The sequence below is a fragment of the Nocardia sp. NPDC050710 genome, assembly GCF_040654375.1.
Taxonomy (GTDB): domain Bacteria; phylum Actinomycetota; class Actinomycetes; order Mycobacteriales; family Mycobacteriaceae; genus Nocardia.
The window spans coordinates 1-41,195 of record NZ_JBFAHV010000042.1 but is presented as its reverse complement, the minus strand read 5'-3'; the positions used below and the strand labels follow the sequence as shown (position 1 = coordinate 41,195).

Genomic DNA, 41,195 nt, shown 5'->3' with positions numbered 1-41,195 from the left:
TGGCCGCCGCGATCTGGCACAACCACGCCATCAGCGCCCCAACAAGCCGATCACTAACCGCCTACGACCACTGACGTTAGGAATCACTCGTCTAGGGGGTGGAAACCGGGTCCCCGAAGGTGGCGACGGGGGTGTGGTTCGAATTGTGAAATACCGGTAGTCTGCGCTCGGCCATGCGTGATGAGGGAGGTGGCCCGGTGGATAGACGCGCCTTTTTCAAGGCGGCCGGTGCGGCGGCAGTATTCGGTGTCGTGGGTTCGGCGTACGGTGCTCGCCCTGCTGCGGCGGATCCGGTCTGGGACTCGTTGTTCCGCGGCTGGGTTCCGGAAATCTTTGCCCCCCTTGCCGATCCACCCGAGCATTCACCCGCGATCGTGATCGGTTCCGGCTTCGGCGCCGCGGTCACCGCGTTGCGGCTGGCGCAGGCCGGGGTCGCCAATACCGTGCTCGAGCGTGGTTCGCGCTGGCCCAACGATCCGTGGCGGGAAGTCTTCACCGGTGACGACCTGCCGGACGGTCGCGGCTTCTGGCACCGCACCAGCTTCACCGGCGTCACCAAGGTGCCGTTGCACTTCGCGAGTTTCGGTGGCGTGCTCGACTGCACCACCTATCCCGGGATCGATGTGTGGCGGGCTGCCGCGGTGGGCGGCGGCTCGGTGATCTTCACCGGCGCCATGGTGGCGCCGGAGCGCCGGTTCTTCGACCACGTCTTCGGCGGCGTCGTCGACTACGGCGAGCTCGACCGCGTCTACTACCCGCGGGTGCGGGAGATGCTGCGGCTCAATCCGATTCCGCAGGACCTGTACCGCGCGGCGCCCTTCACACATTCCCGCGCCTGGGACGATCAGGTGCGCAAGGCGGGCTACCAACCGCTGGCCAATGATTCGATCTTCAACTGGGACATCCTGCGCGCGGAAATAGCGGGCACCAGCCGCCCGTCCGCCACCGTGGCACGCAGCAATCTCGGCAATTCCAACGGCGCGAAGTTCGATCTGAACCAGAACTATCTGCGATACGCCCAGGAGACCGGGCGGTCGGCGATCTTCCCCGGCCACCGGGTCGACAGCATCGCCCAGCAGGCGGGCGGACGCTTCGTGGTGACGGTGACCAAGCTGATGCCCACCGGCCAGTCGCTCGGCACCCGCACCCTCACCTGCGACCGGCTCTTCCTCGGCGCGGGTTCGATCGGCACCTCCGAACTGCTGGTTCGCGCCCAGGCGACCGGCACGCTGCCGAATCTCAACGAGCACATCGGCGACGGCTGGGGCACCAACGGCGACGTCGTGCTGGCCCGCGGCGCGAGCGCGGTCGGCGGTTTCGGCCAGGGTGTGCCCAGCGCCAGCCGGATCTTCGACGAGACGACCGTGCCGGTCACCTTGGAGAACTGGTACATCCCCGGCATCCCCTTCGAAACCGGCGCACTCGCCTCACTCGGTATGGTGCTCGACCCCACCCGCACCCGATTCGGTTACGACCGCGCGACCAACGCGGTCGGCCTGTCCTGGTCGACGCGGAACCGCGACGAGACGACGGCGGCGGCCCGCGCGGTCGACCGTCGCGTCGCCGAACGTGCGGACGCCCTCGTCGAATACGGCGCCCTCGGCTACGACGCCAACGCGCTGTTCACCGCGCATCCGCTGGGCGGTGCGGTGCTCGGCCGGGCCACCGACGGCTACGGCCGGGTGCACGGACATCCGGGGCTGTACGTGATGGACGGCGCCGCCATTCCCGGCAGCACCGGCACCGTCAATCCGTCGCTCACCATCACCGCGCTGGCCGAGCGCAATATCGAGGCCATCATCCGCGCGGGTCGCTGACGCCGGGTCGAGCCGACGGCGGTCGCGCGCGGTTCACCGACCGGCGCGCATGCGGTGTGCGAACGCCGGACCACGCCGCGGAAACGGATTACTCTCGGCGAGACCGTTCGGCGTTGAAGGGATCCTCCTGTGGCAGCTGCGACCACCCGTAAACCGCCTGCGCTCTGGACCGATCTGGTGATGCTGGCGCTGGCCGTGGTTTCGGTGGTGCTGGTCGTGTGGATCACCTTCTTCCCGGTCACCGACCAGACCTACCGGATAGTCGTGATCCTCGACTACTCCATATGCGCGATATTCGCGGCGGAGTTCCTGTGGCGCTGGCGCCGGGCGAGCTGGTCGTGGACCTTCCCGTTCATCTACTGGTACGAAGTGCTCGGCATGATCCCGGTGACCAGCCCCTTCTTCCGTGGTTTCCGGCTGCTGCGGATCGTGGTCATCGCGGTCCGGCTCGGACGGGTCGCCGATCGCGCCTTCGGCGACCGGGTGACCGCCGCGGTGGTGAACCGGTTCGTCAAGACCATCGTCGACGTGATCAGGCGGCCGATGACGATCGCCGTACTCGACGAGGTGGCGCATGTGCTGCGCACCGGTCACTACACCCGCAATATCGCCGCCGCGCTGGAGGAGAACCGGGTGGATCTGGACGAGATGATCCTGGAGATGATCAAGAACGATCCGGCGGCGGGCAAGGTCCGCTACATCCCGTTCCACGACGACATCATCCGGCTGATCGCCGACACCAGCTTCCGGATCGTGCTCCAGGTGCTGGCCGATCCGCGCACCGACGAATTGGTCTCGGACATGATCCGGGAGAACGTGGATCAGATCCGGGAGGCGGTGGGTAACGGGGTGCGGGTCGCGCCGTCGGCCTACGGCCCGACCCCGCACGAGCACCGGGTCCGGCACCTGCTCACCAAACCCCCGAGCGGCACCTGACTCAGTGCACGCTGTGCCGGATCTCCTCGCGCGGCTGCGCGTATCGGGTCGTCTCCCAGACGATCATCGCCGCGAGTACGGCGCACAGTAGGGTGAGCGCGGCCAGTGCGGGAAGCGCGCAGGCGAGCGGGATGAGGGCGAGCAGCGCCACCGCGGCGACGACGCGCGGCACCGTGATATTCCCGGTCGCATAGTGTTTGAAGCCGACGAGGGCGATCAGGTACAGCACGACGCCGCCGTAGAGCGCGAACAGCGGGATCCCGTACAGCGCGTCGCTCAGTGTGTGGTGCGAGGCGTCGCCGACGTAGTAGAGCACCTTCTTCATTCCGAGCGAGAGCCCGATGATGCCGACGATCATCGGAAAATGCCAGTAGGTGTAGCAGTTTCGGGCGATCTTGATCTGCCGCTCGCCGCTCGCCTGCTCGAGTTCGTGCTCCACCGACAATGCGGCGACATCGAAGTACGCCCACCACAGCAGGCCGGAGACCGCGAGTCCGAGCAGCGAGCCGACCGCGATCGGCCAGGAGATGGGCAGTCCGGCCACCCCGATGCCGATCGACACGATCGATTCGCCCAGCGCCACGATGATGATCAGTCCGTACCGTTCGGCGAAGTGGCTGACCGAGTTCACCCGCCAGTCCTCGCCCGAGAACATGGTCCACAGCATGTCGCCCGCGATGGCGGCGATCCACAGCGCGATCTGCGCGGTGCCTTCGGTCGTCGCGGCGATCACCAGCAGGGTGGTGCCGATGGCGACCGAGCCGAGGCCCCATTTGGTCACCTGGCTTTGCAGCTGCCGATCCTCGGAAGTGGCGATGATGAAGACACCGAGATGGATCAGGCGCACCACCATATAGGCGATCGCGAATACCAGCGGACCGAACCAGCCGCCGGGCATATCGCGGAACGCCTCGGGGATGGTCAGCGCCGCGATCAGCCCGCCGCCCATCGCGGCGAACATCGCCAGTCGGGTGAGGCCTTCGTCGACCTTGATCACATTGCCCAGCCAGGAGTACGCGATCCAGACCCACCACATGACAGCGAGCACCAGCAGGGCGCGCACCATGTTCTCGGCGGTGGTCTCTCCCGCCGCCAGGGCGGTGACCATGGTGAACGCGAAGACGAGAACGAGGTCGAAGAACAGCTCGAGCTGGGTTACCGAGCCGTCCTCGGTCTGCGGCTGGAACCGAACTCTCTTGCTACCGATCATGGTGCACATCGTCGCACCCATATGCGGTGCGACGGGACCTGCTTATTCCCAGGGCGAAATTTCGCCCTGCGTTCGGCGCGGGGTCGTCGGCGGCCGGTCAGAGGACCTGATAATCGCGCGATTCCGGCGGGTAAGTCTCCGCGAATTCGATGAAGTTCTGCACCACGGTCTCGTGCCAGCGCTGCACGGTCCGCTTCATCAGCAGGCCCGGCAGCGGGATCCGCGAATGCAGTTCCGCGTGGTACCAGACCTGGGTTTCGTCGGCGTCCTCGGAGACCTCGAACCAACCGCCGCCCCCGATGCCCCGCGAGCTGTCGACGACCTGCCAGGACGAGCGCCTCGCGGTCCATTCGTATTCCAGGACCTGCAGATCCGTGCTGCCGAGGACGTCCGCGGTGACATAGACCCGGCGCGGTCTGCCGTGTTCGTCGCGGGTCGCGACGCGGGCATCCTGGTACATCGCCCATTCGGGGAGCATTTCGATGGCCGAGAGGGCCTCGAATATCTGCGCCGGGGTGGCGTCCACGGCAAAGTGGATATCGGTTTTCGTACGCATGCCATACCTCCACCCCCCGGCGGATCAACTCGGCCGATTCTGCCCAGCCGCCTTCTGATCCGTCAACCGTGTGATTCGGTTCGGATATAGCGTTACCCACGGGTAATAGGGTGGAGAGGTTCGCGGCGAGGTCCTCGGAGCCCACGCCGCTGGATATTGTGGGGCTCAGTCCGCGCTGGCCGGTTCGACGATCGCGTCAGGGCCGGGATACACCAGCGACTCGTGCCCATCATCGAATCGCACCATGTAGGGCGGAGATCCGTCCGTACCGCGGACCTCGATGATCTCGCCCTGGCGATCGCTCTGCCCCACCACGTGGCCGTGCACGTGCAGTCGGTCTCCGACATTCGCCATCATTGCCCCATTATCGACCGTGAGTGATGGGCGTCACAAGGGATTCAGTGGAGTGTGATCCAGGTCCGTCTCACGCGTCGTCGTCGACCAGCCGGTTCACTGCCGCTTCGATCAGCTCAATGCTCTGTTCTTCGGTGAAGATGCCGGGCAGCGTCAGGCGGTCCACGATCAGCCAATTCAGGGCCAGGTAGAGCAACCGCACTGACGTCTCGTCCCCGGGCATCCCGGATTCCACGTGGTTGCGCACGTTGAATTCGAGATCGGCCCGCACCCGCTCGGTCAGTACGGCGCGCAATTCCGGGCGCCGGGTCGCTTCCAGCCGGAGTTCGAGCAGGGCCAGGTAGCCGGTGCGGAACGCCTCGATCCGCCCGACCACCTCTTTCATCAGCTCGACGATATTGGCGCGGTCCTTCGGGCCGTCGGTCAGCTGGGCCATGGTCTCCGGGCTCGGCTGTAGCCGTTCGTAGAACCGCGCACCCGCCTGGGTCAGCAGATCGTCGCGGTTGGCGAAGTAGTTCGACGCCGTACCCGAGGGCACGGCGGCCTCCTTATCCACCGCCCGGAAGGTCAGTCCGCGCGCTCCCTCCCTGGCCAGCACCTCGATCGCACCGTCGATCAGGGCCTGTCGACGTTCCGGGTTGGTCCGCACTTGACACCACTCCATTCGTAGTACTACATTTCAAATCACTACAGACAGAGTACAGCAGGTTGGGTGGTACTGGAATGCGAAAGCTTGTCTACTACGTCGCGGTCTCGCTCGACGGTTACATCGCGGGTCCGGGCGGTGAATACGACTTCTATCCGGTCGATGCCCAGATGATGGACTCGATCAACACCGAATACCCGGAGTTCGTCCCGACCCACCTGCGTTCGCAAGTGGGCATGTCGCTCGACGAGCCGAACAGGCATTGCGACACGGTGATCTGCGGCCGCGGCACCTACGAACCCGCGTACTCGGCCGGGGTGACCAGCCCGTGGGCGCATATGAAGCAGTACGTCGTATCGAGCTCGCTCGGCGCCGTCGACGATCCCGCCGTCGAGGTGGTCGAGAGCGATCCGGTCGGTCTCGTGCAACGGCTGAAGAAGGAAGAGGGCCTCGATATCTGGCTCTGCGGTGGCGGCAAACTGGCCGCGCAGCTGCTCGATGAGCTCGACGAGATGATCGTCAAGAGCTACCCGGTGGTGGCGGGCGGCGGTATCCCCGCGTTCTCCGGCGAGTTCCGGCCGACGCTGTTCACCCCGACCGCGCGCCGCGAATTCGGCAACGGTGCGCAGGTCACCTGGTTCCGCCGGAACTGACAGCCACCGGCATCACCAACGAAAGCAGGTTCACCATGCGAAAACTCGTCTACTTCGTCGGAATGTCCCTCGACGGCTACATCGCGGGCCCGGGTGGGGAGGTCGATTTCTACCCCGTACCGGACGATATGTGGGATTGGATGCGCACGGACTACCCGGAAACGCTGCCCACCCACGTGCGTCCGCACATCGGTCTGGATGTGGACGCTCCGAACCGGCGGTTCGACACCCTGGTGATGGGGCGCGGCACCTACGAACCCGCGCTGGCCGTCGATGTGACCAGCCCGTACGCCCATCTGCGGCAGTACATCGTGTCCAGCACGCTCGGCCCCATCGATGACCCGGCCGTCGAGGTGGTCGAGCACGATCCGGTCGGCCTGGTGCAAGGGCTGAAGAAGGAAGAGGGCCTCGATATCTGGCTCTGTGGCGGCGGCAAGCTCGCGGCCGCGCTGTTCGATGAGATCGATGAGCTCGTCATCAAGAGCTACCCCGTCGTCGCGGGTACCGGAATCCCGGGCTTCACCGGCGAGTTCCGGCCGACGCTGTTCACCCCGACCGCGCGCCGCGAATTCAGCAGCGGGGCGCAGACGACCTGGTTCACCAGGGCCTGATCAGTTCACGTCGCGCAGGAACGACAGTCGAACCTGTCGCACGGGATTGTCGATATTCAGGTCGACCAGCGCGATCGACTGCCAGGTGCCGAGGGTGAGCGCGCCGTCGAGCACCGCGACAGTGGCGTAGGGCGGGATCAGCGCGGGCATCACATGCGAGCGCCCGTGCCCGCGCGATCCGTGCGCGTGTTGCCAGCGGTCGTCGGCGGGCAGGAGATCGCGCAGCGCGGCGAGTAGATCGTCATCGCTGCCCGCCCCGAGTTCGATGATGGCGATGCCGGCGGTGGCGTGCGGCACGAAGATGTGCAGCAGGCCGTCACCGCCGGCATCGCGCGCGAACCGCGCGCACTGCGGGGTGAGGTCGTATACGACCTCGCTTCGTCCCGTGGTCACCTCGATCACCGTGCTCTTCATGGGTCTCATCGTCCTCCCGGAGCACTGTCCGCGCCCAGGTGGCGCCGGACCACCGATGCGCTGGGTGGCGGCGATCACGGTGGAATGGGAGTGTTTCCGAATGCCGGATACCGCGGGTCACCGGTAACCGTTGGGGCCGAATTCAATTCGGACGCGACCGCGACGGTGCTCACACCCGAGGAGGTAGGAACAAATCTGCTGGACCTCGGCCGGTAGTCTGGAGAGCTGTTAGCAGCTGATTGTCGATCTTGGAGGACCCTGTCGTGGCTCTCGTTGTTCAGAAGTACGGAGGATCCTCGGTCGCTACCGCCGAGCGTATCCGGCGCGTCGCTGAACGGATCGTCGAAACGAAGAAGCAAGGCCACGACGTGGTGGTCGTCTGCTCGGCGATGGGTGACACCACCGACGAACTGCTGGATCTGGCCCAGCAGGTGGCGCCCGCCCCGCCCGCCCGCGAGATGGACATGCTGCTCACCTCGGGTGAGCGCATCTCCAACGCGTTGGTCGCGATGGCCATCCACTCGCTCGGTGCGGAGGCCCGCTCGTTCACCGGTTCGCAGGCCGGCGTCATCACCACCGGTGCGCACGGCAACGCGAAGATCATCGACGTCACCCCCAGTCGACTGCGCTCCGCGCTCGACGAGGGCCTGGTGGTGCTGGTCGCCGGCTTCCAGGGCGTCAGCCAGGACAGCAAGGACGTCACCACGCTGGGGCGCGGCGGCTCCGACACCACCGCGGTCGCGCTGGCCGCGGCGCTCGAGGCCGACGTCTGCGAGATCTACACCGACGTGGACGGCGTCTTCACCGCCGACCCGCGGATCGTGCCGGATGCCCAGCGCCTCGACCAGGTCTCCTACGAGGAGATGCTGGAACTGGCGGCCTGCGGCGCGAAGGTGCTGATGCTGCGCTGCGTCGAGTACGCCCGCCGCTACAACGTGCCCGTGCATGTGCGCTCGTCCTACACCGACAAGCAGGGCACCTACGTTTACGGATCGATGGAGGACATCCCCTTGGAGCAAGCAATCCTCACTGGCGTCGCGCACGACCGCAGCGAGGCCAAGGTGACCGTGGTCGGACTACCGGACGAGCCGGGCTACGCCGCCAAGGTGTTCCGTGCCGTCGCCGACGCGGAGATCAATATCGATATGGTCCTGCAGAACATCTCGAAGATCGATACCGGCAAGACCGATATCACCTTCACCCTGCCCAAGACCGACGGTGCCCGCGCCGTCGAAATGCTCACCAAGCGCCAAGAGGACATCGGCTTCTCCCAGGTGCTCTACGACGACCACATCGGCAAGGTGTCGCTGGTCGGCGCGGGCATGAAGAGCCACCCTGGCGTCACCGCCAAATTCTGTGAGGCGCTGGCCCACGCGGGTGTCAATATCGACCTCATCTCCACCTCCGAGATCCGGATCTCGGTGCTGGTCAAGGACACCGAGCTGGACGAGGCGGTGAAGGTGCTGCACAAGGCCTTCGATCTCGGCGGCGACGAGGTCGCCGTGGTGCACGCGGGAACGGGGCGCTAACCAATGGGTATTCGCGTAGGCGTTGTCGGCGCGACCGGTCAGGTCGGCGCCGTGATGCGGAAACTGCTGGAAGAGCGCAACTTCCCGGCCGACGAGGTGCGGTTCTTCGCGTCCTCGCGTTCCGCCGGTAAGACGCTGCCCTGGCGCGGCGGCGAGATCGTGGTCGAGGACACCGAGACCGCCGATCCGTCCGGCCTGGATATCGCGCTGTTCTCGGCCGGCGCCACCATGTCCCGCGTGCAGGCCCCGCGCTTCGCCGCGGCCGGTGTCACGGTGATCGATAACTCCTCGGCCTGGCGTAAGGACCCGGAGGTCCCGCTGGTGGTCAGCGAGGTGAACCCGGAGCAGACCCGGAATCTGGTCAAGGGCATCATCGCCAACCCGAACTGCACCACCATGGCGGCCATGCCGGTACTCAAGCCGCTACACGACGAGGCGGGCCTGCGACGCCTGATCGTGTCGAGCTACCAGGCGGTGTCGGGCAGCGGCCTGGCCGGTGTCGAAGAGCTCGCCACCCAGGTGCGCGCCGTCATCGACGATGCCGAGAAGCTGGTGCACGACGGCGGTGCGGTGCAGTTCCCGGCGCCGAACAAGTACGTCGCGCCGATCGCCTTCGATGTGATCCCGCTGGCGGGCGCGCTGGTCGAGGACGGCAGCTTCGAGACCGACGAGGATCAGAAGCTGCGCAACGAGAGCCGCAAGATCCTCGGTCTGCCCGAGCTTCTGGTGAGCGGCACCTGCGTGCGTGTCCCGGTCTTCACCGGCCACTCGCTGTCCATCAACGCCGAATTCGCCGACCCGCTCTCCGTGGAGCGCGCCAAGGAACTGCTGGCGAACGCCCCCGGCGTCAAACTGGTCGACGTCCCCACGCCGCTCCAGGCCGCGGGCATCGACGAATCCCTCGTCGGCCGCATCCGGCAGGATCCGGGCGCCCCCGAGGGCCGCGGCCTCGCCCTGTTCATCTCCGGCGACAATCTCCGCAAGGGCGCCGCCCTCAACACCATCCAGATCGCCGAGGTCCTCCTCAGCGACCGCTGATCAGTCCCACAATGGGCCGGGCACACGCACCATGTGCCCGGCCCATCGTCGTATGCACCCGGCTTTCGCGATTCGCCTCAGCCAGAGCACATTCGCAGGGCTTCGGATGTTCATTTTGTCCGTCCGTTCATTTCTGTTGAACGCGGCGACGAAATGAACGTCGCGTGCGGGCCGAGCTCGACATCGGCCATCTGACAGCCGCCTGATTCAGCGGATACCCGGTGTGCGTGGATCGGGACCGAGGCAGACCACGATCACGCAGCCGGGTGGCGTATCCGCGAATGGCGGGGCCAACGGGTAGTTCAGGCAGGCGAAGACGTTGCAGCCCGGGTACGCGTACGGCCCGACGCCGAATACGGCCAGTATGAAATTGGCGTCGACGAACCGGCTCGGGTCCAGTCGCAGCGGCGGCTCCACGTACGGTCCCGGATCCGGAATCGGATTGTCCTGGAATGCGTCGAAGAGCCTGCGGAAGAATTCGTGCGGTAGTTCCTCGGTGTTCTGCACGATCCCCGAGACGCCCTGGCTGCTGACATTGCCGAAGGCCCCGGTCCACATCACCGTCAGATCCAGGCTGGGGATGATGAAAACGTTCTGCATCCCGAGCCCCGCCATCGAATAGACGTCGTCGGGCAGGAATTCGGGTGTCTCCGCGCAGCCGGGCCCGAGCCAGAAGAGATACCCGTAGCAGCTGTTCGCGGGGGAGGGCCGACGGGCCTTTCGCAGATACTCGGTGGACACGAGTTGCCGTGCGCCCCAGCTTCCGTCGTTGCTCACCAGCAGGCCGAGCTTCGCGAAATCATTGGGCGGGATCATCAGGTGCGCGTAGCCGTAGGTGTTTCCGGCGCGGTCGCGGGCCCAGTAGTAGTCGTCGCGCTCGATGCCGAGCGGATCGAAGAGCTCGCGCTGCGCGAACTGCTGTAGCGGTTCGCCGATGGCCAATTCGAGGACGTAGGCGAGCAGGTCGACATTGCGTTGGCTGTAGCTGAAGACCGTGCCCGGCGGATTGTCCAGCGGCACCCCCAGCGCCTGCACCGCGCTATTGGGATCGAGGGGGATAACCGCGGTGATGCCCTCGGTGAGCACACCGACCTTCATACCGGAGGTCTCGGTGAGCAGGTTCTCCACCGTGATCGATCGGTGCAGTTCGTCGCCGAGTCCGGGCGGCAGATACCGGTCGATCGGTGCGGCGAGGTCGAGCAGGCCGCGGTCCCAGGCCATTCCGGCCAGCACCGAGACGACGCTCTTGGTAGCGCTCCAGATATTCCACGCGACATTGCCGGTCTGGTCGTTGGTGGGCCCCGAGCCGACGAGGCAGTTGTGCCGGAATACCTGCACATTCAACCGATTTCGCTCGCTCGCGAACTGTAGTGCCGCGGCCAGCCGTTCGGAATCGAATCCGACCTGTTCCGGCGCGGCCTGTTCGAGCTCTCGCCCGGACTGCACCTCGCATCGCACTTCGCCCGCATCGGTCGTCGCCCGCGCGACCCCGGCGAACACACACCCCGCCACCAGCGATACCGCCGCGATTCCGGCCAGGAATCCAGAGAAACGCCCCATGGGCAGAAAGGCTAGCGCGCCGGGGGACGCCATACTGGTTGACAGGCTGGACGTTTCCCGCCTGATCGGGGGACTGCCGACCCGCGCGGCGTGCGATGCCACCACGCGGTCCGGCTCAGCCTCGACGACGCCCGGCGGCCCGTACCGCGTACCAGCCGACGCCGACAGCGAGCACCGCCAGTCCGGCCAGCACCGATCCGATGGGCAACGCGAATCCGACGATGACGCAGCCCGCCGCGCCGACGATCGGGATCCAGCGGGCGGCCCGGTCCTCCAGCGCGCTGAGCGTGCCCGCCGAGACATTGGCGATCAGGTAGTAGACCAGCACCGTGAAGGAGGAAAAGCCGATGGCCGCACGCAGATCGAAGGTGGCGGCGACGACCGCGACCACCGCCCCGACCGCGAGCTCGGCCCGGTGCGGTACCCCGAATCGCGGGTGTACCGCGGTCAGCGCGCCCGGCAGGTAATGATCACGCGCCATGGCCAACGTGGTGCGCGATACCCCCAGGATCAGCCCGAGCAGCGATCCGGCGGCCGCGAGCACCGCGCCCGCGCGCACCACCGGTGCCAATCCCGGTGCGCCCGCGGCCGATACGACCCGGGCCAGCGGGTCGGTCGCCTGCGCCAGCCCGGCCGATCCCAGCACCGCCAGTGCCGCGGTGGCCACCAATGCGTACACCGCGAGGGCCAGCGCCAGCGCGATCATGATGGCACGCGGAATGGTGCGGCGCGGGTCGCGAACCTCCTCGCCGAGGGTGGCGATGCGCGCGTATCCCGCGAACGCGAAGAACAGCAGCCCGGCCGCCTCCAGCACGTCGCGCGGTCCGATCGAATCCGGCAGTGTCGTTGCCGCCGAATGGTTTCCGAACAGTCCCACGGCGACCACCACGGCCAGCACCATCACCACCGTCGCCACGATCACCCGCGTGGCCAGCGCCGATTTCTGCACCCCCGCGTAATTGATCGCGGTGATCGTGAGGACGGCGGCGACCGCCACCGCCCGGGAATGCTCCGGCCACGCGTAGCTGCCGACGGTCAATGCCATGGCCGCGCACGAGGCCGTCTTCCCCGCCACGAACCCCCACCCGGCCAGATATCCCCAGAACGGTCCGAGCCGTTCCCTCCCGTACACATAGGTGCCGCCCGAAACCGGATACAACGCCGCCAGCCGCGCCGAGGAGGTCGCATTGCAATAGGCGAGCAGCGCGGCGATCGCCAAGGCCGCCAACAGCCACGGTCCGGCCGCGGCCGCGGCGGGTGCGAGTGCCGCGAAGATCCCCGCGCCGACCATCGACCCGAGCCCGATCACCACCGAATCGCCCAGTCCGAGTCGCCGCTGCAAGGCACCGCCGTGTGGAGTCACCACCGCATCCTCGGGGACGTCGTCCGAAACCGCGAGTCGGCCCGCGCGACCTTCGCCCACATTTCCGAACGAGGCGGGGCGTCATCGATATCGTCCGGCGGTGGTCGTGACGAGCGGCGACCGGCGCGGAAACCGAAAGCGCCGCCAGGTGGTGACCTGGCGGCGCTGAGTCGCCGGACGCCACGCCAACGTCACGACTCGAAGTCGACGTCCCACAAGCGCCTCTCGGCGAGTGGTCGCTCGAAGCGACAAAAGGGGTGAGGCCCGGGGCTGTCCGGACGCCGACAGAGGGCTACAACCGGCGTCCGTCCGGAACTATTCCGCCGCCCGTGCCGTGAGCTGCGTCACTCACGGTGCTCGAACCGTAAACGCTTACGATCGACGGGTATTCGTGTTCGAACGGGGGATGTCATGACCGATGATCCGGTGTTGGCCGAAATGCTCGCGGCGCTGGAGCGCAGTCCGGATGTGCTCGCTTTGCGGGTGCGGGTCATCGAGTTGTTCGCCGAGCGCGGCCACTACGCCGAGGCGTTGGCCCAGTGTGGCGCGGCGCTGACCCAGGACCCGGGGAACCTCCGGGCGCTGGAGCTGCTCCAGCAGTGCACGACGGCCCTCGCGGGCGGCGCCGCACCCGGTCCGATCACCCCGGCGGCTCCCGCCCCCGCACCGGTCAGTGGATACGACTGGGCCGCGGCCGAGGATCAGGTCTCCGACATCATCGCCCCGGCCTTCATCGACGCGGGCCCGAGTGAGTACGCCTCGGAACGCGACACCGGGCTCCTCGAGAAGCCGAAGCTCACACTCGCCGATGTCGGCGGTATGGAGGAAGTCAAGCGCCGACTCGAACTCGCCCTGCTCGGTCCGCTGCGTAATCCGGCGCTGGCCAAGGCATTCGGCACGTCGGCGCGCGGCGGTCTGCTGCTCTACGGCCCGCCGGGCTGCGGTAAGACCTTCATTGCCGCCGCGGTCGCGGGCGAATTGGGCGCGAACTTCTATCCCATCGAGATCGCCGACATCCTCGATATCTACACCGGGGCCAGCGAACGCAACCTGCACAGCGTCTTCGAGGTGGCCCGGCGCAACGCCCCATGTGTGCTGTTCCTGGACGAGGTCGACGCGCTCGGGCACAAGCGCAGTCAAATGTCCGGCTCGGCCACCATGCGGACGGTGGTGAATCAGCTGCTGAACGAGATGGATTCGGCCACCAAAGGCAATGACGGTGTCTACATCCTCGGCGCCACCAATCACCCGTGGGATATCGATACCGCGCTGCGCCGCCCCGGCCGTTTCGATCGGATGATCCTGGTGGCGCTGCCGGATTCCGACGCGCGCAAGGCGATCCTGCACTACCACCTGCGGGACCGTCCGGTGGCGGGCATTGATCTGCGCGGGATCGTCAAACGCACCGAGGGCTTTTCGGGCGCCGATCTGGCGCATGTCTGCACTTCCGCGACCCAGCTGGCCATGGCCGAATCCCTGCGCACCGGCACGGTCCGCCCGGTCACCATGGCGGATGTGGAGGCCGCATTGTCGCAGATCAAGCCCAGCGCGGGTGCCTGGTTCGAATCCGCCCGCAACGTAGTGGAATTCGCGAACGGCGACGGCAGCTACGACGAACTCGCGCTGTACATGAAGCGCAGGAAACCGCGCTGAACTCCGCGGCGGCGCCGATCGGTCGCACGCCCGCGCACCCTCGTGAGTGACGTAGGTCACTCAGCTTCTTTTGCCGAATCCTCAGATTTCTTTTCTTGACTAATTCCAGAAAAGCGGGAACTATCGGCTTCATGCACACCAACGGCGACCCACGAGAGTGGCTGCGAGCGGCTGGCCTGCGGGTCACCGGGCCGCGGGTCGCGGTGCTGGAGGTGGTCGCGGCCCGACCGCATTCGGACGCCGATCGGGTGGCTGCCCTGGTCCGGGAGGTCCTGGGATCGGTGTCCACACAGGCCGTCTACGACGTACTGCGCGCCTGTGTGAACGCCGGAATCCTGCGGCGCATCGAACCGGCCGGTTCGCCGGCGCTGTACGAGGCCCGGATCGGTGACAACCACCACCACCTGGTGTGCCGAAGCTGCGACACGGTTGTCGACGTGGACTGTGTCGTGGGCAGTGCCCCGTGCCTGGAGCCGGGGAACGACCACGGGTTCACGATCGACGAGGCCGAGGTCGTTTTCTGGGGGCTGTGCCCGGCGTGCCGCTCGCACGAGCGGTCCGCCATCGAGGCGTAATCGCCTCGATCCACACGACGGCCCGGACCGGCCTATCTCCGGGACGTCGCACATCAGCGAAGGAGGCTTTCGATATGACCAAGCCGACAACCACGAACGCCGGTACGCCGGTCGAGAGCGACAACGAGTCGCTCACCGCGGGCGCGCAGGGTCCGATCCTGCTGCACGACCACTACCTGATCGAAAAGCTCGCCCAGTTCAACCGCGAGCGGGTACCGGAGCGGATCGTGCACGCCAAGGGAGCGGGCGCATACGGTGAGCTGGTTGTGACCAACGACGTCAGCAAGTACACCAAGGCCAAGCTCTTCCAGCCCGGTGCGCGCACCGAGTCGCTGGTCCGGTTCTCCACTGTCGCGGGTGAGCAGGGCAGCCCGGACACCTGGCGGGATCCGCGCGGCTTCGCGGTCAAGTTCTATACCGAGGACGGCAACTACGACCTCGTCGGCAACAACACCCCGATCTTCTTCATCAAGGATCCGATAAAGTTCCCGGACTTCATCCGTTCGCAGAAGCGCTTGCCCGGCAACGGACTTCGCGATCACACCATGCAGTGGGACTTCTGGACCCTACGTCCGGAGACCGCGCACCAGGTGATCTGGCTGATGGGTGACCGCGGCATCCCGAAGACCTACCGTCACATGAACGGTTACGGTTCGCATACCTATCAGTGGATCAATGCCGCCGGTGCGCGCTTCTGGGTGAAGTACCACTTCAAGACCGATCAGGGCAACGAATACCTGACCCAGGCCGACGCCGATCGCATCGCGGGCGAGAACGCCGACTACCACCGCAAGGATCTGTGGGAGGCGATCGAGCGCGGCGAATACCCGAGCTGGACGCTGCACGTACAGGTCATGCCGGTCGCGGAGGCCGAGGGCTATCGGTTCAACCCGTTCGACCTGACCAAGGTGTGGTCGCATAAGGACTACCCGCTGATCGAGGTCGGCACGTGGACCCTGAACCGCAATCCCGGCAACTACTTCGTCGATATCGAGCAGGCCGCCTTCGAGCCGTCGAATGTCGTTCCCGGCATCGGTTTTTCGCCGGACAAGATGTTGCTCGGCCGCGTCTTCGCCTATGCCGACGCGCATCGCTACCGTATCGGCACCAACTACGCGCAGCTGCCGCCGAACCGGGCCAGGGCCGCGGAGGTGAACTCCTACTCCAAGGAGGGCGCGATGCGGTACCACTACAACGACGCGAATATGCCGGTGTACGCGCCGAATTCGTTCGGCGGTCCGCATGCCGACCCCGATCGGGCTCCCGACGGCGGCGTGTGGGAATTCGATCCGACCATCGTGCGCGCGGGATATATCGAGCATGCCGAGGACGGTGACTTCACCCAGGCGGGCACCCTGGTGCGCGAGGTTCTCGACGACGGCCAGCGGGAGCGCTTGGTGAACAATATCGTCGGTCACGTGCTCGGCGGCGTTCGGGAGCCGGTTCTGTCCCGGGTCTTCGACTACTGGAAGAACGTCGACCCGGATCTCGGCAAGCGGGTCGAGGAGGGTGTTCGCGCCGGGCTCGACGGTGGTGCTGCCGAGCCGCCCGCGCAGGGCTGATATCCGAAGGCGCGCAAGCGCTTCCGATATCGGGGAGGTGTGTCCGGCCGGGCGCGCCTCCCCGCGTCGTCAATTGTGTTTGCTTCGGCCGTATTCCAGGCCATCGAGGATCAGACCGACCTCGTGGGTGAAGGATTCGTCGCGCGTGCGCAACATCGTGGCCGGGTCGGCTGTGTAGCGACGGTGCAGGCGGGGATGCGGGCGGGCGGCGGCCTCGGCGGTAGGCCATATCCGGGCATACCATTCCTGTTCGGTCAGGCCACTGCGGCGGATCAGCGTTATCGACGCCGCCTCGCTCGTCGCGATGCCGACGACATAGGAAAAGATCAGATTCATGGCGTGGTCGGTCTCGTCCATGCTGAATCCGGCCTCCTCCAGTACGGCGAAGAATGCCTCGGTGCCGCGCATCATATTGGGGCCGAGATAGAGGGTGCCGACCTCGCCGAAAACCGATGCGAGCCAGGGGTGGCGCAGGATCAGCGCGCGCAGTTGCCCGGCGAAGTCGAGGATGGCCGCGCGCCAGCCGCGCGGATCGTCCGGGTCGGGCGCGCGGAGTTCGCCGAAGACCTCGTCGGCGACCAATTCGATCAGTTCTTCCTTATTCGCCACGTGGGTGTACAGCGAGGTGGCGCCCGCGTTCAGCCGCGCGCCGAGCTTGCGCATGCTCAGATTCTCCGCGCCCTCGTCGGCCAGTAGTTCGATGGCCGCGGCCACGATCTGTTCCCGGCTGAGCGCGGGCTGATCGCGCCTGCGTCGCTGTGGGCGGGTCCACACCGATCGGAGCTGTTCCGTCATCTCACTCCTCCTTTGTTCGGTTACCAGGGTAATCCACGGTCGCACGCCGTTCGGGATTCAATACACCGTTCGATGTTGCGCACACTGTTCCGAAACAGTACGGTGTTCGACATACCGCACGGTGTGCGGACCGAGCTTTCGAAGGAGTACCCGATGGAGAAAACCGACTCGGCGGACGCGATGGCGACGCCCATCCGAAATCCGCGCCGGTGGCTGATCCTGGTCGTGCTGTGCCTCAGCACGCTGGTTCTGGTGATCGACAATATGGTGCTCAATGTGGCCATCCCGCAGATCGCCACCGATCTGGGGGCCAACGCCCAGGACATCCAGTGGATCATCGACTCCTACATCCTGGTTTTCGCCGGGCTGCTGCTGACCTCGGGCAGCCTCTCCGACCGCTACGGACGCCGATCGGTGATGATCGTGGGCCTGGTCTTCTTCGGTGCGGCCTCGGTGCTCGCGGCCTTCGCGACCACCCCGGAACTGTTGATCGCGGGCCGGGTGGTGATGGGTATCGGCGGCGCGCTCATCATGCCGAGCACGTTGTCGATCCTGATCACGGTCTTCGACGAGCAGGAACGACCCAAGGCGATCGCGGCGTGGAGTGCGGTCGCGGTGGTCGGCATGGTCGGCGGTCCGGTCGTGGGCGGTCTGCTGCTCGATCACTTCTGGTGGGGTTCGGTCTTCATCCTGAACCTGCCGATCGTGGTGCTCGCGATCCTCGCCGCCGTAACCCTCATGCCCGAATCGAAGGGTCCGTGGCGTAAGCCGGATCTGCCCGGCATGTTGCTCTCGGTCGTCGGCATGACCGCGCTGGTCTGGACCATCATCGAGATCCCGGCCGCCGGCTTCACCGCCCCCGGCACCCTCACCGCACTCGCTCTCGCGGTTATCGCACTGGCGGGCTTCGTGATTCGTGAACTGAGCACCGAGGATCCGATGGTTCCGCTGGAACTGTTCCGCAACCGGGTCTTCACCGGCTCCAGCTTCTCGCTGGTGCTGCTGACCTTCGCGAATGGCGGCCTGCTGCTGGCGTTCACCCAGTACCTCCAGTTCGTGCTCGGCTACACGCCGACAAAGACCGCCCTCGCCCTCGTCCCGATGGCCGTCGCGGTGTTGGCGTTCAACGGAATCGGCGCCTCGCTGGCGGGTAAGGCGGGTAACCGCGCGATCACCGCCGTCGGCCTGGCGGTCACCGCCGCCGGGTTCGGGGTGCTGGCAATGCTCGAGGTCGACGGCGGTTTCTGGCTGCCCGCGCTGGCGCTGGCGCTGATGGGCAGTGGTTTCGGGCTCGCCATGCCCGCCGCGATCGGCGCGCTGATGGGCGCGGTGCCGGAGCAGCACGCGGGTGTCGGGTCCGCGCTCAACGACACCATCCAGCAGGCGGGCGGCGCGCTCGGCGTCGCGGTACTCGGTTCGATCCTGTCCAGCGGCTACACCGACGCGATGCCGGAGTCGGCGCCGAATGCGAGCCGCGAATCGATCGCGGGCGCACTCGCGGGCGGGGACGGCGTGCTGGCCGAGGTGGCCAAGGCGGCCTTCACCTCGGCGATGTCCACCACCTTCGTGGTCTCCGCGGGTGCGGTGCTGGCCGCGGCCGCGCTGTCACTGGTGCTCATGCGCGAACCGCGCGCGCAACAGCCGGTCGCCGAACCGGAGATCGCCACCGCCGAGTTCTGATGAGCGGGTGATCGAAAATTGGTGCGCCCCTGAGTGATATCGCCCCCGGTCACAAGGCCGGGGGCGTTGTCATCGATGCGAACCGGAGTAAAGCCGCGCGCCCGCGACGCCAATGGCGAGCGCCGTCGCGCGGCCGGATTTCGATTTCGTCCTAGAGCAGGCCAAACCAGTACAGCAGGGTGGCCATGATCCAGACCAGCACGGTGTCCATCGTCGCTCCGATCTTCTGTTCGCACCACTTCCATCATCCCGCGATCCGCGCCCCGGCGCGACAATTTCTTCTGTACCAGCCACTTCGGGCTTCCAAGGTCTTTTTAAGGGCGCACCAAGCCCGCCGCCGCATTGTTTGTGTCAACACCGAATCACATCGGAAGTATTCGGAACTGACGAAGGACGCACAGACGATGATCGGCAAGCTGACCACCGCGCTCGCCCTGTCGACGACCACCGCCGCGCTGGTGCTCGGAGCGGGCACCGCCACCGCGAGCACCGGCGCGCCGGGTGTCGCGTTGACCGGTCAGGCCACCTGCACCCACAAGAGTGATCGCATCGACATCGAGATCGACGCCCCCGTGGTCTACGCGCAGTCCGGTTACCTGCCCGGTGAGCACCAGCAGATCCGGTACCGCACCGTGATCTACGACGCGGCCCAGGGCACGCTGGCCGGCGCGGGGGAGTGGGAGAAGGGTAAGGCGACCGCCATCCGGGCCGCCGATCTGGACGGCACGAATATGAAGGTGCTGCGCAACGATCCCAACCGCTACAAGGTCGTGCAGCAGGTCGAGTGGCTGGCGCCGGATGGGGAGAACGCGCTGGCCAGCACCGATCTGTACGCCACCAGCTACCTGATCAAGGACGGCAGGACGGTGCTCGGCACCTTCGAGTACTGCCAGTAGCCGGGGGACGGGGGGATCAGCCACCGCCGGCGGTGGGGAACCGGGTGCGGCTTGTCCACGAGGGGTGACAAGCCGGATCACGGTGATAACACCGGCCGGGCCGGTCCACGAGGGGTGACCGGCCCGGCCGACTTTCGTTATCGGGCAAGCACAGTGCTTGGCTCTTCCGGGAGCTGACCGTCGATCGAGGCATCGCGACTGCTGCAGGTAACCATTCGGTGCGCGCCGACCATCCCACCCGAGGCCTGGGTCGGGCCGGTTCACGAGGGGTAATCGGCCCGGCCGCGCCGCATTGATCGCGTGTGCGACGAGGTTCACGGTATGTTCGTTTGCCGCTTCAACCATCCGCTGCCAGGCTGGATGAGTGACTGACGACTCAGCCACTCACCGGACACCCGCCTACCGGCTGCTGGCCCTGGACCACGAGACCGCGCTCGATCGTGCCGAGGGACGGCTGTGCGAAGAGTTCGTGACGATATTCGAACCCGAAACGATTCGCGCCTATCTGGTTTCGTCGTATGACTGGTTCGCCGACCGCGCGACGGTGACCCTGTACCTACCGGTGCTGGCCGAACGTTTCGGCAGACAGCGATTGCAGGCCAGGGCGAAGCTGGAAGGCAGAGTCGCACAAGCACGCCCGTCGGTGCTGTTCCTGTGTACCCACAATGCGGGCCGCTCCCAGATCGCACTCGGATTCTTCACACATCTGGCGCGGGGCCGCGCCCTGGGCTGGTCCGGTGGATCCGAGCCGAGCGGCTCGCTGAACCCGGCCGCGATCGCGGTCATGGCCGAAATCGGCATCGATATCTCCGATGAATATCCCAAGCCGTGGACCGAGGAGATCATCCGGGCCGCCGACGTCATCGTCACCATGGGCTGCGGCGACACCTGCCCGCTGGTGCCCGGTCCGCGCTATGTGGAGTGGATCATCGAGGATCCGGCCGGGCTCGAGGTCGAGGAGGTCCGTCCGATCCGCGACGATGTGGGCGATCGCGTCACGGAACTGCTCGCGGAGCTCGGCGTCGCGGCGGTGCGCTGAGCGGGACCGCGCACCGTCCGAAAGGATCGGCAGCGCAGTAGCGTTGCCGGTACTTCGAGGTGAATCCGTTGACTAGCCGACGGTTTGGGCCGTGTAGTCGGGCAGTGTGTAGCTCTCGGTCTTGCTGAGCATCTTCATCATCACCGGCCTCATCAGCTTGGAGGCCATCAAGCGGGATAACGTCTGCCCCGCGCGAATGCCGAAGCGGGTCTTGGGCGTCATCGCCTTCAGGCCGCCCGGGGGCAATTCCTGCGCGGTCGCCACGAACGGGCGCATGCGCTCCTCGTAGCTGATCAGCGCCTGCTGCGGAGTCGTTGCGGCGGTGGCGATCTCACCGGCCAGGAGGTACGCGCCGACCAGTGCCATCGCGGTGCCCTGTCCGGTCAGCGGGGAGCCGCAGTAGCCCGCGTCGCCCAGCAGTACGACCCGGCCCTTCGACCAGCTCGGCAGCTCGATTCGCGCCAGCTCGTCGAAGTAGAAGTCTTCCGCCGTATCCATGGCGGCCAGGATGGTCTCCGATTCCCAGCCGCCGACCGCCAGCCGGTCGCGGATCAACTGCCGCTGAGCCGCGACATTGCGCCGCAGGTTCGGATCGGCGTCGCCGCGCACCATGATGACCGCCTTGCAGGTCGCCGGATCGGCGTCGGGGCGCAGCCCGTAACCGGTCGCGCCCACCAGCGAATGCATCGAGAACCAGTGCGGTTCCAGGCCCGCCGGGGTGGGCACGGTGAAGAAGGACATGTACCCGCCGAGGTAGGTGGTGAACTGCTCCTCCGGTCCGAAGACCAGTCGCCGGGTGGCGGAGTGCAGGCCGTCGGCGCCGATCACGATGTCGAACCGCTCGGTGGCGCCGGAGGCGAAGGTGACATCGGCGCCCGCGTCGTCCTGCTGGATATCGGTGATCCATTCGCCGTAGCGGTAATCCACGCCGCCCGCCTCCTTCAGCGCGTCCAGCAGCACCTGGTTCAGGTCGCCGCGGGTGATCTCGATTTCGGCGACGGCACCTTTGCCCTCGAACAGTTCGGCCGGCATGCGCAGGATCTCCCGGCCCGCCGCGTCGACGTACTTCATGCCACGCTCGTCCAGTTGGTGTTTGCGGATCCCGGGCATCAGGCCCATCCGGTCCGCGACATCGCGGCTGGGCCCGCGCAGGTCGACGGCCTGCCCGCCCGGCCGGGGCGCCTCGGCGCGTTCCACCACGGTGGCCCGGATACCCGCCCGGAGCAGTTGCAGGGCAACGGCATTGCCGCCGATGCCGCCGCCGGAGACGAGGATGCGGGGCTGGGTCGAAGCGTTGTCGGCGTTCATGGTGTCATTCCTCCGTTGACTCGAATGTCTTAGACATATGTCTAACAGAGCACTTGCACGTTTGTCTAGTACAAATGTTCAAGACGTTCGTGTGGAGGGACGGAGGTGCGCCCGAACACGCCGACGGCCGACAGTGCGGACACTGTCGGCCGTCGGCGAAGTGTGTCAGTTCTGCCGCTGTAGATACGCCTTCCAGCCACCGAAGGCCGTGATGTCGGTGGCCGCCGCGGCCGCGTCATAGGTGCAGGCGAAGCCGATAACCGAACGGCCGTCGGATAATTCGATGCTGGTCAGCGCCATCGGCGGGGGCAGGGCGGCGAGGAAGCCGCCGAGTCCGGCGGTGGACACCTGGAACAGTTCCCCGAGAATGGGCGCGCCGAGTCCGGGGCCGTGGCGTACGAGTCCGGGTTTCGGCGGCACCATATCGAGTGCGGTGAGCCGGTAGGCGTCGGTGGTCCGGATCTCGCCGGTGAATCGTGCGCCGATGTCCTCCAACTGCCAGTGCAGCGGTTGGCCGCGCAGATGTGCGCCGAAGACGGCGAGTTCGACACCCTCGGCGACCAGGGCGGGTGATTCCGTGCCGACGATGCGGGCCGCGAGATCGACCGCGACCTGATCGGCGAAGGCGGGTACCACCACCATCACCCCGAACGGATCGCCCGCCGCGGTGGGCGATCCCGGCACCGCCACCGCCGCCATATCCAGCAGATTGCAGAAGTTGGTGTAGGTGCCCATCCGCCGGTTGATGCCGATCGGATCGGCCAGCACCGCGGCGATACTCGGATGCTCGGTGGTGGTCGGCAGCAGCAATCCGTCGAACCCACGCAACGACTGCGCGGCTGCCGACCGCGCCCGGGCCAGCGCATCCAGGTCCTCCGCGAATTCCGGACCGGTGGTCGCGCGGGCCGCATCGATAATGGACGCCACCGTCGGGTCGGCGCTCGCGGGCGCGGTATCGAGGAAGGCGCCGACGGCCGTATAGCGCTCCGCGACGATGGCGCCGTCGTACAGCAGCCGGGCGGCGTCGAGCAGCCCGCTGATATCGATCTCCGCTGTGGTGATTCCGGATTTCTCCACGGCCACTATGGTTTGCGCAAAGGCGATGCGGTACTCGGGGCTCAGCGCCGTGAGATCCGCGGCGCGCGGAACAGCCAGGCGTGCGCCCTGCGGCGCGGCCAGCCGGACATCCGCGGGCCAGGCTCGGCTACGCGGATCCCGCACCTCGGGACCGGCCATGATGGTGGCCGCGGCGACAGCCCGCCCGAGGTCGGTCGCGAATACGGTGACGGCGTCGTAGTCCGCGCACGCGGGCACCACACCATGCGCCGGAATGATCCCCAGCGTCGCCTTGAGACCCACGATCCCGTGCAGCGCGGCCGGAACCCGCCCGGAACCCGCGGTATCGGTGCCGATTCCGATATCGGCGATCCCCAGCGCCACCGCCACCGCCGAGCCCGAACTGGACCCACCGGAGATCAACTCGGGGCGTTTCGCGTGCCGCACAGCGCCGTACGGGCTGCGGGTACCGACCAAACCGGTGGCGAACTGATCCAGATTCGTCTTGCCCAGCACGAGCGCGCCCGCCGCGAGCAGCCGCTCGATCGCCGCCGCGGTCGCCTCGGCCGGATAGGCGAACTCCGGGCAGGCGGCAGTGGTCGGCAGCCCGGCGACGTCGATATTGTCCTTGACCGCGACAAGTGTCCCGGCCAGCGGCAGGGCCTCACCCGCCGCCAGCCTGCGTTCGATCTCGGCCGCCTCCGCGACCACATCGTCCTGTGCGCGCAGGGTGATCCACACCTCGGGCCGATCGACCTCGGCGATCCGCCGATAGGCCAGCGCGACCCGCTCGGTGGGGGATTCGTGGACCGCGGGGTTGCCTAGAACGCCTGAGGTCACTTAGTCGACTCCGATCACTGCTAGAGGGGTTCCCGGTTCCACTTTGGCGCCGGGGGTGGCCAGCACCTTGAGTACCGTGCCGCTGCCCGGGCTGTGCACCGGCAGTTCCAGTTTCATGGCTTCGAGGATGGCGACGGGTGCGCCCGCGGCCAGATGCTGTCCCTCTTCGATCTCGACGCGCCAGACATTGCCGATCATCGGGGCCGTCACGACGGTAGCGTCCGCGGGCAGACCGGCCAGCGGGTCGGTGGCGGGTTCGGCAGGGGTTTCGGTGATCGCGGCGCGTTCGAATTCGCCCGCGGCCCGCCATGCCTGCTTCTCGGCCTCGAACGCCGCCGCCTGCCTGGTCTCGAATTCGGCGATGGAGTCGGCGTTCTCGGTGAGCATGCGAAGGTGATCCGCGAGCGCGAAGGTGCCGTCGCCGACCTCGGCGTCGAAGCGACCGGCCTTCGCGGCGGCACGGTATTCCAGCAACTCCTCCGGGGTCACCGGCTCCCAGACGATGCGGTCGAAGAACCGGAACAGCCACGGGATGCCCGGTTCGAATGGCGTGGACTGCCGGTAGCTGGACCAGATGGGGATGGTGCGGCCGATCAGCTGATAGCCGCCCGGCGAGGCCATGCCGTAGACGCACAGGTATTTGCCGCCGATGCCGACGGCGTCCGAGGGGGTCCAGGTGCGTGCCGGGTTGTATTTGGTGGTGATCAGGCGGTGCCGCGGATCCAACGGAACCGCCAGCGGCGCACCGAGATACACATCGCCTAGGCCCAGCACCAGGTACTCCGCGTCGAAGACGGCGGCCCGCACTTGGTCGATGCTGTCGAGTCCGTTGATGCGCCTGATGAATTCGGTATTCGAGGGCAGCCAGGGCGCGGTGTCGCGGACGCCGCTGCGGTAGCGGTCGATCGCCTCGGCGATGGACGGATCGTCGAAGGACAACGGCAGCCGGATGGTTCGACTCGGGACCACCAGGTCGTGGGTGGCGGGGAGTTCGGTCTCCAACTCGGCGAGCGCGCCGAGCAACCGGTGCTGGGGCAGCGCATCGGGATCGAAGTGGATGTGCAGGGAACGGACACCCGGGGTGACGTCGATGATGCCCGGCAGCCTGGACGCCGCCAATGCCTCCGCCAGCGCGTGCACCCGCATCCGCAAGCCGAGATCCAGCACCATCGCGCCGTATTCGACCAGAATGTTGTCGTCGCCGCCGCGCAGGTAGACCACCTCGGGTCGGTCGTCGCCCGGGGCGAGACCGCCGAGTATGCCGCGATCATTCGCGGCGGAGTTCGCAGGCCGCTCATCCCGCAGCCGCGTGTCGCCGGATCCGGTGAGCAGGCTCAGTGCTCCGGCGAGTCCGGGTGGGTTGTCCGTGGCTCCCGATGCCGCCGCGGCGGTAGCGCGGGCCCGGGCGGTATTCGATCCGCGCAGCGCCGCGGCCTCGGCGTCGGTGACGGGCACGAAGCGCACGGTGTCGCCCGGGCGCAGCTGGCCGAGCTTCCAGCGGTGCGCGGATACCACGGTGAGCGGACAGGCGAAACCGCCCAGGCTGGGACCGTCCGGGCCGAGCAGGATCGGCGTATCACCCGAGACGTTCAGCGTGCCCACGCTGTACGGGTTGTCGTGCAGATTCGACGGATGCAGGCCGGCGTCGCCGCCATCGTCGCGGGACCAGGTCGGCTTCGGCCCCTCCAGCCGGATGCCGGTGCGGTTGGCGTGGCTGCCGACCCGCCACGGGTGCGCGTAGAACTGGTCCATATCCGCGTCGGTGAAGTAGGCGGGGGCGGTCTGGGGTCCGACGCCGACGGCCAATTCCCAGGCGTGGCCGAATTCCGGTCGTTCGTCGAGCGGAACCTCGTGCGGTGCCACGAGATCCGCGCGATCGGTGACGATATCCAGGACATCGCCCGCGGCGACGGCTTTACCCGTGATGCCGCCGAAACCGCCGAGGGTGAAGGTGGCCGCGCTGCCGTGATACAGCGGCGCCTGGATGCCGCCGCGCACCGCCAGGTAGGTGCGCAATCCGGCGTCGGCGGGCGCGCCGATATCCAGCACCGCGCCCGCGGCCAGACTGATCGGCTGCCACATGCGAACCGGCTCGCCGTCCACGGTCACCGTGGTCCGCGCACCCGTCACGCACACCACGGACGGCTGCGAGAATCTCAGCTGCGGTCCCTGCAATGTGCATTCCAGCGCGGGTGCCTGCGGCGGATTGCCGACAGCGGCATTGGCCAGGGCGCAGGAAAGGTCGTCCATCGGCCCCGACGGCGGAATACCGACCTGCCACAACCCGATTCGGCCGGGATGATCCTGGATGGTGGTCATGGTGCCGCCGCGCAGCACATCGATGCGATGCTCGACCGGCTGGATATCGGCGAGCGTCGTGGTGACGTGATCGGCGGCCAGCACCCGGGTGTCCCGGGCCGCGGCGCGCAACTGCGCGAGATTGGTCCGTACGCCGTGGATTCCGGTGTGCGCCAACGCGTGCGTGAGTTCGGCGAAGGCGGTATCCCGGGTCGCGCCCGCGGTGATCACCTTGGCCAGCAGTGGGTCGTAGTAGGGGCTGACCTCGCTCCCCGCGCGCACCCAGCTGTCGACCCGGGCGTCGGACGGGAATTCGGCGGCGGTGATCAGGCCCGCGCTCGGCCGGTGGTCGTGTGCCGGGTCCTCGGCATAGATGCGTGCTTCGACGGCGCATCCGGTGAGTGCGGGCCCGCTCTCGGGTAGCTCGTCGACCATCGAACTGTCCCCGCCGGCCAGCCGCAGCATCCATTCGACCAGATCAACCCCGGTCACCGCCTCGGTTACCGGATGTTCGACCTGTAGGCGGGTATTCATCTCCAGGAAGGACGCGGCGCCCCGGTCGACGTCGTAGACGAACTCCACGGTGCCCGCCGATCGATACCCGACCGATCGCGCCAGCTCACGCGAGGCCGCCAGCAGCTGTTCGGTCAGCTCGCCGGCGAGGCCCGGCGCCGGGGCCTCCTCGATCACCTTCTGGTTGCGGCGTTGCAGCGAACAATCCCGGGTGCCGAGGCTGACCACCCGGCCCTGCCCGTCCCCGAACAGTTGCACCTCGACATGTCTGGCGCGAACGACGAAGCGCTCCAGGAAGACTCCGGTCGAGGAGAAGTTCGTGGCGGCCAGCCGCCGCACCCGCTCGTAGGCCGCCCGCAGCGCGTCGGCGTCGGCGCAGGCCTGCATGCCGATGCCGCCACCACCGCCGACCGCCTTCAACATCACCGGATAGCCGATCCGCTCCGCTTCGGCCACCGCGTGATCGGCCGAATCCAGCAGCCCGCTGCCGGGGATCAGCGGTACGCCGACCGCCGCGGCCGCCGTGCGTGCGGTGTGCTTGTCGCCGAAGATGCGCAACTGCTCCGGCGTCGGGCCGACGAAGGCGATCCCCGCCGCCGCCACCTGGTCGGCGAATTCCGCGTTTTCGGAGAGGAATCCGTAGCCCGGATGGATCGCCCCCGCCCCGCTGGACAGGGCGGCCTCGATTACCCGATCGGCGCGCAGATAGGACTCGGACGCCGCTGCCGGGCCGAGTAGCACCGCGGCATCGGCGATTTCGACATGCGTCGCACCCGCGTCGGCCTCCGAGTACACCGCGACGGTCTTCAATCCGAGCGCCCGCGCCGAGCGCATGATCCGGCAGGCGATTTCGCCGCGATTGGCGACGAGCACAGTATCGAAATGCATCGGTACTCCCTATTCGGTTGCCATGGACATCGCGGCGATGGCCCGCGTGACGCGCTCCAGCACAACATCCAGCGATTCCCCGATGTGGCTGTGCAGCAGCCGATAGGCCAGCGGAAGATCGCGCGCCAGAACGGCATCGAGAATGCCGAGGTGTTCGGTGATGGTGGTTTCGATCCGGTTGTTGACCATGAAGTCGTACATCCGCACGTGCCGGATCCTGGAGTTCACCGACTGCAATGCGCGCACCAGCTCGGCATTGCCCGCCGCGGTCAGCAGGGTGACGTGGAACTCCTCGTCCCGCACCACGAATCCCGGCTCCTGCTCGGGCGGGTCGGCTTGCAGCGCCAGCCAGCTGTCCCGCTCGGCCTCGAGCAGTTCGTGATCGTGGGTCACCGACGGATTGTCGATGGCCCGTTGGATTCCCCCCAGTTCCAAGGTGATCCGGAGTTCGTACAGATCTCGGATCAGCGGAATACTCGGCCGCACCGGGCTGAAACCGTACTCCTCGCGCCGCAGCAGCCCGTCCGAGCACAGGACGGTCAGCGCCTCCCTGATCGGTGTGCGCGAAATGCCGAACCGAGCCGACAGTTTCGGCTCGGTCAGGCGCTCCCCGAATTTGATGTCACCGTTCATCAACTCGCTGCGTAACGTCGTATACACCACGTCCCGCAACGGCCGTCCCGCAGCATCGGCCAGTGTGGCCACCCGTGTCGACATGCATGTATACGCTATGGACCTCGCGTTTCCGCCAGATGACCGCAAGTTAGCAGGCCGTTAGGGTCTGCTCACCGACCCCGCGAAACGGCACCGAAAGTTCGCCGTCGTACCGCCCGGTGGTCATCCGCATCACCGGCGCCGGTCGACTTCGGCGAGCAGACTGCAACAGCTGGCAACACCCTGGCGCTATCGCCGGACATATAGGTACACCAGGCTATTGACAGCCCCGGCGCCGGGACGATGCCGTCCCCCCTCAGCGGCACTCCGTCCGTCCGCGCCGACGGACGGTGGCCCAACGCCCCCGGCGCCGGGTGCTCGCAATACGGCCTCGTGGAGGTAGCGATGGATATGTTCGTACTCGTCGGCTTGTTGGCGCTGGTATCCGGGCTGCTCGCGGTGATCGCGGGCACCGTGTGGTGGCCTGTCCCCTCCGGCGGACCCGCGCCGGAACACGACGATCGGGTCCGCGAGCTGTGGCCCGCCGGTTGGCCGCACGAGGCGCCCGACCGCCCGTTCACCGTGATCGAGGCCCGCCAAGCCCTGCGCCGCCACCGCCCATGCAACGTCGATCGGTGCGCCCGCAAGTCCGCGGCAACGAAAGCCCTCGCCGCCGCGGGATACAGCGAACTCGAATGGGCTTGACGCCCGGCGAGGACCGGTCCTTGAAGCAGCCGACGGTCGACCGGTTCAAGTAATGTCGGCCAAGGTCTGCCTTCGCCTCGAACGAGGCGCGCTACCAAGCTGCGCCCCTACTGGTCCGCTCGGTCTTTCGGGTAGAGCTGATCCAAATCGATGAGCAACACATCGTCCTGGTTGGCGGCTGCCTTCAAGGCGGGACTGAATCCTGCCGCGCTGTAGCAGGCGAGCTTGGTGTGTGAGGTGTCGAACTTCGAGGAGAGCAGGTCGCGGATGCGGTGCAGGCGGTCTAGATGACCCATGCCCATCACCTCGTTCCATTTCGCCTCGCCGATGGACAGTAGTGCCTCGGTGCCGTCCGTTGGTTCGCCGAACACCGCTATGTCGACCTCGTGTGTGACTTTTTGCGTTGGATCGTTGACCATCCCGCTGCCGACCCGGGTGATATGACCCCCGAACAGACCATCGGGGGCATAGCCGGTAACCCAGTTCCGACACACCTCCTCGAAATGCGGACCGAGCACGTTGCTTTCGAAGCGGTGCTGTCGTCGTTTCCATAGCCGCGCGGAGTCGCGGGCGCGTTCCCATTCGGTCCAGTCGGGCCGCGTGATCGCCTGATAGAACGTCACCAGCGGTTCGTTGATCCGGTAGAGCATGCGATTGCCTCGGAACAGGTCCGGTTCGCGCTGCAGCAGGCCGCAGTCTTCCAAGACAGTCAGGGGATGGGTGATGTCGCTGGCCTTACGTCCGACATACGAGGCTATGCCACCACTTGTCGAATTCCCCTGGGCGACAGCGGCGAGCACCGAGTGATACAGGCCCGGGTCGCGCAGGCCGGGTTCCTCGCTGAGCAGGTATCTGGCCTCGCGAAACAGTGGACTCGCGGGGTTGAGCGCGGTTCGCAGCACCCAGTCATCGAAGTCCGCGAGATCCGCCGGAGTGTCGCCTTCTACGAATTCGCGCCGGTAGGCCGGGGTTCCGCCGACGACCGCATGCACGAGAAATGCCAGGCGTGGGTCCTCGATTTCCCAGAACTCGGCCGCCAGAAGATAGTCCAATGTCGGGACGATCAGTTCCAGGCCTGCTCGGCCGCGCAGCGGTGCGCCACCGGCGAGCAGTGAACCCATGAACGACATCGCCGAACCGCACAATAGCAACCGGGCACGCGAATTACGTCGTTCGGCCCGTCGCGGTGCAAGGGCCGACTGAATGATCGACGGGAGGGCAGGGCTTGCCTTCGCCAGATACGGGAATTCGTCGATCACGACCGGAAGCTCGCGTTCCCTGGCCACCGCCAGCAGCGTATCGACCGCCTGTCGCCAATCGTCGAAGCGGATCGGCAACGGCGACTCGGTGAACTCGGCCACTGCCGCGGCCAGATAGCGCAGCGATTCTGCCTCGGTGGCCTGATCGGCAGCGAAGTAGAACCCGCCCGTGGCCTCGCACAGCGCCTCCAGCAGGAATGTCTTACCTTGGCGGCGACGGCCCGACACAACCCCGAGGGTTGCGTTCGGTTGTCCGCTGGTGGCGAAGCTCGTGAGTGCCTGCCATTCCCGATCACGGTCGAACATGTCACTGGGCTTGCTGATCAGCGGATTCACCTCCGAGATTTGAGGAACTGTACTTACATTAAGTGTACTTCCTCAATATGTGACTTCGTGACGGCGTGAGCCTTGGAGAATTCCGAACAGGCTGCTCTCGAGGCTTCTGCGGCTTGCTCAACTGGCGGAGTCCGTGGAAGTGCGCGCCGGTTCATCGATCGAGCGGATAGTGCGCCAGTGGTGACAAAAAAGTGCCCCTGGCTCTGAGAGCCAGGGGCACCGAGTTGTGTCTCAACCACACAGTCGGGGTGACAGGATTTGAACCTGCGACCTCTTCGTCCCGAACGAAGCGCGCTACCAAGCTGCGCCACACCCCGTGAAGCGAACCTGGAGTAGCTTACAACAGGTCGGCTCCAGACGTTAAACCGGCAGGTCAATCAGGTTCCGTGGGGGCGAACACTGGCGAAGATGCGCCGGGCCGTATCGGGATCGACCGCCTTGGGGACGCCGGTGTCGGCGGCGATGACCATGACAAAGCTGCCGTTCTCGGTGGGGGTGGCGAAAGTGTAGACGGAGTACTCTCGCGCGCAGCCCGGCTTCGGGTCGACGATCGTGCCGCGGGTTTCGACGAAGGTGCCGTGTTGACTGCCGTCGAGCGAGTCGAGCGGCTGCGGTTCGCCCGGGGTGCCGCCCGCTGGCGAGTTGGAATAGGCGGCCTTGGCCGTCAACGTTCCGAGTTGTGTTGCGGCGGCTACTGAATCGGCATCCTTGGAACCGGTGATGAAGGACACCGTCCGGGTCGAGCCGGGACAGTAGTTCTTGCCCTCCGTGGCGTACCCCTTGCCACCGACCGAATTCGGCGGCGACCCGAACCCGCCCGACTTGTCCGGCGCGGCCACGGTCCAATCGGCGGGCACGTCGTAGGCCGCCGCGCTATCCGGCGCGACCACCACCTGATACCCCGGCACCACCGGCGTCTCATGACTGGCCGCGGCATTCGCCTGCGGCGTCGTAGACGAGCTCGCCGACGTGGTCAACGCACTCACCATCGACGGCGTCGGATCATCGGCACTCGCCTCCGACCCCCGCTTCCCGATCGCCGCCGCCGTCCCGCCGACAACAAGCACCAACGCCGCTACCCCGACCCCGACCCAAGCCCGCCCACGCCCACGCGCCCCGGGGTTCAGGTTATAGACAGGCGGGAACTGCGTACCCGGACCGCCGTACCCCGCGCCGCCGCCGAATTGCGCCACCGCTGGACCGCCGAATGCGGGCGGGGCTGAATTGCCGAGTTGGGTCGGTGCCGAGCTGCTGTATCCCGCCGCTACCGGGCGGTTGACCACTGCCGAGCCGCTGTAACCCGCTGTCGCTGGGCTGCCGAAGGTTGCCGGGGCTGGGCCAGTGAACCCTGTGGAGCCCGGATTGCTGAGCGCAGTTGATGCCGAGCCGCTGTATTGCGCTGGCGCTGGGCTGCCGAATGTTGGGGAGGCTGAGCCGGTGAATCCTGTGGAGGCTGGATTGCCGAGTTCGGCTGGTGTCGAGCTGTTGTTTCCCGCTGCTGCCGGGCCGTTGACTGCTGACGGACCGCCATATTTCGGGGCCGCGGGGTTGCCGAATGCCGCGGGTGCCGGGTTGCTGTGTTCGGTTGGTGTCGGGCTGTTGTTTCCCGCTGCTGCCGGGCGGTTGACTGCTGTCGGGCTGCGGTATTCCGCTGGCGTTGAGCTGCCGAACGTTGTGGGGGCTGAGGCGCGGTATCCCGTGGGGGCTGGATTGCTGAGCGCGGTTGGTGCCGAGCCGCTGTAACCAGCTGGCGCTGGGCTGCCGGATGTTGTGGGGGCTGAGCTACTGGGTGCGGCGAAGCTGTACTGCCCCACCGTTGTTGGCTGCGGTGTCGCAGCCGTCCGCTGCTGTGGGACGGCGGGTGTCACCGCGCCCGGTAGTCGTTGCGCGGCCGAGGTGGGCGCCCCTGATTCGCTCGAGGACTGCTGCCACGGTGCGGTGGCGCCGGGGTGCGCCGAGGCGGGAGTTGCCCCCGGCCAGTGCGGTGGCGGTGTGGGCGCGCCGAAGATCGATTTGTCTCGCGACAGCGTCGGGGTGGCTGAATTGGGTTGCTCGACAGGGGAATCCGGCGTTCCGTCCGGCACTGGGGGATGCGGTCTCGCGAGGTCGGCGGTCGGCGGTGCGGCAGGTGCGGGTGTACCGGCCGTCGGCCCCGGCGGTGTCCCGGGTGAATGTGGAGGCGCGGGCGTCCCAGCGGACTCCTGCGGTGTGTGTGGCGCGGATGCTTCGGGGATGTGTCCCGGCCTGGTGACCGGTGCGGTGGGTGACCCGGAATTCGGCTCCGATGGTGTGGGGGAGGGCGGTTCGGGGGCGTTCGGCTGCCCTGGCGCGGGCAGTTCGTCGTGCCCGCCGGATCCGGCGCTCACCGCTGCATCTCGCTGGCGCTGGGCTCCGTTCTGGCGAATGCCGTTGTGCCCGCGGTGTTGTGCTCGATTCGGGCGCTGCGTCCATTTATGGCGCGGTGCTCACTCACAGTTGCTGTTCCCCTGCTTCAGCTCATGTCTCGGCAAGCGACCCTACAGCGTCTCCCCGGCCGGTGTCGTTGTCAGGTACTCCGATACACGCGTGCGCAATTCGGCGGAAATGGCGATGATCGCACGCGACCGGCTCAGCGTGCGACGGCCTCCGAGGTCGAAATACCGTGTCCGGTATCGGCATTCGGGCGCTTCGGCGGGGCCGCGACCAGGGTCAGCAGCGTCGCCTCCGGGCGGCAGCAGAAGCGGTACGGCGCCCACGGCGAGGTGCCGATGCCCGCGGAGACGTGCAACTGGGTGTGCTCGCCCCACCGCGACGGGCCCTTCACCCGGGACTTATCGATGCCGCAGTTGGTCACCAGCGCGCCGTAACCCGGCAGCACCAGCTGACCGCCGTGCGTATGCCCGGCCATGACCAGGTCGTAACCGTCCTCGGCGAAGCGATCGAGCACCCGGGGCTCCGGCGAATGGGTCAGTCCGATGCGCAGTTCGGCGAGCGGATTCGGAGCGCCCGCCACGGTGTCGTAGCGGTCGCGCTGCAAGTGCGGATCGTCGACACCCGCGGTGGCGATCCGGATGCCCGACACCTCGAGGTCGCGCCGCACATGGGTGAGGTCGAGCCAGCCGCGTTCGGTGAACGCCGCGCGCAGATCCTTCCACGGCAGCGGTGCGCCGTAGACCCGGCGGTGGTCCTTCTTGAAGTACTTCATCGGGTTCTTCGCCACCGGCGCGAAGTAATCATTGCTGCCGAAAACGAAAAGGCCCGGGCGGGAAAGTAATCCGCCGAGGGCCTGGACGACCGCGGGCACCGACTTCAGGTGCGACAGGTTGTCACCGGTGTTGACGACCAGATCCGGCTCCAGCCGATCCAGCTCGCGCAGCCACTGCTGCTTGAGCTTCTGCCCGGGCATCATGTGCAGATCGCTGATGTGGAGCACCCGTAGACTGGACGAACCCGGCTGCAAAACCGGCATGGTGGCCTCACGCAGCACGAATGCGTTACGTTCGATCAACGAGGCGTAGCCGACTCCGGCCACCGCGGCCCCGGCGGCTCCCAGCGCGGTTCGACGGACAGCGGAGGTCGAGATTACGGGCATTTGCCCAGCATAGGTGAGCCCGGCGAAGATCGCCGAGTGTGTTTCCGCACAAGCGGTATTTATTTTGCGGTGCACCATCGCTCATGCGACACCGTGGCGGCGGGTAAATGTGTGGGCCGGCCGTATCGGACCGACTACCGTGTGCCTCATGTCGGAACTCAAAGCGAGGCTGCGGACGGATATGACCGCCGCGATGAAAGCCAAGGACACGCTGCGCCTGGCCACATTGCGCATGCTGTTGGCCGCGATCCAGAATGCCGAGGTCGCGGGGTCGGAAGCGCGCGAACTCTCCGACGCCGAGGTTATCTCCGTATTGCAGAAGGAGGCGAAGAAGCGCAGCGAATCGGCCGAGGTCTACACCCAGGCCGGACGCGGCGAGCTTGCCGCCAACGAGCATGCCGAGGCCAGGATCATCGACGAGTACCTGCCGACCCAGCTCACCGATGCCGAGGTCGCCGATATCGCCGACACGGCGATCGCCCAGGTCGCCGAGCAGAACGGTGAGCGCCCGAGCATGCGCCAGATGGGTCAGGTCATGAAGATCGCCACCGCGCTGGCCGAGGGTAAGGCCGACGGCTCTCGCATCTCCGCCGCGGTGAAGGCCCGCCTGTAACTACGGAACGTAACGCGAAACCGCCGACCCGGATCTCCGGGTCGGCGGTTTCGTTATATCCGGGCTACCTGGGCCACCAGGGTGGCAACTGGATTCCGGGGGGTAGCGCGGGCGGCGCGGGCAGTCCGGGCGGTGGCGCGGGTGCGGGCGCCGTGCGTTGGGTGCCGTCGCTGATGTAGATGGTGATCACCGAGCCCGGGATTGCGGACCCGTTCGGCGCGGTGCCCATGACATTGCCCTTGGGCAACGGTCCGTTGCCGTTCACCGCGGTGACCTGGAAGCCCGCGGCCACCAGCGCGGCGGTCGCCTCGCCCTGTCCCATACCGACGACATCGGGGACCTGCCCCTGATTCGATCCGCGGACGTATTTGTCGTCCAACGGCGGTAGCGCGGGCACCGGGAATTTGTCGATCACCGGTTTGACCGCGTTGAACCAGGTACGCGCCGGTTCGTTACCACCGAACAGATCGCCGCCACCGCAGTTGCGCAGCGGGAACGAGCAGATCTCGCCGGGGGTCGGGCTGTCGCCGTAGACGTAGGCCGCGGCGGCCAGCGAATTGGTGAAGCCGAGGAAGGCCGAGGAACGGTGGCTTTCGGTGGTACCCGTCTTGCCGGACAGCGCCCAGTGCCAGCCGGTGGCGCTCGCCGCGCCCGTCGCCGTGCCCGCGGTGTCGTCCTTACTCATAGCGTTGGCCAGGGTGTTCGCCAGGCCGGGCTCGACCACCTGTTCGCAGGCCTGCTGGGTCAACGGCACGGTCTTACCGCCGCGGTCAACGACCTCCTTGATCGGCGACGGCGGGCACCACCGGCCGCCGGAGCCCAGGGTCGCGGCGACATTGGAGAGCTCGAGCGGGTTGATCGCGACCGGACCGAGGGTGAACGAACCGAGGTTCTGTTCCTTGATCATGTCGGCCAGGCTCTGGTTACCGTGGCCGGAGGTGCCCGCCTCGGTGTAGGAGCGCATGCCGAGCCGGACCGCCATATCCACGGTCGGGGTGACCCCGACGGCCTGGATCAGCTTGACGAACGCGGTGTTCGGCGAGGTGGCCAGCGCCTCGGTCACCGACATCGGTGACTTGTACTTGCCCGCGTTCTCGACGCAGTAGGTGGCGGGCGGGCAGCCGCGCGCACCACCGTTACCGAGGCCCTTGGCGTCGAAGCGGCCTGGCACGTCCAGTTGGGCGTTGATGCCGAGGCCCTTCTCCATGGCGGCGGCCGTGGTGAAGATCTTGAAGATCGAGCCCGCGCCGTCACCGACCATCGAATACGGCTGTGGTTGCACGGTTTCGTTGGCGTCGCGGTTCAGGCCATAGGTGCGACTGCTGGCCATGGCGAGGATCGGATGCGAATCCGTTCCTGGCGCCACCACGGACATGACCTGCGCGATATCGTCGAGATTCGGGTTGGCGGCTTCGGTGACCGAGCGCTTCACCGAGTCCTGGACCGCCGGATCGAGGGTGGTCTTGATCAGATAGCCGCCCTTGTCGATCTGCTCGCGGCTGATACCGGCAGTGGCCAGGTACTGCAGCGCGTAGTCGCAGAAGAAGCCGCGGTCGTTGGCCGCGATGCAGCCGCGCGGCAGCCCCTTGGGGTCGGGCAATACGCCGAGCGGCTCGGTCTTGGCCTTGCGGAACTCGTCGGCGCGGCTGGGGATGTTCTGGATCATGGTGTCCAGCACGGTGTTGCGGCGGGCCAGCACGCCCTCGGCATTGCGGTAGGGGTTCAGCTTGGAGCTGGACTGCACCATGCCCGCCAGCATCGCTGCCTGCGACACATTCAGATCGGCGGCGTCGACGCCGAAATAGGTCTGCGCCGCATCCTGGATGCCGTAGGAGGAGTTACCGAACGGCACCAGGTTCAGGTACCTGGTGAGGATTTCGTCCTTGGTGAGTTCGCGGTCCAGAGTCAGCGCCATCCGGATCTCGCGGATCTTGCGGGCCGGGGTCGTCTCGATGGCGGCACGGCGCTCGGCATCGGTTTTGGCGACAACGAGCAGCTGAAAGTTCTTCACGTACTGCTGGTCCAGCGTGGAGGCGCCCTGCTGGACCTCGCCGCTGGTGGTGTTGGTGAGGAACGCGCGCAGCGTGCCCTGCCAGTCGACGCCTTCGTGATCGGCGAAGCGCCGATCCTCGATGGAGACGATCGCCAGCTTCATGTTGTTGGAGATCTTGTCGCTCGGAACTTCGAACCGGCGCTGCTCGTAGAGCCAGGCAATCGGGTTGCCATTCGCGTCCACCATGGTCGAGACGGCGGGCACGGTGCCCTCCACCAACTCCGCGGAGACATTGTCGACGGCGTCGGCGGCGCGGTTGGAGACGAACCCGAAACCGCCTGCGAGCGGGAACAACAGACCGGCGACGAGCACGGCGGCCAACGCGCAGCTGCCCGCCAGTTTCGCGAGCGTATGTGTGATCGGCACAGCCCCCAGACTACGGGGTGCGCTCGGCCCGCTTGCACGAGTGTTTGTCCGCCCCTGTCGGATTTGTTGGATGACCAACCCGAATGGGCGTGTCGCGCGGCCCGTTCCGGCGTGTCGCGGGACGGCGCGCAGTGCGCCGAGTCGACCGCCCGGTTCTCTACCACGGTTGCAGGGACGGACGTACCAAAAAATCTCGAGACGGTCTTGCGCTGAGCCCATACCTTTACCTAGATTGAGAACCCAGTGTGATAGAGCTAACACTCAAAGTGGAATGTGGTGCGGTTCGCAGCGGGGTTCGGGTTGCTGCGACGCTGACACGCGATTCTGGAGCGCCGTTGACCCGGTGTTCGGACTGCAAAGGGGCACACCAAATGCATATGACAACCCCCATCGCTCGATTGGACGTAGAGCAGGCCGAAGCAAGAATCGCCTGGGTAGCCCAGGCTCGATGCAAGGAAGTAGATCCCGATCAGCTGTTCGTACGCGGCGCAGCGCAGCGCAAAGCGGCGACGATCTGCAGGCACTGCCCCGTACTGATGCAATGCGGCGCCGATGCGCTCGACAATCGCGTCGAGTTCGGCGTGTGGGGTGGCATGACCGAAAGACAGCGCCGTGCGCTGCTGAAACAACATCCGGAGGTGACGTCGTGGGCCGACTTCTTCCAGGCCCAGCGGCAGCATCAAGTTGCTATGTGAGCCCGAGAAAAACCAACGCTGAGCCCGCGATTGCGGGCTCAGCGTCGTTTGGGGCCATAGCGATTGTGTCTGAATTTCGAACGTTGTTTCGGATCAGGCGGAGGCTTCGATCCGGGTCAATTGATCGCCCACCACCCGCAGCGCCTCGAGGTCGGAGACCTCGAACGGCAGCGCGGTGACCGAGACGATCGGCACCCGCGGGTGCGCGCCGGTGAAGCGGTGCAATAGATGCTGTTCGCGCTTGGCGGTCGAGACCCGTTGGGCGTGAATGCGCAGCACGGCGGTCGTTATCGGATCGTCATCGACCAGCTGATCGGCGGCGGTCAGCGCGTTCTCGGCGGGCAGGGTGCTCAGCGCGGGATGGGTCCGGTTCAGCACCAGCCCGGCCAGGGGCATCCGCTCGGTGGAGAGGCGATCGACGAAGAACGAGGCCTCGCGCAGCGCGTCCGGTTCGGCCGCCGCGACCACCAGGAAGTGGGTACCGGGCTTGGAGAGCATGGCGTAGGTCCGGTCGGCGCGGTCCTGGAACCCACCGAACAACGATTCCAGCGACTGTAGGAAATTCGACGCGTCCTTGAGCATCTGACCGCCGACGATGGTCGAGACCCCGCGCATGGCCAGGCTCATCGCGCCGGTCACGAATCGGCCGACGCCGCGGCCGGGCGCCATGATCAGCCGGATCATCTTGCCGTTCAGGAAATTTCCGAGCCGTTTGGGGGCATCGAGGAAATCGAGCGCATTGCGCGAGGGCGGGGTGTCGACCACGATCAGGTCCCACTCGTGCCGCCCGGCCAGCTGACCGAGCTTCTCCATCGCCATGTACTCCTGCGTTCCACCGAAGGAGGAGGCGACAGTCTGGTAGATCGGGTTGGCGAAGATCTGCTCCGCCTTCTCCGGGCTGGTGTGCTCGAGCACCATATCGTCGAAGGTGCGTCGCATATTCAGCATCATCGCGTGCAGTTCGCCCTCGACCTCGGGGTCGAGCTCCACCCGCTGCGGGGAGTTGTCCAGATCCGCGACGCCGAGTGACTGGGCCAGCCGCCGCGCCGGGTCGATGGTGAGCACCACGACCTTGCGGCCCTGTTCGGCCGCGCGCAACGCGATGGCGGCCGCGGTGGTCGTCTTGCCGACGCCACCGGATCCGCAGCAGACCACCACCCGGGCGGTGCGATCGGCGATGATCTGCGAAATATCCAGCGGGAGGGCGACTGCCGGCGTGGTCATCAACGAACTCCCTGCGCGCTCAGATGTTCGGCTAGCTCATAGAGGCCGCCCAGGTCCATGCCGTCGGCGAGGGCGGGCAGGTGCAGCTGGGTGACGTCGACCTGCTTCAGCTCGGCCGCGCTCTCGTCCTGGGCCTCCAACGTCGCCGAATGTTCGACGGTTTCGGTGATCAGGCCCTGGAAGTCGTCGTCGGACAGGATGATTCCGGCCCGTGCCAGACCGGCCCGGATGGCGTCGGTGTCGATCTCACCGCGCGCGGCGCGGTCGCGCACGTCGGTGGGCAGGAAGCCTTCGCTCGCCCGGTTCACGATCACGGTGCCGATGCGCAGGTCATTGGCGGTGAGTTCGGCAACGGCGTCGGCGGTTTCCTGCACCGGCAGCGCCTCGAGCAGCGTGACCAGATGGATCATGGTCTGATCCGAATGCAACAGGCGGGACACGCCGTCGGCCTGCGAGGCGATCGGACCGCCCTTGGCGATTTCGCCCATGGCCTGGGTGACATCGAGGAAACCGGCGATGCGGCCGGTCGGCGGCGCATCCACCACCACCTCGTCGTAGACATGCTTGCCCGCCTTGTCGACGCGGACCACGCATTCCTTGATCTTGCCGGTCACGATGACGTCGCGCAGGCCCGGTGCGATGGTGGTGACGAATTCGATGGCGCCCATCCTGCGCATCGCCCGCCCGGCGAACCCGAGGTTGTAGAACATGTCGAGGTATTCGAGGAAGGCGTGTTCGATATCGAGCGCCAGCGCGACCACCTCACCGCCGCCGTCGGCGGTGGCGATCCGGGTCTCGGTGGGCGGCAGCGGCGGCAGATCGAACAGCTGCGCGATGGACTGCCTGCTTTCGACCTCTACCAACAGCACCCGGCGCCCGCCGGCGGCAAGCGCGAGCGCCAATGCCGCGGCGACCGTGGACTTTCCCGTTCCCCCCTTGCCGGAAACGTAGTGCAAGCGCGCGTTTTCGGCGCGCTTCGGCCAACCCGTTTCGAGCCCCGGCTCCGCCGAAATAGGCACTGCTGTTGGTACTCCCACGATCGCGAGCCTATAACCCGTTTCGAGTCGGTGCCCGGGGGATCCGGTTACGGGCCGGTTTTGAGACCCTCCTGTACCAGACAGTTTGGCCCGGAATCTTCGGAGAGGAGGGAGAAGCCGAGAGGCGGGGGAGCTAGTCTCACCCCTATGAGTGATGTGACCCTGTGGGAGTACGCGACCGTGCCGCTGCTGACGCACGCGACCAAGCAGATTCTCGACCAGTGGGGCGCCGACGGCTGGGAGCTGGTGACGGTGCTGCCCGGCCCGACCGGCGAGCAACACGTCGCGTACCTGAAGCGGCCGAGGCAGTAGGCCGTGGCCGACGCGGCCACCCAGTGGCAGCAGAATATGGAGAAGCTCGGGCTGACCCTGCCCGCCGTCGCGGCGCCGGTCGCCGCGTACATCCCGGCCATTCGTACCGGCTCGCTCGTCTACACCTCCGGCCAACTGCCCTTCGTGGACGGGCAACTCTCGGTGACCGGCAAAGTCGGCGCCGAGGTATCGCTGGAGCAGGCGAAGGAGGCGGCCCAGCTGTGCGCGCTGAACGCACTGGCAGCGGTACACGACCTGGTCGGGCTCGACAATGTGGTGCGCATCGTGAAGGTGGTCGGATTCGTCGCCTCCGCACCGGGTTTCGCCGATCAGCCGCTGGTGATCAACGGCGCCTCGGAGTTCCTCGGTGAGGTCTTCGGGGACGCGGGCGTGCACGCGCGGTCCGCGGTGGGCGTATCCGAACTGCCCAAGAACACCCCGGTCGAGGTCGAACTCATCGCCGAGGTGCTGTGATATTGGCCGCGCGGGCGCGGCGGGTTCGCGGCCCTGGATGTCTCGCTGCCGAGCGGCCGAGACTTGCGACTTCGTCGCATGCGCTTCGGCCACTCGGCAGCGAGAC

At 66.8% G+C, this 41,195-nt stretch carries 35 protein-coding genes and 1 tRNA gene; 17 read left to right on the top strand and 19 right to left on the bottom strand.

What is annotated here, in order from left to right:
- Positions 1–197 precede the first annotated feature (197 nt).
- Positions 198–1,817 (top strand): GMC oxidoreductase, encoded by a 1,620-nt coding sequence (locus AB0H61_RS38085; protein ID WP_357313582.1) that lies wholly within the window; start codon positions 198–200, stop codon positions 1,815–1,817.
- 129 nt (positions 1,818–1,946) lie between these two features.
- Positions 1,947–2,753: an ion transporter gene (locus tag AB0H61_RS38080; protein WP_357313580.1), complete on the top strand. Its 807-nt coding sequence runs from the start codon at positions 1,947–1,949 to the stop codon at positions 2,751–2,753.
- 1 nt (position 2,754) lies between these two features.
- Here AB0H61_RS38080 and AB0H61_RS38075 read toward each other — a convergent pair whose 3' ends face one another.
- The 4 genes from AB0H61_RS38075 to AB0H61_RS38060 all read right to left on the bottom strand — a co-directional run bounded on the left by AB0H61_RS38075 (position 2,755) and on the right by AB0H61_RS38060 (position 5,537).
- Entirely contained in the window at positions 2,755–3,963 is a 1,209-nt protein-coding gene (locus AB0H61_RS38075) for a low temperature requirement protein A (RefSeq protein WP_357313578.1), read from the bottom strand.
- Positions 3,964–4,060: 97 nt separating this feature from the next.
- Positions 4,061–4,519 carry an SRPBCC family protein gene (locus AB0H61_RS38070; protein ID WP_357313577.1) on the bottom strand — a complete coding sequence of 153 codons (459 nt, stop codon included), beginning with the start codon at positions 4,517–4,519 and terminating at the stop codon, positions 4,061–4,063.
- Positions 4,520–4,684: 165 nt separating this feature from the next.
- A complete protein-coding gene (locus AB0H61_RS38065; protein WP_357313575.1) occupies positions 4,685–4,876 on the bottom strand; it encodes a DUF1918 domain-containing protein in 192 nt (63 codons plus the stop codon).
- Positions 4,877–4,943: 67 nt separating this feature from the next.
- Positions 4,944–5,537 carry a TetR family transcriptional regulator gene (locus tag AB0H61_RS38060; protein ID WP_357313573.1) on the bottom strand — a complete coding sequence of 198 codons (594 nt, stop codon included), beginning with the start codon at positions 5,535–5,537 and terminating at the stop codon, positions 4,944–4,946.
- Positions 5,538–5,596: 59 nt separating this feature from the next.
- Here AB0H61_RS38060 and AB0H61_RS38055 point away from each other — a divergent pair, with 59 nt between their 5' ends.
- Together AB0H61_RS38055 and AB0H61_RS38050 are read left to right on the top strand one after the other, a co-directional pair.
- Positions 5,597–6,172, top strand: coding sequence for a dihydrofolate reductase family protein (locus AB0H61_RS38055; RefSeq protein ID WP_357313572.1), 576 nt, complete (start codon positions 5,597–5,599; stop codon positions 6,170–6,172).
- Between the two features lie 35 nt (positions 6,173–6,207).
- Complete coding sequence (locus AB0H61_RS38050) at positions 6,208–6,783, top strand: dihydrofolate reductase family protein (protein WP_357313570.1); 576 nt, start codon at positions 6,208–6,210, stop codon at positions 6,781–6,783.
- On the opposite strand, the gene AB0H61_RS38045 is transcribed toward AB0H61_RS38050, so the two are convergent.
- Positions 6,784–7,197, bottom strand: coding sequence for a YjbQ family protein (locus AB0H61_RS38045; protein ID WP_357313568.1), 414 nt, complete (start codon positions 7,195–7,197; stop codon positions 6,784–6,786). It abuts the gene before it with no gap.
- Between the two features lie 263 nt (positions 7,198–7,460).
- Between AB0H61_RS38045 and AB0H61_RS38040 the strand changes: the two genes are divergently transcribed.
- Both AB0H61_RS38040 and AB0H61_RS38035 read left to right on the top strand, forming a co-directional pair.
- On the top strand, positions 7,461–8,726 hold the full coding sequence (locus AB0H61_RS38040) for an aspartate kinase (protein WP_357313566.1): 1,266 nt from the start codon (positions 7,461–7,463) through the stop codon (positions 8,724–8,726).
- Between the two features lie 3 nt (positions 8,727–8,729).
- The gene (locus AB0H61_RS38035) at positions 8,730–9,764 is read left to right on the top strand and encodes an aspartate-semialdehyde dehydrogenase (RefSeq protein WP_357313564.1); all 1,035 of its coding nucleotides are present in this window, start codon (positions 8,730–8,732) and stop codon (positions 9,762–9,764) included.
- Between the two features lie 207 nt (positions 9,765–9,971).
- On the opposite strand, the gene AB0H61_RS38030 is transcribed toward AB0H61_RS38035, so the two are convergent.
- Positions 9,972–11,324: a serine hydrolase gene (locus tag AB0H61_RS38030; RefSeq protein WP_357313562.1), complete on the bottom strand. Its 1,353-nt coding sequence runs from the start codon at positions 11,322–11,324 to the stop codon at positions 9,972–9,974.
- Positions 11,325–11,439: 115 nt separating this feature from the next.
- A complete protein-coding gene (locus AB0H61_RS38025) occupies positions 11,440–12,690 on the bottom strand; it encodes an APC family permease (protein WP_357313588.1) in 1,251 nt (416 codons plus the stop codon).
- Between the two features lie 408 nt (positions 12,691–13,098).
- Between AB0H61_RS38025 and AB0H61_RS38020 the strand changes: the two genes are divergently transcribed.
- From AB0H61_RS38020 to AB0H61_RS38010, 3 genes are all read left to right on the top strand, one after another.
- Positions 13,099–14,340 carry an ATP-binding protein gene (locus tag AB0H61_RS38020; RefSeq protein ID WP_357313560.1) on the top strand — a complete coding sequence of 414 codons (1,242 nt, stop codon included), beginning with the start codon at positions 13,099–13,101 and terminating at the stop codon, positions 14,338–14,340.
- A 131-nt stretch (positions 14,341–14,471) separates the two neighbouring features.
- Complete coding sequence (locus tag AB0H61_RS38015; protein WP_357313558.1) at positions 14,472–14,915, top strand: Fur family transcriptional regulator; 444 nt, start codon at positions 14,472–14,474, stop codon at positions 14,913–14,915.
- Between the two features lie 74 nt (positions 14,916–14,989).
- The gene (locus AB0H61_RS38010) at positions 14,990–16,477 is read left to right on the top strand and encodes a catalase (RefSeq protein ID WP_357313556.1); all 1,488 of its coding nucleotides are present in this window, start codon (positions 14,990–14,992) and stop codon (positions 16,475–16,477) included.
- Between the two features lie 69 nt (positions 16,478–16,546).
- Here AB0H61_RS38010 and AB0H61_RS38005 read toward each other — a convergent pair whose 3' ends face one another.
- Positions 16,547–17,272, bottom strand: a complete 726-nt coding sequence (locus AB0H61_RS38005; RefSeq protein WP_357313554.1) for a TetR/AcrR family transcriptional regulator — start codon at positions 17,270–17,272, stop codon at positions 16,547–16,549.
- Positions 17,273–17,425: 153 nt separating this feature from the next.
- On the opposite strand from AB0H61_RS38005, the gene AB0H61_RS38000 reads away from it, so the two are divergent.
- The 3 genes from AB0H61_RS38000 (at position 17,426) to AB0H61_RS37990 (ending at position 20,887) form a co-directional block, all read left to right on the top strand.
- Positions 17,426–18,952: an MFS transporter gene (locus AB0H61_RS38000; RefSeq protein ID WP_357313553.1), complete on the top strand. Its 1,527-nt coding sequence runs from the start codon at positions 17,426–17,428 to the stop codon at positions 18,950–18,952.
- 404 nt (positions 18,953–19,356) lie between these two features.
- Entirely contained in the window at positions 19,357–19,848 is a 492-nt protein-coding gene (locus AB0H61_RS37995; protein ID WP_357313551.1) for a hypothetical protein, read from the top strand.
- Positions 19,849–20,212: 364 nt separating this feature from the next.
- The gene (locus tag AB0H61_RS37990) at positions 20,213–20,887 is read left to right on the top strand and encodes an arsenate reductase ArsC (protein ID WP_357313549.1); all 675 of its coding nucleotides are present in this window, start codon (positions 20,213–20,215) and stop codon (positions 20,885–20,887) included.
- Positions 20,888–20,959: 72 nt separating this feature from the next.
- On the opposite strand, the gene AB0H61_RS37985 is transcribed toward AB0H61_RS37990, so the two are convergent.
- The 4 genes from AB0H61_RS37985 to AB0H61_RS37970 form a co-directional block, all read right to left on the bottom strand.
- Positions 20,960–22,195 (bottom strand): FAD-dependent monooxygenase, encoded by a 1,236-nt coding sequence (locus AB0H61_RS37985; RefSeq protein ID WP_357313547.1) that lies wholly within the window; start codon positions 22,193–22,195, stop codon positions 20,960–20,962.
- Positions 22,196–22,360: 165 nt separating this feature from the next.
- The gene (gene atzF / locus AB0H61_RS37980; RefSeq protein WP_357313545.1) at positions 22,361–24,091 is read right to left on the bottom strand and encodes an allophanate hydrolase; all 1,731 of its coding nucleotides are present in this window, start codon (positions 24,089–24,091) and stop codon (positions 22,361–22,363) included.
- Positions 24,092–27,790 (bottom strand): urea carboxylase, encoded by a 3,699-nt coding sequence (gene uca / locus AB0H61_RS37975; RefSeq protein WP_357313542.1) that lies wholly within the window; start codon positions 27,788–27,790, stop codon positions 24,092–24,094.
- A gap of 9 nt (positions 27,791–27,799) precedes the next feature.
- Positions 27,800–28,507, bottom strand: coding sequence for a GntR family transcriptional regulator (locus AB0H61_RS37970; protein ID WP_357313540.1), 708 nt, complete (start codon positions 28,505–28,507; stop codon positions 27,800–27,802).
- A gap of 342 nt (positions 28,508–28,849) precedes the next feature.
- On the opposite strand from AB0H61_RS37970, the gene AB0H61_RS37965 reads away from it, so the two are divergent.
- A complete protein-coding gene (locus AB0H61_RS37965; protein WP_357313538.1) occupies positions 28,850–29,149 on the top strand; it encodes a hypothetical protein in 300 nt (99 codons plus the stop codon).
- A gap of 107 nt (positions 29,150–29,256) precedes the next feature.
- Here the strand turns inward: AB0H61_RS37965 and AB0H61_RS37960 are convergent, their stop codons facing one another.
- From AB0H61_RS37960 to AB0H61_RS37945, 4 genes are all read right to left on the bottom strand, one after another.
- Positions 29,257–30,744 carry an ATP-binding protein gene (locus tag AB0H61_RS37960; RefSeq protein WP_357313536.1) on the bottom strand — a complete coding sequence of 496 codons (1,488 nt, stop codon included), beginning with the start codon at positions 30,742–30,744 and terminating at the stop codon, positions 29,257–29,259.
- Positions 30,745–30,987: 243 nt separating this feature from the next.
- Positions 30,988–31,061: transfer RNA gene (locus tag AB0H61_RS37955), tRNA-Pro, on the bottom strand.
- Positions 31,062–31,121: 60 nt separating this feature from the next.
- Complete coding sequence (locus AB0H61_RS37950) at positions 31,122–31,814, bottom strand: hypothetical protein (protein ID WP_357313534.1); 693 nt, start codon at positions 31,812–31,814, stop codon at positions 31,122–31,124.
- 1,538 nt (positions 31,815–33,352) lie between these two features.
- Positions 33,353–34,315 carry a metallophosphoesterase gene (locus AB0H61_RS37945; protein WP_357313532.1) on the bottom strand — a complete coding sequence of 321 codons (963 nt, stop codon included), beginning with the start codon at positions 34,313–34,315 and terminating at the stop codon, positions 33,353–33,355.
- 148 nt (positions 34,316–34,463) lie between these two features.
- Here AB0H61_RS37945 and AB0H61_RS37940 point away from each other — a divergent pair, with 148 nt between their 5' ends.
- Entirely contained in the window at positions 34,464–34,928 is a 465-nt protein-coding gene (locus AB0H61_RS37940) for a GatB/YqeY domain-containing protein (protein ID WP_357313530.1), read from the top strand.
- A 64-nt stretch (positions 34,929–34,992) separates the two neighbouring features.
- On the opposite strand, the gene AB0H61_RS37935 is transcribed toward AB0H61_RS37940, so the two are convergent.
- Positions 34,993–37,347: a transglycosylase domain-containing protein gene (locus tag AB0H61_RS37935; RefSeq protein WP_357313528.1), complete on the bottom strand. Its 2,355-nt coding sequence runs from the start codon at positions 37,345–37,347 to the stop codon at positions 34,993–34,995.
- Between the two features lie 371 nt (positions 37,348–37,718).
- Between AB0H61_RS37935 and AB0H61_RS37930 the strand changes: the two genes are divergently transcribed.
- The gene (locus AB0H61_RS37930; protein WP_014981178.1) at positions 37,719–38,042 is read left to right on the top strand and encodes a WhiB family transcriptional regulator; all 324 of its coding nucleotides are present in this window, start codon (positions 37,719–37,721) and stop codon (positions 38,040–38,042) included.
- 93 nt (positions 38,043–38,135) lie between these two features.
- Here AB0H61_RS37930 and AB0H61_RS37925 read toward each other — a convergent pair whose 3' ends face one another.
- Together AB0H61_RS37925 and AB0H61_RS37920 are read right to left on the bottom strand one after the other, a co-directional pair.
- Positions 38,136–39,266 carry an ArsA family ATPase gene (locus AB0H61_RS37925; protein WP_357313526.1) on the bottom strand — a complete coding sequence of 377 codons (1,131 nt, stop codon included), beginning with the start codon at positions 39,264–39,266 and terminating at the stop codon, positions 38,136–38,138.
- Positions 39,266–40,285, bottom strand: coding sequence for an ArsA-related P-loop ATPase (locus AB0H61_RS37920; protein WP_357313586.1), 1,020 nt, complete (start codon positions 40,283–40,285; stop codon positions 39,266–39,268). The genes AB0H61_RS37925 and AB0H61_RS37920 overlap by 1 nt, the downstream gene beginning before the upstream one ends.
- Before the next feature lie 165 nt (positions 40,286–40,450).
- Between AB0H61_RS37920 and AB0H61_RS37915 the strand changes: the two genes are divergently transcribed.
- Complete coding sequence (locus tag AB0H61_RS37915) at positions 40,451–40,615, top strand: DUF4177 domain-containing protein (protein ID WP_085999251.1); 165 nt, start codon at positions 40,451–40,453, stop codon at positions 40,613–40,615.
- 36 nt (positions 40,616–40,651) lie between these two features.
- Positions 40,652–41,089, top strand: a complete 438-nt coding sequence (locus AB0H61_RS37910; RefSeq protein ID WP_357313584.1) for a RidA family protein — start codon at positions 40,652–40,654, stop codon at positions 41,087–41,089.
- The last annotated feature ends 106 nt before the right edge of the window (positions 41,090–41,195 follow it).

Excerpts from the sequence above, each read along its gene's own strand:
- AB0H61_RS38075 (WP_357313578.1), bottom strand. The coding sequence starts at position 3,963 with ATGATCGGTAGCAAGAGAGTTCGGTTCCAGCCGCAGACCGAGGACGGC.
- AB0H61_RS38070 (WP_357313577.1), bottom strand. The coding sequence starts at position 4,519 with ATGCGTACGAAAACCGATATCCACTTTGCCGTGGACGCCACCCCGGCG.
- AB0H61_RS38065 (WP_357313575.1), bottom strand. The coding sequence starts at position 4,876 with ATGATGGCGAATGTCGGAGACCGACTGCACGTGCACGGCCACGTGGTG.
- AB0H61_RS38060 (WP_357313573.1), bottom strand. The coding sequence starts at position 5,537 with ATGGAGTGGTGTCAAGTGCGGACCAACCCGGAACGTCGACAGGCCCTG.
- AB0H61_RS38055 (WP_357313572.1), top strand. The coding sequence starts at position 5,597 with ATGCGAAAGCTTGTCTACTACGTCGCGGTCTCGCTCGACGGTTACATC.
- AB0H61_RS38050 (WP_357313570.1), top strand. The coding sequence starts at position 6,208 with ATGCGAAAACTCGTCTACTTCGTCGGAATGTCCCTCGACGGCTACATC.
- AB0H61_RS38045 (WP_357313568.1), bottom strand. The coding sequence starts at position 7,197 with ATGAAGAGCACGGTGATCGAGGTGACCACGGGACGAAGCGAGGTCGTA.
- AB0H61_RS38035 (WP_357313564.1), top strand. The coding sequence starts at position 8,730 with ATGGGTATTCGCGTAGGCGTTGTCGGCGCGACCGGTCAGGTCGGCGCC.
- AB0H61_RS38030 (WP_357313562.1), bottom strand. The coding sequence starts at position 11,324 with ATGGGGCGTTTCTCTGGATTCCTGGCCGGAATCGCGGCGGTATCGCTG.
- AB0H61_RS38020 (WP_357313560.1), top strand. The coding sequence starts at position 13,099 with ATGACCGATGATCCGGTGTTGGCCGAAATGCTCGCGGCGCTGGAGCGC.
- AB0H61_RS38015 (WP_357313558.1), top strand. The coding sequence starts at position 14,472 with ATGCACACCAACGGCGACCCACGAGAGTGGCTGCGAGCGGCTGGCCTG.
- AB0H61_RS38010 (WP_357313556.1), top strand. The coding sequence starts at position 14,990 with ATGACCAAGCCGACAACCACGAACGCCGGTACGCCGGTCGAGAGCGAC.
- AB0H61_RS38005 (WP_357313554.1), bottom strand. The coding sequence starts at position 17,272 with ATGACGGAACAGCTCCGATCGGTGTGGACCCGCCCACAGCGACGCAGG.
- AB0H61_RS38000 (WP_357313553.1), top strand. The coding sequence starts at position 17,426 with ATGGAGAAAACCGACTCGGCGGACGCGATGGCGACGCCCATCCGAAAT.
- AB0H61_RS37995 (WP_357313551.1), top strand. The coding sequence starts at position 19,357 with ATGATCGGCAAGCTGACCACCGCGCTCGCCCTGTCGACGACCACCGCC.
- AB0H61_RS37985 (WP_357313547.1), bottom strand. The coding sequence starts at position 22,195 with ATGAACGCCGACAACGCTTCGACCCAGCCCCGCATCCTCGTCTCCGGC.
- uca (WP_357313542.1), bottom strand. The coding sequence starts at position 27,790 with ATGCATTTCGATACTGTGCTCGTCGCCAATCGCGGCGAAATCGCCTGC.
- AB0H61_RS37970 (WP_357313540.1), bottom strand. The coding sequence starts at position 28,507 with ATGTCGACACGGGTGGCCACACTGGCCGATGCTGCGGGACGGCCGTTG.
- AB0H61_RS37965 (WP_357313538.1), top strand. The coding sequence starts at position 28,850 with ATGGATATGTTCGTACTCGTCGGCTTGTTGGCGCTGGTATCCGGGCTG.
- AB0H61_RS37945 (WP_357313532.1), bottom strand. The coding sequence starts at position 34,315 with ATGCCCGTAATCTCGACCTCCGCTGTCCGTCGAACCGCGCTGGGAGCC.
- AB0H61_RS37940 (WP_357313530.1), top strand. The coding sequence starts at position 34,464 with ATGTCGGAACTCAAAGCGAGGCTGCGGACGGATATGACCGCCGCGATG.
- AB0H61_RS37930 (WP_014981178.1), top strand. The coding sequence starts at position 37,719 with ATGCATATGACAACCCCCATCGCTCGATTGGACGTAGAGCAGGCCGAA.
- AB0H61_RS37925 (WP_357313526.1), bottom strand. The coding sequence starts at position 39,266 with ATGACCACGCCGGCAGTCGCCCTCCCGCTGGATATTTCGCAGATCATC.
- AB0H61_RS37915 (WP_085999251.1), top strand. The coding sequence starts at position 40,451 with ATGAGTGATGTGACCCTGTGGGAGTACGCGACCGTGCCGCTGCTGACG.
- AB0H61_RS37910 (WP_357313584.1), top strand. The coding sequence starts at position 40,652 with ATGGAGAAGCTCGGGCTGACCCTGCCCGCCGTCGCGGCGCCGGTCGCC.